This window comes from Reichenbachiella sp. 5M10 (assembly GCF_002742335.1).
Taxonomy (GTDB): Bacteria; Bacteroidota; Bacteroidia; order Cytophagales; family Cyclobacteriaceae; genus Reichenbachiella.
This window is the reverse complement of record NZ_MDGR01000007.1, coordinates 1658257-1715927: the sequence shown is the minus strand read 5'-3', so window position 1 is coordinate 1715927 and position 57671 is coordinate 1658257. Positions and strand designations below refer to the sequence as shown.

Genomic DNA, 57671 nt, shown 5'->3' with positions numbered 1-57671 from the left:
GAAAAATGACGTCCTACTCACTCCCCGCCAACCGGCCCAGCCCGAAGCACAAGAAGAAAGCAGATTCAGCCTAGAGTCCAAAAAGCTCGTTCGCTTCTTCACCAGTCGAAAAAACCGCAAAAACACCGAGAATGTCAAACAAGTAGAAGACCGTTTTTTCCAGTTTTCGCTCGTGCCAGCGATCGGCACCAACATGTCGATGGGTGGACAAGTCAGGCACCGACTATCCCTCAATCTACTGGCCGGCTACTCCTACGGTCTCCATGACGGGTTCGAGCTCGGAGGACTCTACAACATCAACCGCTCCGATGTCTCTGGTGTACAGATCGCAGGATTCGGCAACACGACAGGCGGTACGGCCGAGGGTTTTCAACTCGCAGGCTTCATCAATACCAGCAAAGGCTACACCCAAGCCGCACAGATCGCGGGTTTTACCAATATCGTCACCGACAGTCTACGTGGCTTTCAGCTCTCGGGCTTCTCCAACATCTCCACACGACTCGATGGCGCACAGATATCCGGCTTCTCCAACATCGCCAAGGGACGGATGGATGGATTCCAACTGGCGGGATTTAGCAACCACAGCCAACTCATCGAAGGCGTACAGCTCACCAGTGTCATCAATACAGCTCATGAAATCGACGGCATGCAAATGTCCGGTCTACTCAACATCACCAACACCCTCAAAGGCACCCAGTTTGGCATCATCAACATCGCAGACACCGTCGAATCAGGAATGCAAATCGGCCTCATCAATGTCGTCAAGAAAAACGGCTACCTAGAAGCTGCCGTAGAGTACGGCGACCTATTCCCCGTGGGATTCGCCATACGCTCAGGCATGCACAAGTTCTACAACGTCTTCTCTGTCAATACCCAGCTCGAAAACGACCGCCTATGGGCCTATGGCTTTGGGCTAGGTACTCAGTTCACCCTCAAAAACAAGCTCTTCGCTACTGCCGAAGTACGCGCACACTACCTCCAAAAATGGGACGATTCCATAGAGACCTTCAATCTCTTGTCGAGATGTCACATCAATCTCGGCTACCAGCTCCTTGACAAGTTTTCCATCACAGGTGGACCTGTCCTCAACATCTACCTCGCCGAAGAAACCGGAGAAGGTACAGGACAATATGGCTATGACATAGCACACAACCCCTTCTACAACGAAATCGAAGAAAACATAGCCGTCCAACTCTGGATAGGCTATGAGTTTTCAATTCGGTTTTAGCGTTTGAAGACAAAAACATTTCTGCTAGATTGTAGACAAATCAACATCCCCAATCAACAACTCTTCCCCCATACCACGTTACTTTTGGTACAGATAACCTAGTCTCCAAACCTATTTTCTTCAAGCATCGCCGAAATTACATCCAGGAGAAGAAGAAATAGCGCGATGAGTTCCTAAGGTACGCCCACAATTCTTCTCAGTGAGAAACAACAAGATAGAGCTACCATCATCAATACATCCATTTATGCTACACACAATAATATTTGATCAGAATCACAAGCCAACAAATACCGAAAAACAAGAAATTGTAGATTTTCTCCATACACACCTCGAAGAGTACGGAGACCCGAAAAAAGACATTCAAAAAGCAATTGAGTATTCGGTAAACGAACATACATCCTTCGGAGGGTTCTCCATGCTACTGACCGATAGGAACCAAATCGTAGGAGCGGCTGTGGTCAACAAAACGGGGATGGAAGGTTACATTCCTGAAAACATACTGGTCTACTTGGCTACTCACATAGACCATAGAGGAAAGGGGTTAGGAAAGGCACTGATGCAAAACATCATAGACACGACCACAGGAGATATTGCATTGCATGTCGGAGCTGGAAATCCAGCTCAAAGACTTTACGAAAAAATGGGGTTCACCAATCCGTATTTGGAAATGCGACTCAAAAAGCAACCCTCTCACTCCGATGAATAAGTCACTGGTAGTGATTTGCACGAACAAAGATCAGCTGTAACACAACAATACCCTCATCCCCAACCCAACCGCCACAATCCCCCCTTCCCAAATGGAGCGATAGGGCAAACCGCTCTTCCTATACCCAAGTGAAAACTCCCGTTGGTGACAGAGTAACGGGACGAAGGTACTCCAACATCGCCTCTATATCTTTTTCAAAAAAATCAAAAACCCTGTCGGGGTAAAACTCCCCTTGCCTTTCTACTAATCAAACAACAACACATTGATTATCATGAAAAGGAATCACATCAGTATTTACGCGGTTATTCTCTACCTACTTGCCACCCTACCCACGCTATCTGCACAAGATGCCACACGCATTGGACAGGTCTCATTGGTGCCAGGATTCAGCACCAGCAGAGGCCCTTCCGCTGAGCAGACCAACCTTGTCTCGCTCAACCTCCTTGCGGGAAATGAATACGCACTAAAAGGTGCAGAACTCGCTTCACTGCTCAACATCAACCAGCAAAATGTCGTCGGTGCACAGCTCGCCGGGCTCAGCAACTACACAGGAGGACAGACGACAGGTGCACAAATCGCAGGTCTCTCCAACATCAACCATGCAGGTATCGTGGGTACACAAGTGGCAGGACTATCCAACTGGATCGAAGGCTCCGTCCGAGGACTACAACTCAGCGGACTCCTCAACTACAACACCGAAGCGGTGCAAGGCATGCAACTCACAGGCCTAGTCAATGTAAGCCAAACCTCTCAAGGCATGCAACTAGCCGGCCTGCACAACCACAGCCTCCGTACCCAAGGGGTACAGCTCGCAGGACTATCCAACCAATCCAATGCGCTCCAGGGTACGCAAATCAGTGGTCTCGTCAATCTATCCGAAGAAACCAAAGGACTACAACTATCCGCCCTATACAACCAAACCAACCACCTACGTGGGCTACAGTTTGGACTCATCAACATCGCAGACTCTGTTTGCAGTGGCACCCAGTTTGGCTTGATCAACATCGTCAAAAAGAACGGACTATTTGCCTTCGGTGTGGAGTACGGAGACGTCACACCATGGAATGTCAACTTGCGCACCGGGACCCACCGCTTCTACTCCATCCTCACAACCGGGACGCAGTTCGAAGAGGCACAAGGTGACGAAATCTGGTCCTACGGTGTAGGCTTTGGCTCGCAGTTTCGTCTCAAAGACCGGCTACTGGCCAACATCGAGTTGGTCTCTAGCCAACTTCGAAAGCACGAAGACCATGTGGAAGCACTCTACCTACTCAACCGCTTTCATGTCAATATCGGCTACCAGATACTCAAGCATCTGACCGTCACAGGCGGCCCAGTGCTCAACATCTACGTCGCTCAAACTGACAAGAGCCCTACAGACCAGCCGACAATTGACATAGCCCACAAGCCCTTTTACGAACAGCAAGAAGGCAATTACAAAATCCAAGCATGGGTGGGCTATTCTTTCGGTATTCGATTCTAACTCCAACTACACACTGGGCTGATGCCCAACATCTACTGTCCTCGCAGCATACAGCTGTGAGGATATTTCATCCACTCATTCAAACACACACAAAATGACACCAAAGCACAACATCCTAAGCTTACTGATCGCACTATTGATGCTCAGCCTCCCCACGCTCGCCCAGCCACTGACCCAGACAGTCCGCGGTACAGTCATCGATCAGGACTCCAAATCACCCGCCATAGGCGCCAGCATCCTGCTCGTCGGGTCTGACCCGATTCGAGGTGCCATCACAGACATCCAAGGGCAGTTTCGCCTAGACGACATCCCCGTAGGACGCATCACTCTCCAAATCACCATGATGGGATACGAGACCAAAACATTGCCCAACATCCTCGTCGGATCGGCCAAGGAAGTCCTACTCACCATACCGATGGAAGAATCCTTCGAAAGCCTCGACGAAGTAGTCGTCACCGCCAAAAAGGACAAGTCCGAAGTACTCAACGAGATGTCTCTGGTCAGTGCACGCACTTTCTCTGTCGAAGAAACTGGACGTTTTGCGGGCTCCTTTGGAGACCCTGCCCGGATGGTCTCGGGGTTTGCAGGAGTGACCAACTCCCCCGATGGCAACAACGACATCATCGTTCGGGGCAATTCGCCCAAAGGCATCCTATGGCGTCTCGAAGGAGTCGAAATCCCCAACCCCAACCACTTCGCCAATGACGGCTCGACGGGAGGTCCTATCAACGCCCTCAATAGCAACATGCTCAGTGACTCGGACTTCATGACGGGGGCATTTGCCCCAGAGTATGGCAATGCCCTATCGGGCGTATTCGACATGCGTCTAAAAAAGGGCAACAACGAGCAGCGTGAATACACCGCCGGCATCAGTACGCTGGGGCTGGATTTTACTCTAGAGGGTCCCTTCCAGCCGGGCTATGGAGGCTCCTACCTGATGAACTACCGTTACTCTTCGCTCGCACTCATCGACAAGGCCAACATCATTGATTTCGGAGGGGTACCCAAATACCAAGACCTCTCCTTCAACATCCACCTCCCCGTCAATGGCAAACACAGTTTTTCTGTCTTTGGGCTGGGAGGAATCAGCTCGATCAGTACCGAAGAGACAGTAGAGGACAGTGACGAGATCGTCGGCAAGGCCGTCATGCAAAGCAACATGGGAACAGTAGGCCTCACCTACAACTACCTCATCGATTCACGCTCATACTTGCGTACGACAGTAGCTCTATCTGGGACACTACTCCAAAACACCTTCGATATTCCTGAGCATAGCAATCCGAGTGACTTCTACCGCGTCTATGACTCGGACTACATCAAGTCCTTCGTCCGGACAGCTGCCACCTACGGATACAAACTCAACGCCAAGCACAAATTCGAGCTCGGCATCATCAACAACAGCCAACACTACAACATGTATCAAAATGCCTACAACTACGACGAAGACCTCTTGGAAAATGTACTCGATGACGAAGGAAACACCAACCGCACACAGGCTTTTGTGACTTGGAAAGCTCGCCTAACCCAAGACCTCACGATGACCAGCGGGATGCACATGCAACACTTCGCGCTCAACAAAAGCTACAGCCTCGAACCGAGGGCAGCCTTGAAATGGGAAACCACCCCCCGCAACTCTATCAGTATCGGTACTGGCCTGCATAGCCGCATGGAGAGTGCCTCAGTCTACCTGTGGAAGTTTCAGCAAGCGGATGGCAGCTACACCCAACCCAATAAGTCACTGGAGGTATCCAAAGCAGCGCACTTTGTCATCGGCTATGATCAGCTCATCGGTCAGCGTACCCACTTCAAGACAGAATTGTACTACCAGTACCTCTATGATGTCCCTGTCGAAAACGAGCCCAACAGCACCCTATCAATGCTCAACATCAGCGACCTCTACACCGAGATCGACCTGGTCAACGAAGGCACTGGACGCAACTATGGAATGGAACTGACCCTAGAGCAATACCTCCATCAGGGCTTCTACTACATCGCTTCTGCCTCACTATTTCAGTCGCTGTACACAGCCATGGATGGAATAGAACGTGAGACCACCTTTGCCAGCGACTACATTGTCAATGTCCTGGGCGGAAAAGAATTCAAAATCGGAAAAGTAAACCAACAGCGCGTACTCTTCTTCAACGGGAAGTTTACAATCATGGGAGGCAAACGCTATACGCCGATCGATCTAGCAGCGTCCATTGCCCAAGGCGAAGAGGTACGTCAAGACGACAAGCCCTTCTCCGCACGATCCAGTGACTTATTCATCTTCAACTTCGCCATTGGCACACGGCGCGACAAAGGCCGCACCACACGAGAGTTTAAGCTAGACATACAAAATGCGACCAACAACCAAGTGGTCGTCAACCAGTACTTCGTCCAAGCCACCAACCAAATCGAAGACGTGACCCAACTCGCCCTGCTCCCTACTATCTCGTACTCGATTCATTTCTAACAAGCCCCCACAAGGTCCTAGGCAACTTCGCATTGCCTAGGGCCTTGCTACTCGCATCGGGTAGTGTCGGATGATCCCTATCGGTACAAACCAATATCAATCCATAGGTTATGACGCCTCAGGAATCTGCTTGATCAATTCGACATTTTGATCGTGCTGCGAACTGTAGGACATCACCAGCGTACCTTTGGTCCCGTCATGTGCCTCTAGCACAAACAAGGCCGTCTGATCCTGTGGATCGGTCATGCCCTCAAAACGGAAGGTCTTGACGATCTTGAGGTCATTGGGCTGATATTCTGTCTTGGAATAGGAGGCAACAATACAGGTATCTATTGCCTCAAATCCCTCAGTATAGCCTCGTTTATTCATGGCGTTGACGGCCGTGGACAAGGTATCAAATTCTTCATCAATCTTTTGGATACTCATAACTGTAGGTGGATTTGTTTACACATGCTTCAAGTTAGAGATTCCTCTGCACGATAAGAAGTGCAGGCAGATTACCTGACCGAATGTCGTCAGCACAACGAACTGGATGTCAACACCTATGAACGTACCGGGTAGTGTACCAATTGACCCGAGAGATCCTCTACCATACGATCGAGTTTTTTCTGATCTACCTCAAAAGTCATCACACAATCCTCCGTCCCCTCATCCAGACGGATTTGCAATTGCATGCCAGTGGATTCCCTCTTGAGTAGGCCAAAAGAAAGCATGGGTTCGACAAAAAACAACTCAAGGTGACTAGCCGTATCCGCGTGACGTATGCTTCTCAGCCAATCGATGAGTTCTGCTAGTTCCCAAGTCAGCAAGCACGGATCAACCCAGCGACGATGTACTCCGTCTACCCTACCGTCCAACTGTATACGCAACCAATTGCCGTCATGACCACTGGTGACGCTTGGATATTGATAACCTATGATCTTGAGCTCCAAAGCCCCATTTGCCCCGTCTATGATCATCTTCTGAGGAGTTTAGGTTGATTTTCCATTCGACACATACACATTTCACTCGCCCTCTTCGGGCCTCCATACTTCATCCACAAACACGTCCGTCAATTGTCGGTCCGAATCCCCATAGTATAAAATAGTATCCGAAACGATCATCAACCATGCTCCTGCATTGATCTCCACCTCAAACCTCGCCTCCGCTTGTACGACCACCCCACGGGATATGCAAGGCAGATGACTGTAGCGGTAATGCCAATCCGTGGCAGTGATGGGTTGCATCGTTTTCAAGATCCATATCCACTCCTCCATACCCAACTGCCAACCTACACAGATACCCGAGTCAATAGCAGAAGACGGATGATCCGAAAAGTGCTCAATATCCATCACCTCAAACGCTTGCATCGGGTCAAACACAAGCTTTCCTATGCTTGATTCCACGTCTTCGGCAAGCACACGCTCTCCTGCGAGGCTCACATAGCCCCAAACCATCCCTGCGATCATCAGGGTACTCATTGTCCTATATCGTATCCGTTCCAATTTCATCCTACATGCTTTCCCTGCCTTCGTCGCTCCACCACTCAATTTGCCACCACAGGCTCGCTATGGATCACTTGCCCTTTAGAATCAATGAGTTTGATGCTATAGGTTGTCCCCTTCTCAAAGGCATGAATGAAGGTGAAACGGGTATTTCTCTTGGTGATGGGAAAGTGCTTGTTGAGGTAGATCACCTCCACGAGGCGGTCGTTCTCATCGTAAACCTCCATATCGATGAAATCGGGCTGCCTAACGATGAACTCAAATTGTATCTTTTGCACTTTTTCTTTTGCTGCTACATACGGCTGGTTATTGACCAGGGGCATAGTTTGGAGCACATGGCCTTCGCGATCGGTCAATTGAGCCACATAACTCACCGTATCCCTATCCACGATGCGGTTGAGACCCAGCGTATAGAAATGTAAACCCGCAGATAGCGGTTTGTAGTCAAAACAGGTCTTCACCAACTCACCAGACCCATTGTATATTTCGAGTTTCGCCATGTTCTGCGTCGGCGAATGATAAACCAAGTCTACCCGTGCAGTGAATATCGTGGGGCGTACTCGACCTTTCCCCATCTCAAAGGACTCACGCGTCGGAGGGGTTTGGCCGTTCAGTTCGGCCACCAGCGTAGCGACAGTCCAGGATTGGTGGATGGCGTCTGGATCATAGATATACTGTACACCACTTCGGTCGGTATATGCCCATACCGCAGATTGACCGATAGTCTCCTCGAGTCCTACAGCTACAATCTGTCCTGCCAGTCGCTGCAATGCCGAGTCCGGAGACAGCTTCAACTGGTAAGCTTCCCCTGACTGTGGCGATATGAGTGGCATTTGAGTACACGCACCATAGAGCTTGGCAGTAGCAGATTGATTGGCTGCCAAGGTCAGCACTTCCTCCTGCAAGGTCAGCAAATCCTGTACTTCTGGATCTATCGATGAGAAATACAACCCCACAGGCAACACGACACACAACGGGCGCAGAGTATTGTTGTGAAGAGTCAGCAGTGCTGCTTCCGCTCCCAATCCACCCTGCCCTTGTGGCAGCACACGGATTTTGTTTTGAGCCACTGCCTCGTAGAGATTGAGCGTATCTGCAGCCCAGGCGCCACATGGCATCAGAAAGAAACTAAAAAGAAGTATGCTGTACGTTTTCATCATGGGATTCAAAATAGCAAGTTGAAAAAACAGTAACTGAAAACTAAGGGATTTATTATGAATAATCCTACTCCTAATTCCCTCAATTCCATCCCCTCTCGCCTACCCTGTGTATCCGCACCCCCTCTCTTGCAATTGCCACAGTCTACAGCACTTCCTATCGCAGACTTTTCTACCTTTACACTATGCTTGATTCTTATCCCCCCATCCCCATTTCACCCCTTGCATTTTCGGGCATGACCTTTCGTCTGCGCTACCCCAAAATCCTGACAGACATACTCGCCAGCGAATTATTCGATGCAGCAATCACCGAAAGACTGGAACGACTCAAAGAAAACCTCGATAGCCTGATCATCTTGCGCATTCATCAGGGACGCCCTTTTTGGGACGATTTCTACCACGCACACGAAGGCAAGAGCATCCTCGAACTGCCCTTTTTCGACGCAGAGGTCTATCTATTTGCCTACATACTCTACCTAGTCGACTATGAGCGCTTAGGCGTTGACCCTTTCGGGAAAATCAAAGCGACTGACCTCCACAAGCATCGCGCAGCACTTGCCCCTTGTCTAAAGGCCACCCAAAACTGGCAAAGCACTGACTACCTTCTCCAAAGCCTACAAGGCAACAAGTCCGACCTCAGCCAATTGAAATCTGCAGAAGAGCTCAACCTCAAGCTCCTACTCGACGACCGACAACACCTCATCCATGATTTCGAAGCAGCAACCCACGTTGACATCATCCTAGACAATGCCGGCATGGAACTGTTCAGTGACTTGTTGCTCGTCAACCACCTCGTAGATCACTACGGTCACATAGTCAAACTCCACCTCAAAGCAGCACCCATCTTCGTGTCAGACGTCATCTACGAGGACATTGGACATTTGCTAGACACCTTGCTCGAAAACGGCGCTGGCACCTTTGCACAGAGCCTCCAAACCAAAATCGACAAACAACAAATCATCCTGCAGTTTCACCCCTTCTGGACGAGTCCCACCCATTACGACCAGCTACCTGATGGACTTATCACCCCCCACGCACTACTGCTAGCCAAAGGAGACGCCAACTACCGTCGCTTCTTTCAAGACCGAATGATCCCGTCGACACAACCTTCCGCCGCACTGTGTAGCTACCTGACGCACCCGACCTACTGCATCCGCACGCTCAAGTCCGACATCCAAACTGGCCTTGCGCAAGAGCAAGTCACTGCTCTCAATCAAACTGCACCTGACTGGAAAGTCAATGGCAACCATGCCGTGATTCAAATGCTGCACTAACCTCCCTGTGCTCCTAACGCAAAGCACCTGAGCGAATGCTGATCACGAAACACAGCAATAAAATTCAGAAGTGAATTGAGTGATCAAAGGACCGATACTCTTGCCTGTTTTGGGTCATAGCGGACGTGACGACCAGAGGGTGACAGATAATATTAGAGAGACTTTTTATTCATCTCAACAATCTTTCGGAAGTCATTTTCTGAAAATATCTTTATCTGCTGACCCTTTTTAACAAGTTCTTCCGCCTTTCGATGCTTTGAACTTTTCTCATAACCACCAAGTTTATATGAATCTTGAAGCCCTACAATTAGCATAGTCGTTTTCTTTGTTACAGAATTCGTTACGTTACATCTTAATATACCCGTTTGTAGGCGTTTACAATTGGTTTAAAAATGTTTCTCTTTTCTCAAACTATGCTGCGGGAAGCCGGCGGCTGATCGGCTCGGACGGTCAAAGTAGTTTTTTCCTCTCTAAGTTCCCAAGGTTAAGACCAATCCCTTGGAATATTGCAAAACGGTATTGGGTAGGTGTTAGGTTGATACCTCCACCCTCTTCAGTCACATTTTCTCAAAAAAAGTAAGGAACTCAAAGCAATAGCATTTTATTTCACAATCGAAACACTAGTTTTACCTTTACGTTGCAAGGTTTGACACCTAGAGAGAATATGAACAAATCGTTTTTTGACAAAATATCCGCGGCACACAACGTGCCCAAGGCGCTACCGGGCGAGAAGGAAATAGACCAGTTTATCGTCAGATTGCTGCAGTTTCTATTTCCCGAGCTCAACAACATCCGCTTCAAGACCGAAACAGAAATAGACGCGGAGTACAAAGCCATCCAACAGCTCTTCGAAGACCTCCTCCTCAAAACCGAGGCTTGCGAAAAAAGCTTTGCACTCAGCTCATGCCAGCTGTTCTTCAGCGAGCTGGAAAACATCTACGACCTGTGTATCGAAGATGCAGAAGCCATCCTCAGCGGTGACCCTGCAGCCATAGACCGCAAAGAAGTGATCCGTACCTACCCTGGATTTTTCGCGATAGCGATCTACCGCATCGCGCACGTGATGCTGGGACTAGACATCCCCTACTTGCCACGGATATTCACCGAATACGCCCATGTACGTACCTCGATTGACATCCACCCAAAAGCCAAGATCGGACGTAAGTTCTGCATCGATCACGGGACTGGAGTAGTGGTCGGCGAGACCTGTATTATCGGTAGCAATGTCAAGGTATATCAGGGCGTGACCCTAGGTGCCATGAGTGTACGCAAAGAGATGGCGCTCACCAAACGACACCCTACCATCGGTGACAATGTCGTCATCTATGCCGGAGCAACGATCCTCGGTGGTCGTACCGTCATAGGTGCCAACAGCATCATCGGCGGCAATGTCTGGCTGACGAGCAGCGTCGAGCCCAACAGCCGCGTGTACTACGCGCACGAGTCGCAGTTGATCAAAGCCTCGGTATAAATGCAGGTCGCGAATCCAACCCGTTTGTGATCCGTTCGTTCAAAACCAATTTAGAAAGCAAAACTTATGTCAGCTCAAAATATCAGTGATTTAATCGGCAACACACCCCTCGTCAGAGTACTGCTCCCTGAGATCCCCGATCACGTAGAGATCTACGGCAAACTAGAGGGCAACAACCCGGGAGGGAGTGTCAAGGATCGTCCGGCATTTTTCATGATCAACGAGGCACTCAAACGCGGCGAAATCACCCGTGAGACCAAACTCGTCGAGGCGACCAGTGGCAATACTGGTATCGCACTGGCCATGGTCGCGGCATCCTTTGACATGGATATCACCCTCGTGATGCCCGAAAACTCCACACAGGAGCGCATCGATACGATGACCGCCTATGGCGCCAAAGTAGTCCTGACACCCGAAGAAGGAACCATCGAACTCTCTCGTACCATCGCAGACGAAATGGTGGAGGAAGAAGGATACGTCATGCTCAACCAGTTCGCCAATGACGACAACTACCACGCCCACTACAACACGACAGGGCCCGAAATCTGGAAAGACACCGAAGGAAAAGTGACTCACTTTGTCTCCAGCATGGGCACGACGGGCACCATCATGGGCAACTCCATGTACCTCAAGGAGCAAAACAAGGACATTCAGATCATAGGCGTACAGCCACAGGAGGGCGACAGTATCCCGGGCATCCGCAAATGGTCTCCGGAGTTTCTCCCAGAGATTTATGACGATGCACGTGTCGACGAGATCCTCTACGTGAGCAAAGAACAAGCAGTCATCATGACCAAGCGTCTCGCCAAAGAAACGGGCATACTCGCAGGCATGAGTAGCGGCGGTGCGATGCACTCTGCCGTAGCACTCGCCAAAACCCTCACAGAGCCTGCTACGATCGTCTCGATCATCTGTGACCGTGGAGATCGCTATTTGAGTTCTGGACTGTTCTCAGACTAAGGATGAACCTCCAATCCTTCGATAGCCTTGCTTCAGGATTTGCTAGTACGGAGCGAATGCCTGTACTCTTCGTCGGGCATGGCAACCCCATGAACGCCATCCTAGAGAATGAAACCACTGCCAACTGGCGAAAAATGGCCGAGGGCATACAGCCCAAAGCCATCCTCTGCATCTCCGCCCACTGGCAGACACGCGGCACCTTGGTGACCATGGCTCCCAAACCACAGACTATCCATGATTTCGGGGGATTCCCAAAGGAGTTATTCGAGGTGCAGTACCCCGCTCCTGGAGCCCCAGAGGCAGCTCACCTGCTCATTCAGCAAGTCAAAACGCATACCGTGGAGGAAGATCACGAATGGGGTCTCGATCACGGCACTTGGTCCGTGCTCATCAAGATGTTTCCAAAGGCAGACGTACCTGTATTTCAGCTCAGTCTGGATCACCACATGTCGCCAGCCGCTCACTATGCCCTAGGCGAGGAATTGAAAGCGCTACGACACAAAGGCATCCTGATCGTAGGGAGCGGCAACAGCATCCATAATTTGCGTCAAGCCAGATGGAACTCAGATCAACCCTACGACTGGGCGCTAGCATTTGACTCGCGCATCAAAAGCATGATCGAAAACCAAGACCATCAGTCTTTGATCCATTATGCCAATCTTGGCACGGAAGCGCTACTATCCATCCCTACCAACGAGCATTACCTCCCCATGCTCTATACCTTGGCGCTACGAAATCCACAGGATCAGTTGACATTCTTCAACGAAACCATCGAGATGAGTGCCATTGGCATGCGCTCCTTTGTCTTGGCATAGTCGCGCGATGGACTCACTATGAAGCGTACTCTTCTCTTTCCTCTCAAAATATTCTAGAGCCAACCCTTGGTGGTACCAAGCATCTTCTCTATTTTCGAAAACATTCTGAGACTGGAGATATAATCCAAACAGTCATCGAATATTCCACCCACTATCCCAACTAATTTAGATTTCATTGTACTATTGATTTCCAACACGATATGGGTCAATAGTATCGAGGCTAAACAGATTGTTTAGCAACTATTGTCTAAATTAAAAGCAGTATAGACTACAACATGGGAAAAATGATGCATGAAAGATGGTTTGGCCTAAGCATAAGGCTGACACTTATTTTACTTTTCGCAGTACTCACCGTGAGTGCGCAGCAACACAACGAGTACAAATTTCGAAATATTGGCGGCCTGTCCGACAACAATGTCACTACGATCTTCGAAGACCACCAAGGCTACATCTGGATCGGGACGCGAAATGGCCTCAACCGATACAACGGCCTCAAATATGACGTATTTGAACCCGTCAAAAACGATAGCCTAAGCCTCAAACACCCCTACATCAACTACATCGATGAGACCAGTGATGGTGACCTATGGATTGCTCATGGAGGAGGTGTCAGTCGCTACAGCAGAGCGCATCACAATTTCACCAACTTGACCCCAGACCCCAACGACCCCAATAGCGTGACCAATGGTTTTGCCTCACATGTATTTTGTGATTCGAAAGACCAAGTATGGGTAGCCAACAATGGTGTAGATGTACTGGATGCGAAGACCAACAAATTGATTGTCCGGCACCTCGATGGAGAGGACATCCAATTCATTTTTGAAGACTCAAAAAACAGAATCTGGTTCGTAGGTGCTAAGGCATTCATGATGAATGAAGACGGAAAAATCAAAGAAGTGCTCAATCACAACTACAACCTCAACATCAAAAGTGCTACAGAAGACATCTATGGCAACATTTGGTTAGGCAGCTGGGAAGCAGGACTCTACAAACTCGTCGACACAGGAAATAGTAATTTTTCGATCAAAAAATACACCCCCCAGCCCAACGAAAACTCTCTATATCTCATCAGAATCTTGGATATCATGAGTGACCAAGAAGGTAATCTGTGGATAGGGATAGAAAACGGAGGATTGGACATTTTGGACATCCAATCGGAGCAATTTACGCATCTCAAGCCCGATCCGTCCAATCCCTCGAGCATCCACTCCAACTCCATATGGGCGATTACCCAAGACAGCAACCAGAGAATATGGATTGGAAGTTTTGACAAGGGGCTAGACTTGATGGACCCTTACCAAAAAGCATTCACAAAGGTGATCGATGAAAAGAACGCCTTGACCAAAAGTGCCGTCAATACCTTTGCGGAAGACTCAAAAGGGAATCTGTGGATCGGAGCTGACGGCTATGGCATGGACTACTTTGATGTCGCAACCAACACCCTGACACACTACGAACACAACCCAGACGACCCCAACAGTCTACCCAACAACGCGGTACTCAAATTGGTTGTCGATGACCGGGACAATGTGCTGATAGGTACATGGGCAGGAGGACTGACCTACTACGATGTGCAAAAGAACAAATTCACCAACTACCTCAATGACCCACTCAATCCACAATCGATAGGGATCAACAATGTATTTTCTTTGGCCAAGGATGACCTAAATCCTAGCCACTTTTGGGTCGGCACCTGGGGAACGGGACTCGATTATTTCGATGCGTCTACAGGTGTATTTGAACATTTTCGGCCAAAGAACGACGAAACCATAGAAATCAACATGAACATCCGTACCATGCAAGCGGATACGGACGGCAACCTCTGGTTGGGTACCAGCAATGGTGTATACCATATCAAAGTAGACCGTGCAACAGCCACCTATGAATCTCAGGTTTTCTCAAACGACCCCAATAACCCCAATAGTCTAAGTGAAAATGCGGTTTCAAACATCCTATTGACCGAAGAAGGAGATCTCTGGGTGGGCACAGAAAACCGAGGAATCAATCTTTTCATCCCTTCAAGTGGTGGATTCCAGATATTTGACAAAGAAAGTGGATTGCCAAGCAATGCCATCAAATCCATGGAGCTAGACCAAGAAGGAAATCTGTGGATCAGCTCTGGCAGTGGTCTCTCAAAAACGAGCCTAAATGAAAAAGGCCAAAAGTCAAACATTAAGATCAGCTCGTACGACAAAGGAGACGGTCTCCAAGGCAATTTCTTCAACATGGGCGCTTCGATCACTACCTCGTGGGGAGAGATGTTTTTTGGAGGCAGTGATGGCTTCAATCGCTTCTATCCCGAGCAAATCAAAAAGAACCCTATCATACCTGAAGTGACCCTTACTGACTTCAAGGTATTCAACAAATCTGTCGTGCCCTCTGACGAAGATGGAGCGATATTGAACAAAAACATCTCCGAAGCAAAAGAGATTCACCTGGACTACACCCACAACATCTTTTCGATAGAGTTCATCGCGCTCAACTACACACGTCCAGAAAAAAACAGCTATGCCTACATGATGGAAGAAATCGATGAGGAATGGAACTACATCGGCAATCAAACCTCCGCTACCTATACCACCCTCCCGGCAGGCTCATACACCTTTCATGTCAAAGCCTCCAACAACGACGGTGTATGGAATGAAATCGGAACATCGGTGATCATCACGGTCACTCCGCCATGGTGGGAGACATGGTGGTTTAGATTGCTCATGATTGTATCCATAGCTACGGGGATATTTCTCTATGTCCGTCACAAAAAGCAACAAACCAAAATCCAGAAAGCTGAACTCCAAGCCAAGCTTGATGAAGCAGTCGCAGAAGTACAGTCTCGCAATGCCGGTTTGCGCATGCAAAACGACAACCTGAGCAGTTCGATCAACGACACCAATCACGTCATCAACGAGGCTGTCGAATCGGGAAATTTCAGTGCCAGAATAAACACTGAAAACAAAGAAGGACAATGGAAAGATCTCAGCGAATCCATCAACAAACTCTTTGATGCGGTCGTCGCTCCGATCCATTCGATCAACCACATGGTACAGTCTATGGCTAGCGGAGACTTGTCGCAAAGCCTCGATATACATGCCAAAGGGGAGATACTGAGTCTCACCAACAATTTCAACTTGGCACTCACCAATCTCAACGACCTACTGAATCAAATCACTGTCAATGCCAACACCATCGAGGAATCCTCTACAGAGATGCTCCTATCGAGTGAGGAAATGACCCGAAATACCGAAGAGATCGCCTCAGCTATCTCGCAAATGAGCAATGGCGCCCAGACCCAAGTCACCAAAGTCGATGAGTCTTCTACGATCGTGGAAGGCATCCGTCAAGCTTCCGAAGACATGGCCAGCAAATCGCAAAGTATCAATCAAGTAGCCAAAGAGGGGGCAAAAAGAAGTGAAGAAGGCAAAGTCATGGTCAATAATGTATCGGACAGCATGGGCGAGATCTCAGAATACTCCGGCATGACCAACAATTCTATGCGCATACTCAAAGAACGATCACAAGAAATCCACCGTGTACTCGGAGTGATCGCCAACATCGCCAACCAAACCAACCTCCTGGCCCTCAATGCTGCCATCGAAGCAGCACAGGCAGGAGATGCAGGTCGAGGATTTGCGGTAGTCGCTGACGAAATTCGCAAACTAGCCGAAAGCTCCAAATCCTCTACCAAAGAAATCGAGCAACTCATCAACGATGTGCAGAAAGACACCTCCGAAGCAGCTCAGCTCATGGAGACCATGAGCAACAGCGTACTCAAAGGAGTAGAAGCTTCGCAGGGTGTATCCAAGGTATTTGAGGAAATCAGAGAAGCCTCCAATCATACCTTGAGTTTTTCTGAAGAGATCTTATCAGCTACACAGCAGCAAACCGAAAACATCAATCAAGTCGTCACTGCCATCGAGAGTGTGGTCGTGATCGCCGAACAAACAGCTGCTGGCACAGAAGAAGTCGCCGCATCTGCCAATGAACTTGTCTCTGGCATGAACAACTACTCGCAAAAATCCCAACGACTCAATGAGATCTCCAAAATCCTACAAGAAGCCGCAGGTAAATTCATGTTAAAATCTAACAAAGACACATAATTCACTGCCCCTCTAAAAAACAAACCTACTCTGTCATGATTTGGTCATGGCAGAGTAGGTTTGTATTGATCACTAGCGCTCTACTCTCCTACTCAATTGTGCAAAATAAACGACGGCACTTCTTGTTTCAAAGAGGCCAATATACCGTTGGCATAATTGGGGGCAATTTTGAAGAGCACTTCCGAGACGACATTCAAATCAGAAAAATATACTGAAAAATCGAACTCATATGGACGTATCTCTCCGTCTATCTCTTGCAAAGGAAACTGAAACCACTGCATCCCGGCAGTCCGCAAAAAATCCTCAGAACGATCCTTCTCAAAAAGCCCTGTCAAATAAAAATCGTGTCTCGACGAGGCTTTGCTGATGATCCGATGATAGGGTATCCCTAGAGACTTCCCTTTGTCATAGACTCTCCTCATATAGTACTTGATCACTTGAAGCGCCGTATGCTCCGATACATCTTCATTGAGCTTTGATCCAATCAATAGACCAAGGTAAATCAGTAGTTCGCTGGTCACTAAAGGCTTCAATTTTTCGTCCACCTGTCTGAGCCGAAAGACCTCTTCGACATAAGCGTCCGACAACTGGCTCACGATCCCCTGCCATAGACTCTCTTCCGTGCTGTGACAATCCTGTTGCTGTTTCATAGCATATGATGTTGATTTGACTGGATGGATTCAACAATCACTCCAAAAACAGCACAAAAAGCATATTTAGGTGATTCACCTATACGCAAGCAGCTCTCCTTCCCCACCCGTCTGACTCCCAATACCTCTTCTCAAACAGAAATCAATTCTACCCCCTTCGCTCTCATTTTTTATGCATTTCACTCTTTCATTCTTCTTTTCAGAAGTAAATTTGGTTTGGAACCAAAACCGAATGAGCATGCATTGTTTGATAGTTGATGATGATCCGTTGATCTGTGATTTGCTGCAGCATTTCTGTTCCAAGGTGGACTACATTTCGCAAGTCACCACCACCAACAGCGGTTTTGAATCGGTCAATCTCATCTCACAAAATCACTTTGATCTAATCCTACTCGACTATGACCTACCGGACATTTCTGGCAAAGAAATCCTCCCTCTGATCCAAGGACGTACAGCAGTCATCATGATCACTGCCAACAAGGAGTTTGCGCTAGAGTCCTACAACTACGACCAAATCATCGACTACCTCGCCAAGCCCATTGAGTTTGCTCGCTTCTTCAAAGGCGTCCAAAAAGCCAAAAATTTGACTGAGTCATCCACTAGCCAAGACGACAAACACTTGTTCATCAAAGACGGCAACCAATGGACCAAAGTAAATTTGGATCAAGTCCTCTACATCAAATCTGCTGGAAACTATGTCGAGCTCATCTTTGAACACAAGAAAGTACTGACGCTCATGACACTCAAAGAGCTCGAGCAAAAGCTACCCACACATTTTCAACGGGTACATCGCTCCTGCATCGTCAACGTCCACAGCATTGACACGATCAGCAGCAGTGACCTTGTCATTGGCCAAGAGGAAATATCGATCAGCTCAAGCTACGAAAAGGAACTCATGAAGAAAATTAGCCTTTTGAATTGAGGCGAGAGGTAGCCCGAAAACAGCACAAATAATAGCGCATACAATCCATCACTCTATCGTATCTAGCCTCAGTCAAATCCCCTAGCTCCTGAGGTAGCACTTCTCCCAAGTTGTCAAGATTTAGGGCCTTGATATGCGTAATGATTCGATGCATGATCGCCTTCCATTCCTTGGCAGAAGGCTGAGCGTAGACCTCCGCTATCCGCAGTACATATTCTTCAAACTCACGAATCAGTAGAGCCAAATAACGCTCGATATGCACAGGGTTATTGTCGTATTGCGCAAAAACCGTCTGAAATTGTGGCCGCTGATACTCTGTATCTCCCAGTACCATCAGGACTAGGTCCAAAAGCTCCCCAAGATCAAATGGCTTTTGAAGTACATATGGACTGATTCGCTGGGTACGATCGGTATCAAAAGCGGACAACACCACAACCAAAAGGTCCGGATACTTTGCCTGGATCTTTTGCAAGTCCATATCCATCACATGATCACACAACATCAAATCACTCAAAATCAACTCAGGCCTACGATCAGCCAATTGCTGTTGTACCTCTGTGATGGTGCGGACTTGAGTAAGGCGGATTTGGGGTTGGTCCAAACAGTGACGAACCAGCAGTAGAGCTGCTTCGTCATCTTCTATGTGCAATACTTCATGTACTCTATGAAGTCGAGGCAGTACACTTTCTTTTTTTGCTACGCGCTGAGAACTATGGCCTACAGAGGCTTCCTCAAAAGGCAAACACACTGTAAATGTCGACCCCTCACCATAGGTAGAGGTCACCTCTAATTTTCCTTGAAACAAATCGACGATTTGTTTCACTATCGACAGTCCCAAACCAAACCCTTCATTCCGCTGTGTTCCGACATGCTCGTTTTCGCGATAAAACCGCTGTTTTATCCGTGCCAAATTTTCAGACTGGATGCCACGGCCTGTGTCCGATACCGAGATTTCAACCCCTCTCGCAGCATGACGTGCAACCAAGCATACGCGTCCCTCACCGGTATACTTGATCGCATTGACCACCAAATTGGTCACCACTTGTTTGAAACGCAACGCATCCGTCAAGTATACGCGCTGCTTGACCTCCTCCTCGACCTCCATCTCCCATTTCAACCTCTTGTTGACCGCCTCATATTGATAACTCGCAAAAATATCTTGTAACAAATCGTTCAAATTGTGTGGTTCGAGGTGAATCGTCACTTTTCCCTCCAACAGCTTTTGATGGTCCAATATATCATACATCAGGTCCGAAAGGTTGGTAGTACTGCGTTTGAGCGAGTCCAACATAGGCCGCTGCTGCGGTGCAGGGTTATTCTTTTCAATCAGATGGGTCAAGCCCAAAATAGCATTGAGTGGAGTACGCAACTCATGGCTCATGTTTTGCAAAAATTCGTCTCGATCACTGATAGCCTGTTGCTCCCTGCGCAGTGCCTCCTTGAGCTCCATGACTTGTCGGTCGATGCGTTCGCGCATGTTGGCAAAAGCCCCCCCTAAGAGGCCTATCTCATCCCGTCTCTTGCGAGGCAACTGCACCACATGAGAAGAGTCGTCACTGTACTCATACGACAGGATCGCTTGTGTCACCACTCCGACTCGACGGGCAATCAACCGGACAAACACCAAGACCAAAACTACCAGCAACAGCATGGCAGCACCTACAATTTTGAGTGAATCAGCACGTACTCGATTGGCACTAGCAAACAGAGCCTCGCTTTCCATAAAAGAAATCAAGTAGATCTCCTGCTGTCCCTCAGCGTACGATAGCTTCTCGGCATGATAGAGGTAGCGCTTGCCCTCCTTATCTCGCATAAATGAAAACTCAGGAGCCGCAGCGATCAAATGCCACGTGTTGAGATTGAAATCTTTGTACAAAGAATGCCCTGTCTCCAGTTGCCTACCAAAACACTTGGACTTATCTGGCGCAAACAAATACTCGTCTTCGCTGTTGGTGATAAAAAGCTGAGACTCTGAAGCGATGAGTTGTTCTAGTTCATGATAATACCGCGTCAAGTCTACGTTGATGACCACCATCGCACGCAGCTGACCAAAATCATCGTAGACACAACCTACCGCACGGAGTGTCGGAGTATAGGGTTTGCTGACTATTCCATACTCTTCGTTGAGATTGATAGCCGAAAAATAATACCCTCCTTTGGCGGAGCGTAGTGCCCCAAGGTAGTAATCCTTGTCTCCTTTGTACTGGAGCAAGCTGTCGGGCACTTCTAGTACGGTCCCTCCTTGTTTATCAAAACGTATGAGTTCTTTGCCATGGTCTAGCACATCAAGTATCCGTATCTGAAAATAGTCCGGTTTATTGGCCAGCATCACACGAAAACTATGCTTAAGCTCATCTGCGGATTGGCGGCTTGGGTTAGCCACCAATTGATCAACGGACGAACTGTGTGTCACGATTGCTATATCATTGGAGATGATCTGGAGGAGATCATAGAAATTTTGCTTGGCCAAACGAGAACTATGTCTGATGCGCTGCTGACTGTGCGTCACGATCACTTGCGACGATTCACGGTAGACGAGATATCCTGAGACTGCCATAGCGATCACCATCATCCCCACGAAAAACAACCCGAAACGGCTGACGATAGAATCCCGAAAATGAACCTTGGCATTTTGCATGGATTCTAAGATAAAGCTGAATCAAGAAATACAGGAATAAAAGGCGAAAGTATCTCGCAAAAAGACCTAGTCACACTAATAAATCCTCATTCACCCCTCTTCAACGAACTTAGAGTGACATTTCTACCGCAACCAACGATTTTTGGACTACTCCATCATGGATATCCCTAAGACCTACACCAAAGAACGGTATGGATTGTGCGAAGTGAATCCAGACTACACTTTTTTCCAACGTAACCCTCATTGTGGTGGCATGTTGGGGTTTCATAGCAAAAACAGAAAGGTACTTATCTATCCATTTATTTCTGCTCTATTGAACTCAAATAGATGAAGGAGTACCGTTCGACATGCTACGCAAGAGACCTACACACTCGCTGGCTTGAATATTTTGGCATCCGCCACGAAAGTCCCAAAAGGAACCAATGAGGCAACAAGCACCAAAACGGAGGTTTTGAGCCCCCACTTTTGAATCACCACATTTTGCAGACAAAAACCAATGTACAAGACAAACAACCAACCATGTGCCATCCCTACAATGTAGTTGGGCTCACGGATGTCAAGCAGGTACTTCATAGGCATGGTGATGGCGAACAAGAGGTAGCTGATCCCTTCCAATATGGCCAACAGTCTAAGTCGGCCGATAGGTGTTTTGATATTCATTCTTGATACTTATTTGAGATGTACACTTGGGACGAAGGGTAGAATCACTGCTCTACTTTTGCCTCTTCTGTACCGAATACTATATGGTCACCCGCACGCATTTTTTTTCTACGGCGCGTTTCTACTTCTCCATTGACGGTGACTTCTCCTTGATCGATGCGGATCTTGGCCTCCCCTCCTGTCATGACCCATCCGAGCGCTTTGATGAGGTTATTGAGTTCGATAAACTCTTCGTCTGCTTTTAATTTGAATGTTTCCATAGTACGTCAATGATGCGCCTGCAAATTAGGATACGAAGGATGGAGTGACAAAGTATTGGGTATAAACTATTGGTCTATAGTAGGACGAATTGAATTTATTAGGCACTTGGTGGCATTTATTGTGTGATTTTGCGTTCGATTGCTTTCTTTTGGCATCCAAAAAATATTTTAGAAGATGAACATGAAAATGAGAATATACCACCGCTACTTGGGTTTTTTCCTTGCCGGAATCATGGCGGTATATGCCTTGAGTGGTATTGTATTAGTATTTAGAGACACAGATGCGTTTCACAAAGTCAACACCATAGAGAAGGTACTGCCCAAAGACACTGAAATAGAAGAACTCGGCAAAGAACTCGGCATCAAGCGATTTCGTATCGACCGTATCGAGTCTGGCATTGCATATTTCAAAGACGGCACCTACGACATAGAAAGTGGCAAAGCAGTATATACCAAGAAAGAGCTCCCCTATCTACTCGACAAGATGACGCATATGCACAAGGCAACCAGCAGTCGACCACTGGCCTTTCTCAATATCTTTTTCGGTGTATCGCTTTTCTTTTTTGTGATGTCCTCGTTTTGGATGTTTGTCCCAGGTACAAGCGTATTCAGAAAAGGTCTCTACTTTGCCTTGGCTGGTTTGGGCTTGACTCTCCTAGTACTCTTCGTATAGTCCGCATACGAAGAGCCAAACCCTCTCCCCATCTACAGGACAGCCAAGCATCAATCCATACTGATGGTTTTCGTCGACATGGCAAAATTGATCAACTCTCCAAGAGTAGTCAACGACAGCTTTTCCTTGATGTTCTGTTTGTGTTTTTCTACAGTCGCTGGGGCGATATTGAGTATATCGGCGACTTCCTTACTCATTTTTCCTGATGCCAGCGAAAAGAGAATTTCCTTTTCTCTGCTGGTAAGGCTTTCGAGTCTTTTTGCGTTCTTTTCGTTGTAGAGTACATTTTGACTCTCCTTCTTGGCATTGAACATGGCAAGGTTGATGGTGAGTTTCAACTGATTGGTATTGTAGGGTTTGAGCAAATAGGCAAAGGGCAATGACCCTTCGGCCTTGGAGACAGTTGACTCATCTGTGTATGCAGTCAGATACACTACAGGGACTTTGCGCCCCATGCACAACTCCTGCACCAAGTCAATCCCATCTATACCTGCATTGAGGTTGATATCAGAGATGATCAAATCATAAACATGTGAATCAAAAAAACTACGTGCCTCATCTGGTCCTAGCGCGATCGTCACCTGCGCATACTCTTCCTTCTCCAAAGTAGCCTTAATCTCCTTGGCTATAATCATCACATCCTCAATGAGCAGTATATCAAGCTTCTCCATTTTCCAAAGGTATTTTAATTGTATTTTTGGTTCCCTCGTAACTATCTACAGTCATTTCTCCTCTCAATTGCCTCACCATATCTTTCACCAAATCTAGACCTATGGCCCCTTGTTTGATCTCCTCTGGATTGTAGCCTTTGCCATTGTCTGCGATCACCAACTCCAAACATTCTGCATCTACTTTACAACTAATTGTCAACCGATTGTCCGTTCTACTTCCATCAAAAGCATATTTACTTACATTGGTCAACAGCTCATTGATCAGCAGACCGTAAAAGGTAATATTGAACCCCGTCACTTCCGCAGGCTCTAGATCATAAACTGTCTCGAATGTAGGACGTTCATCCGAAGCAATCAAACGCAACACATTGTCACAGAGCTCACGGGTGAACTGATCCACATGTACATGCTCACTCTCCGAGTCCATGATATTTTCCAAATAGGATATCGTCAAGATACGATTTCTTGCTACTTGCAACGTATGTTTTGCGTCTTCATTGTCTAAGTTCAGTGCCTGCAAACTCAAAAGACTGGAAATAATTTGTAAATTATTCTTGACGCGATGTTTCATCTCCCTCATCAAAAATTGAATACTATGTTGTCGAGACTGAGACACCTCGAGTGCCTCTTGCAGTTCTGCTGTTCTTTCTTTGACTGTTCGCTCTAGCCTCTCGTTGTTTCGCTTATAGGTATGCGACTTGTAGAGATAGAAAGCCAGAGCCGACATCACTATACCAAAAACCGAAACCACCTTGAACCAATACTGATCATACCAAGGTGGAATGATTGTCAACCATACCCAACGTTCATTTTTACCCCACACCCCATTGTCATTGGTTGCTTTGATGCGGAACGTATATTTGCCTGGAGGCAAATTGGTATAAGTGATACTTTGGTTTTTAGTAACTGGACGCCATTGCTTATCAAACCCATCCATCCAATAGCTATAGCTCACTTTGGATGGGTTTAGAAAGTTGTTTGCAGCATACTTGAAAGTAAGGACATTTTCATCACTATGAAAAGTATAATGGTCCTGGTAGATAGCATTCTTGGACAGTGGTTGATTGAACAATTCGATAGACTCCAGATGCACCTTGGGCTGATAAGGGTTGATACGAATGTCTTCGGGATGAAATACATTGATCCCGTCTACCCCGCCAAAGTAAAAATTACCATACACATCTTGGTAAGCCGCTTTGCCATTGAATTCATCGTTTTGCAGTCCGTCTTTGTGAGAATAATGGACGAAGCGTTCCGTAGAAGGGTCGAGCACTGCTATTCCCTTGTTGGTCCCCATCCACACCCTATCTCGAGCATCTATCAGCACACTGTATACAAAATCATTGGGAAACCCTTCCTGTCGATAGTAGCGTTGAACTGTCCCATTGCCTGGGTTTAGCTTGGTCACTCCCGTACTCGTCCCCAACCATATGTTTCCTTTTGCATCTTCGTTGATCGCAAAGATTCTGTCATTGTTGATCGCCTGTTTGTGTTTCCCTGCTGTGAAGTGATGTACTGCACCAGTTCCTCGATCAGCTATCCGATAAGCACCTTGATCGGACCCTAGCCATAGGTTATCTCGACTATCCACAAAGCTAATTCGAGCTCGATTGAGGGATTGTCCGTCCACCAAATAGACCTCAAATTTCTTTCGAGCCAAATCGTAAGTATACATACCACTCGACCATGTCGACACGAGTAGCTTGTCACGGGTGAGTGGTCGAATATCGATAACAGACTTATCATTGGGAATATCTCCTGTCACCTCAGCCTTTTCGAAGCGATCCACTGTACGGTTGTAGCGCAATAGGCCCGTCCCATCAAACCCACCGCACCAAATATCCCCATTCAGATCTCTCTGCATGGCATAAATCAATGACTTTGGAAAATCGTCCTTGTAGTGCTTGAATTCCCCCGTGAGGTAGTTGTATTGGAGGATATTGTAAGTCGTACCGAGCCACAGTGCAGAGTCCTCACGCACTGCGGGCAAAAACTGAAAAGTACTCAACTTGGTATCTTTCGTGTATCCCTCCATCTCCAAACTGATGGACGAAAACTTCTTCTGATATTTGTTGTAATGATGTAGTCCTTCTCCAGCTGTACCCATCCACACGTTGCCTTTGCCATCGCCATGGATCGTCATGATCTCTAACGGAAAATACACCTTACCCGATTGATCCTGAGTTATACACTGAGTCACTGTTTGTGTACTTGGGTCAAAGGTGACTAACCCTTCGTTGGTACCAAGCCAAAGTTCGCCGTTTTCATAGAGATAGATACAATTGATCGCATGTGCTGGCACCACGTTTTTTGCCACTCCACTAGATACATCTAGTAGGTACAGTCCCTGTTCCGTTCCGACATAAAGTTGCCCCTGATGTAGCAGCAATGCATTGTGGGCCGATGGATCCAGGCGTTGCTGTCCTACCAAGGACAGTGTTTTCAAATTCAAGGTCAACAACCCTCCGTTCAAAGTCGCTAGTACGAACTGGTCTGTACTCACAGGCACCAACGCCGTGACATGATTCTCCGAATCCTGTTGTGCATGTGTGATTTTGGTGAGCCCCTTGGTACTTCGGTTGTAGACATAAAATGTATTGGAAGAAGAAAATAGCAAATGCTGATCATCGAGTTGAAACACCTTATATGAAATGACATTCGATAGGTCTTCAAAGGGACGAATGAAAGTTTCACTACGCAGATCAAGAGCAAATATCCCTTGGCTATTGGAGGCAATCCAAAGTGTATCATCAACGATCAATAGCCCTCTGTTGTGATCATCAGGAATACTCAGGCTATCCAGCGGGTTATCCGCAAAAATTTTCATCTGCAGGCCATTGAACCGATGCAAACCATCCTCGGTTGAGAACCAAACATAATCCATCTCATCCTGTACAATATCTTGTACATTCAGCTGAGTTACACCTTCTTCTTGGCCGATATAGTTGATCTGTAGCGTGTCTAGCGACGATCCTGCGACCGCTCCAAGACACCTGACTAGCATACATATCCAAGTAACAAAAAATACTTTCAATCCTCTATCTTAAAGTTGAATGGAAGGTTAAGGCTAGGTTTGAGCCTAAAGCTAATCAGACCTCACTAGTGTACCAAATAAATGGGAATTGGGTCCGAACAAAGACATATTGAAAGTGATCCCGATCTACAAGTCGCACATTTCAGAAAGAGTGTACAATCGATCAATTCGTCATAGGGTTACTCTTCCAAAGCCGTATGCCCAAGAACCAAAACTCCTTCAATGCTGAGAGAGAAAAAAAAATTGACCTAACATCTTATGCCTGCGTAAGAACAATCCGTAAACGGAAATGTTGAGCAAAAAAAATCCCTACCCTATAAAAGGTAGGGATTGACTTGTGAGAGACTATCTCTGCTAGTACTTGATCGGCACTGCGACTACTGTTTTGTCCCAAGCCAGTCTCATCACTGCTGACTTGTTCTCCAGCTCCTCAAATTGGATCGCAAAAGCCTCCACTTCTTTTGACAATGTGCTGGATGGCACCTGGACCCTAAGGACTTCATACTTTTCCTGATAGCCTGCTGTACCCCAATAATCCAAGTCAGTACTAATTATGATTGTCCACTCTTTGGCTCCAGGGATCGTAAACAATGAATAAGTACCCGCCGACAATTTCTTTCCACCAATAGTGATATCCTGATAGACTTTTAGTTCCGGGGCTTCATTCGCTCCTGTTCTCCACACCTTGTCGTACACCACGACGTTACCAAATATATCACGGCCTTTCTTTTGAGGCCTACTGTAGTACACCTTAGCAATCGCCTTATCATCACCCGAACGGTCATGGGCGAAATTGTCAGGTAGATATGCGACATCCATAGGGCTCTTGTCGATTGATCTGAAAGATTGAGCAGAGCTTATTGATACTGTTGCAGTGAAAAGTATCAAGAAAAATAAAAGGTTCTTCATTTTGATTTTCATTCGTTGATAATAAATACATGCTGCTTACACAGCCACAACTGTAACGGGCATTGGACACAATGAGTTGTAGGACTTCTAAGGTTTTTGATAGTTAAACCCATTAAAAAAAATATATCAAAACATTCTAAGTGGTCTTTTCGTGTACTAGCACTATGCAACAGCAGATCAAGTCGGAATTCACCAAGCAAGTGATCGTGGACAGTGCTTACAAACTATTTTATGAAAATGGTTTCAAAACAGTCAGTATCGAAAAAATAATGAAGGCTTGCAAGCTTTCTAAAGGAGCCTTTTATCATCACTACAAAAACAAAAAAGAGCTAGGACTCGAAGTGATTGGGCATAAAATACAGAAGCGGGTTTACGAAGGAATGATACGCCCTCTCTATGAAACAGGAGACCCTGCTCAAATACTTGAAACAACGTTTATGAACCGTGTAAAGTCATTTCCACTTTACGACAAAGAGCATGGCTGTCCCATGAACAATTTCATCAACGAAATTGGAGACTATGAGCCCGCCTATCAATCTGCTCTAAAAAACATAGTAGAGCAATGGAAATCAGCTCTCATCAATCTAATAGAAAGAGGAAAAGCGGAAAAATCAATCCGTCCAGACATCTCTAGTCAAGCAGTAGCAGTGTATTTGATCAGTGCATTTGAAGGCATCCGAGGCATTAGAAAGTTATATGAAAATGACACTGTTCTAGAAGAGTATCTCTCCGGCCTATCCTTGTACTTAAAACAATTGAAATAATATTTTTTTTACCTAAAAACATTCTATATGGAATGTTTTTTTTACCACTACATAAAATGAAGAGAAACAGAAGAGAATTTGCCAAAAAAACCGCACTGTTCGGTCTTGCGGGTGCCATGATGCCACAGTTGGGCTTAGCAGCTGATACACCACGACATGCAGCCCAAAACAATACCAGACCCAAAGTACTGTTCTTTGATGTGAACGAGACGTTACTAGACCTTACTGCCATGAAAAAAAGTGTTGGTCAAGTCTTAGGAAACCGTAGTGATCTATTGCCTCTGTGGTTTACGACCATGTTGCAATACTCATTGGTCTCCACAGTTGGCAGGCAATACAATGACTTTGGCGTAATTGGAGCTGCCGCACTACAAATGGTAGCCGCTAACAACGGGATCCACTTGACTGAGACTCAAGCAAAAGAAGCCATATTGGGACCCATACGATCACTGCCTGCACACCCAGAAGTCAAAGTAGCCTTAGAACAATTGAAACAAGCTGATTACAAACTAGTATCATTCACCAACTCATCCAACAAAGGAGTAAAAACACAATTTGAAAACGCAGGGCTACTGGAGTTTTTTGATGAGCGACATAGTGTAGAAGACATTGGCAAATTCAAACCGCACACTGACACTTACGATTGGGCCGCTAGAAAAATGAAGGTACAGCCTTCTGAATGCCTCCTAATAGCAGCACATGGATGGGATATAGCCGGAGCACTCTGGGCCAACTGGAGAGGTGCATTTATCAGTAGACCTGGTGCACAATTGTACCCTTTGGCTCCTCAACCTGAAATCGCAGCGCCCGATTTGAAACAGATTGCACAGCAACTAATTGCATTACGATAGACATAACACAGATCAACAAAATTGAGAATGATGAAAATTGAGAATTTGATACTGAGCGCAAGCATCCTGCTGTTGGTGGGGTGTAGCAATACTAAACAGGAACAAAAAAACACCACGGTAGACAAGCAAAGTACAGCAAGACCATTGGAAAATGATTTGAACCATCGCAAGGAAAATTTCCTTCAAAATGCTTCCGATGAAAAGAAGAAAATGAGCGCTGCAGGTTTGGCTTCTATCCAAAACGATAGAATCACAGAAAAGGCACTACAGGTAGGTGATACGGCCATCAACTTTGTACTACCCAATGCTACAGGCCAGTCCGTTACACTATACGATGAACTAAAGAATGGCCCTGTCATTCTCATGTGGTATCGTGGTGGTTGGTGTCCATATTGCAACTTGACACTCCGTCACATGCAAGAGTCACTCCCTGAGTTTAGAAAGCAAGGCGCAAACCTCTTAGCAGTTTCACCTCAGCTCCCAGACAGCTCCATCACCACTCAAGAAAAAAACGAATTGGAGTTTGAAGTACTCAGTGATGTTGACAACAAGGTCGCACACCAATACAAGGTCGTCTACACACTCACCGACGAGCTCTCGAACAAATACGAAAATGGATTTGGCCTGAGTGACTACAATGGCAATACCAAAGGAGAATTACCTCTAGCTGTCACCTACATCATCGGACAAGACAAAGTCATCAAATACGCATTTTTAGATGCTGACTACAGAAATAGAGCAGAGCCACAAGACCTCATCCAAGTCCTAGAAAACCTAAAATGACGAAGATTATAGACCATATATTAAATACAACTGTACTGTTGACGTTGACATTCTTTGCCATTCCAAAATTGCTCGGCAAGCCGCGTAGTGTATCAGGATTTGAGCAATTCGAAAGGGTCCTAGGTTTGGATGCTGATTTCTTCCGCCTATTTACAGGCATCTCCGAGCTTGGCATGGCTGTACTGATTTTGATTTTTAGTATCTCTGGAAACAAAGTTGTAGGCAAACTAGCATTCGTGCTTTTGCTCGTCACCATGATTGCAGCTTTGGGCTTAGAGTTTTTCGCAAGGTCTGAACCAAAAATCGTACTGGTAGGCATCGCGATCACTCTAGCTATCATCTCAATTTACAAATTACAAACTGTACAATTGATTGATCAATCATACAGAACTTGATACCCGTGCTACTCTTCTACAGACATAGCAAAATGGGATGGGCATCATATATAGCCATGGGTTGCACACACGAAACCCTCGTACATTAAAACATAAAAGGTCAACGAATGTTGACCTTTTATGTTTATGGCCGGAATCAATAGATGGAGTTACTCCCAATTGACCAACCTTATATACCGTCTCATTGGAGTTCCAAGATGGCTCGGTCAATAATCACGTCAACGGTCGTATCCTCAGGATTAACGACCATTGGAATGTCTGCTTCAATTCCGTTATCAGTAGGGCGACCTTGGCTATCTACCATGTTAGAGGTCGAGAGGTTGTATCTCCAGCCATTGGATAGGAATCCATCGACAATCTCTCCTGTCCCACCACCAAACGGCTGCCCAAGAGTAGTCACATGATCCAGCGAATACATCATGACACAAAACAACGATCCCGCACTGAAAGTAATTCGATCCTGCAATACAGCTACATTTTTGGTAAAAGTGTACGGACTCCCCGTCGGGCTTAGTTTCATTTTGCTGAGTGCAAAATCATTTTGGCCAGGCCCATTTTTGACATAGTTGTTAGCAAAAATCACTTCTTCGTCTGTAAAATAAGCCGCCATTCTTGCTGCTAGATTGACGTACCCTCCTAAATTGTTGCGAACATCGACAATGATACCTTTCGCATCCTTCAGATAGCGCATCATTTCCTCAAGCTCACTATCAGATACATCCATGTCAAAATTGGTAACTCGGATATACCCAATCTCATGATCCTGTGGAAGAAACCCATACAATATCTCGTTGAGCGAATCTGGTTCCGAGATGATTTGCACATTAGGATTGGCCTCTTTCCCATAGTAGTAGTTCTGTGGAAGCAAAAACTTGAAAGCAGATGGATAACCTAAATAGAAAGCCCAGTTTGCATAATAATCATGTTCCAGATCCTCTAGGCTAGTATGACCTTCCTGCATTCTAACTGTCATGATGGCCATATAATTAAACAAGATCGAATCACTCAATTGATTGTTGATATAAGGCCTAATGGAGTCTCTCAATGAGACAAGGTCAATACCTTTTACTTCCGTGAGACCAAATTTTTCAATACATACCTTGGCATACTCATCGAAGAGACTCTCGTTGTCTTGATCAGGGTTCGGGTGCATGGTAATCTTTTCACAAGAGCAAAACATGGCTACCATCAGAAAGACGACAAGTGGAAAGTGTTTGATTTTCATGGTTGGATACTTTTTTGGTGACTCACAAAATTGAACATGAAAGTAAGTCGATGCATTGCATCGGTGATGGGGTAATCTTTGTGGTCTGCGTATGTTCTCATACACCAGCTATAGTCTAGACCAAACCTCTTTTTGAAATTAACCTTGATATGGGTACGGAGGTAAAATTGTTCCCAAAATGGTTTGGCGACCATTAGTTTGAGACTAAGTGGGTCCCTAACTTCTCCCTCTTGAAAACTCACCTCGCCAGAGTCAACCGTTTTTTGTGGGAAATTAGCGGTAAAACTGGGTGCTGAATTGACAAAACTTAAAACACCATAGTCTAGACCAAAATCAAAATCCCAACTTTCATTCAGCCTGTACAGATATTTGGCAGAAATAAAAATATCAGAAGCCATACGATAGAAGTTCGAATTGTTACCCAAAAGCTCATTGTCCCGAGAGGTATAGTCTACAACGTCCCAGGTCCCCCCCAGATATAAGTTGGGGTAGATTTTGCGCAAATAACCCAGCCTCACATTGTACCCGACAGTGAGTATCTCAACGGAATCATACTGGGGATGATTCGTATTGAACAGATAACCATATACTTGGGCATACCCATAATCCTTGGCTGAGACCCTACTAAAACCTAACTCTGGAAAGCCTGAAACTTTGTTGAACTGGACATCTGAAACACGCGTATCTTGAAAAGAATTGTACAAGCCTCCAATACCAAGATAGACCTTCGTCTCTTGAGCTGATATTGAGAAGGTTATAAAACAATAACCCATCAGTAGAAGCAAGTGTTTTTTCATATTTATTAAATTGTATGACACATATAATGAATCTACACACTGCTATTGATCCACAAGGCAAATGAGCTCAACACCACGGTTAGTTTCAATACAAATATATTTCTGGGATCAATGATTTTGCAAACAAACAGTACTGTTTATTCAACGAGTTACAACAACTCAAGTCAGAAGAATAAGAGGCTAAGCACTACAAAATCATGTTAGAAAATCGGATGACAAACTCTGTATTAACTAGAGGTCAGTCTGTAGATTGGAGATACAAATAAATATTCGACATTGAGCCTTGAATAAGGATCAGTCTGTATTTCTGGGGGTCAATAAGTCATAATTAATTTTCTTTGCTAGAAAAAAGCATTGGAAAAGGAGTTATTGAGTCTATTATTACCTGAGGGTATGTTGGATTATTTCGAAGTAGTGTCCATGAGGCTAAAGGACAAAACGTATTTCATTTATTTGGAAGAGAAGAATATCCACCCTCAGCAGTTCAAAGGAGATAAATTGACCTCCAAAGGATTCTTTGATGAGGTTTCCATTCAAGATTTTCCTCTTCGCGGCAAGCCCTGCTATCTTAAGATCAAGCGTAGGAAGTGGCTCAATGAGGATACTGGCAAAAATGTAAGCAGGGATTGGAAAATGGTAGCAACAGGTACGCGGATGACAGAGGAATTCGCGCTTTTTTTAAAACGGAACTCCTGGATTCCAAGCCTATAAGCTGCAAGCTGGTTGCCGAACTATTTCATCTCAATAGTAAGCAACTCGAACACCAATATGTCTTCTATTTGAGCAATTTCATGCAATGGCCTCAACGGGAGCACGCCTCTGATTGGATATTGTTCCCCGAAAACATGGGCACTCATTTAAGTATTGATGAGACTGCTCTCTCACAAGGAGAGCTTTATACAATTGTGACCAATAAAGCAGCAAAAGGAAGGAAAGGTAGCTTAGTTGCTTTGGTCAAAGGAACTGATAGTGAGCAAGTAAACGCGGTATTGAAGCAAGTTGACAGTACTTTAAGGCGCAAAGTCCAAGAAGTCACACTGGATATGGCTGCTAGCATGGAAAAAATAGTTAGACGCAGCTTTCCAAAAGCCCAGTTAGTAACAGACCGCTTTCATGTTCAAAAATTGGCTTATGATGCGGTACAAGAAATGCGCATTGCTTACAGATGGGAAGCCATCGATCAGGAAAATAAAGAAATTGAATTGAGTCGTGAAGCAGGTAAGTCTTATGTTGCCCATCGACTCGAAAATGGCGATACAGAGAAGCAACTTTTGGCTAGAAGCAGGTACTTGCTTTTCAAAAGCGAACACAACTGGACTGTCTCACAAGTCCACCGTGCAGAGATACTCTTCAAACACTATCCTTCACTGGAAAAAGCCTACAAACTCTCAAGAGAACTCGCTTACATTTATCAAAGTAGCAAGGTCAAAGGAGTTGCATTTACTCGTTTGGCTCAATGGTATGACAAGGTAGAAAAGGCAGGCTTCAAGTCCTTCAACACAGTGGCCAGAACAATACAAAACCACTATCAGAGTATTCTCAATTTCTTTGATCATCGAAGTACCAATGCGTCAGCAGAATCTTTCAATGCCAAGATCAAGGCCTTTAGATCTCAATTCAGAGGTGTTCAAAACGTAGAATTTTTCCTCTACAGACTATCTAAAATTTATGCGTGATTTTTTCAATCCCCCAAGTTTACAGACTGATCCAAGATCTCCGCACAACCTATGAAATTTGGACATAAAAAAAGGCCAACATTCGTTGACCTTTTTTGTTAGTAGCGGGAGCTAGACTCGAACTAGCGACCTTCGGGTTATGAGCCCGACGAGCTACCAACTGCTCCATCCCGCGCCATTTTCGACCACCTTTTTTGTGAATCGCGTTGCAAAAGTAAGAAGCACTTTCGCAAAAAGCAAGTACCTTTGTTAATATTTTATTGACATGGAGGAAACAAATTTCAAATCTGGCTTTGTAAGCATCATAGGCAAACCAAACGCTGGAAAATCAACATTAATGAATGCATTGGTAGGTGATAATTTATCCATTATCACATCCAAAGCACAAACCACTCGACATAGAATCATGGGGGTTCTTACTGGAGACAATTTTCAAATCGTGTACTCGGACACGCCAGGACTACTCAAACCACAGTACTCTCTACAAAAATCTATGATGAGCTTTGTATCCTCGTCTCTTGAAGACGCGGATTTGGTCCTCTATGTCGTAGATCTTATGGAAAAACAGGACGAGGAGGAAGAGGTTCTCGAACGAGTGATTGCCAGTGGTACCCGGGTTATTTTCGTAATCAACAAGACCGACCTCAACAAAGGCTCACGCCTCAAGGACAAAATCGACTACTGGGAACTCATTCATCCCGACATTGAGATATTGACGGTATCCGCACTGAACAAAACTAACGTTGATGTTCTCTTTGCCCGAATCTTAGAATTGCTACCTTTACACCCTCCTTATTTTCCCGCTGACACACTTACAGATAAACCAGAACGCTTTTTTGCGTCGGAGATCGTACGCGAACAGATTTTCAAAATCTACAAGCAAGAGGTCCCCTACAGTTCGGAAGTAGAAGTCACTTCATTCGTAGAAGAAGAAGACATCATCCGGTTGCGCGCAGAAATTATCGTCGAACGAAAATCTCAAAAAGGTATCATCATCGGCAAAGGTGGTGAAGCCATCAAAAAAGTAGGTATAGAATCTAGACTACAATTGGAGCAGTTTTTCGGTAAGAAGGTTTTCATAGAAACCTTCGTAAAGGTCGAAGCGGATTGGAGAAGAAAGGAAAGAAGCCTCAAAAGGTTTGGGTACAAGGGATAAGTGAATAAGATAAACAAATAGAATGGCAGATTTTAAAGAGACATGGTTTTGGAAAATGATATTGAGGATATACGGAGGATACTGTTTACTTCTCTTTGTCTCTACGTTTGCATTGCTTTTTCCATTGTTCGTCATTGCTGACAAATGCAATCGGCCCAAATTCGGTCTCATCTTGAATCATTATTGGGCTCACATCTTCTTCTTTTTGATTGGCGTCCGAATGGAAATCACACAAAAAGAAAAGTTAGATAAATCCGCTAGTTACATTCTCTGCCCCAACCATTTCTCCTATTTGGACGTGGCAATTCTCCCCTTCGTACCCATCCCATTCAAATTTGTAGGTAAAATATCAATCTCCAAAGTCCCTCTATTTGGGTACATGTTCAAGAAGTTTCACATCACTGTCGATCGCTCCAAAATGCGTCAGCGTTATGCTTCGTACCAGCAGAGCATCGATGCGCTCACGCACGGATTTTCATTGGCCGTTTTTCCCGAAGGAGGAATCAAAAGTGTCTCTCCTCCTACGATGCACGCATTCAAAGAAGGCGCGTTTCGCATGGCCGTAGAGACAGGAGTCAGTATAGTACCGGTCACTTTAGCCGACAACTGGCACATATTTCCCACCGATGGAAAATACTTTTTCAGAAGACGCAAATGCAGGGTTATCATTCATGAACCGATCGACCCACGCAAATACACACTGGATAATCTCAAGGACTTTCAAAATGACGTCTACAACTTGATCCAAAACGAATTGAATACACTCCATCCATTGGCACAAAATTTAGAGCCTCAGCCAGCACATTGACATTGATAGACCTCCGCAGCGATACCGTCACACGCCCCACCCCTGCTATGCTAGAAGCCATGCTCTCAGCTCAAGTTGGTGACGATGTATTTGGAGAAGACCCTACCGTCATTCGTCTCGAAAATCGTCTCGCTGAGTACTTCGGCAAAGAAGCTGGACTCTTTTGTCCATCGGGGACTATGGCCAACCAAATCGCCATCAAAATCAATACTCAACCTGGGGACCAGCTGATCTGTGACCAAAGTTCACACATCTACCACTATGAAGGAGGTGGTGCAGCCTTCAACTCGGGTGTATCGCTGCGCATGATCGCAGGAGATCACGGGCGCTTCACCGCCGAAGACGTGCTCCAAAACATCAACGCAAACGACATTCATTTCCCAAAAACAGCACTAGTCTGCATCGAAAACACTTCAAACAAGGGAGGAGGCAGTATTTGGTCCATCGACGAAATCAAACGCATCGCTCAAACTGCCACACTCAACCAGTTGCGCATGCATCTCGATGGCGCACGAATCTTCCATGCGCTCACTGAGACCAAAGACGACCCCCTTATATTGGGCAAATACTTCAATACGCTATCGATCTGTCTCTCCAAAGGGCTCGGTGCACCTGCAGGATCCGTACTATTGGGCAGTCAAGAGTCCATCCAACGGGCCAAACGTGTCCGAAAAATATTTGGAGGAGCCATGCGTCAGATTGGATACCTCGCAGCTGCGGGACTCTACGCTCTCGATCATCACATCGATAGACTCTCAGATGATCACCGTCGTGCCGAGCAATTGGCACATTGGCTTGGACACAAGCCTTATGTAAAAGAAATCGTCTATGCGGGCACCAACATCGTTATCCTCAAATTGAACCCAGAGATAAATGAAGAACAGTTGCTTCTTCAATGGAAAGAAAAAGGCATACTGGCCGTGCCATTCGGCAAAGGGCATATCCGTCTGGTGACGCACCTCGACTTTAACGACCAGGACATGAAGGAATTGCAACGACGGATTTGAACCAGCATCCCACACCCATACTTTTGGTCTTGATTGTCTAGCAAAAAAAGAGACTCACCGTACGTGAGCCTCTTGTGGGATACAGATAGCAGCATCTGTGACAAAACCTATTTTGCTATGGTCGTTGAATAAGGAAGCTGGCACCAGTACTAACACAGCGAGTGATGTCTCCGTCTTGCACAGGCGAAAGCATTGATTCTGGTTGAAAAGTAACCGGAGCAATCCTCCACTGTCTATCTACCGACATCCAACTTCCCCTTCATTTCATCATCTATTTTAGCTATTGACTGCCACTACGAGAAATTTTGAGATCTTCCAAAACTCCTCCGGGTCGGTAATTTTGATTGATTTCACAAGACCATCTTCCTTGACAATCACATACGAACTCGTCGGATGCTCTGTGATGATATCAGCTTCTTCTGCGTCGATTTGTAGATTCTGCGTAGTACGAATGTCAATCTCTTCGAATTTGTCTTCAGAAGCGTCATTTTTCAAGGCTGTCGTCTTACCCAATCCCAAAAAACCTCCTTCTTTGGCTACCAGGCCTTCTTCTTCAAGGATTTTCCTTGTACCTATAGCCATGTAAGCCTTGTGAAGCTTGTCGTCCTGATGCGTGAGCATTTTCTTTTGATCCATGATTGTCGAATCTTGATTATCTACTTTAGTCTCCAATGAGGCCAAGTCCGTCGACAAATCGATGATTTGGATATCTTTCGATTTCAAATCCTCCTGGAGGGCCAGCAAGGCTTCTTTTCTTTCCTTGAGCTCTGCTGTCAGGTTGCTCACTCGTGTCTGAAAAGACTTCAGATTGATGTTTGCGTCTTCCAACTTATTTGACAGGTTTGCTACGCGATCGTTCGTCTCTATGATTAGGCTATCTATCATACTCATGTCTTGGATCATCTGCAGCTTATCCTGCTTATTGACTTCTCCCATAGACATGTCAGAGATCAAACTCTCACGATCCTTGATGCTTTCAATCTTGGATTCCACGCTGTACATGATGTCAATGATCTCATTGTACGCAGAATCTCTGGAGACGAGTTGCTGCTCGAGTTCCACGGATTTAGCAGACAACTTCTCTTTCTCTTCTTCCATAGTGAGAAACAAGGCCACAAGCCCCACAGTCACGATCAAAGCGACGAGAAATACGGTAATTTTTATGGTTCTATCTTTCATGACAAATAATTTTAGGGTTACTTATTAGGATATATACGGTGATTAAAAGGGTTATTCTTACGCATTCCTAGTACCATGATTTTCCCTTCTTCCCGATGGTTTGGGAAGAGGTATTGCTCTCCGAACTGACCTCACTATTTTGTATTGTTTGCTTCTCTGAGCTTGCCAATATGATCCATGCAATGGAAATTATAATCAGTATGAATCGTTTCATGATCTAAGATTTGAACATACTGATCCAAGCCACATGCCAAAAGACTTAATCACTGACTATCAGTAGATTACAATTATTAGATTAGAATTATTTTTCTCATATTGAGAAACTGGCGATCATTGAGAGAAAGACTCCTCCTTGAGTAAGCGGTATATCGTCGATTGACCAATATCCAATTTGTCTGCTACAGTTTTGATGTTGTCATCGTAGCGCTTGAGATAGAGTTTGATGATTTTGAGTTGGTACTCCTTCATTGTGAGCTCCTCGGAGAGGACTTCTGTCACGACATCCTTTTGGGCAAAGGTAATATCGTCTGCTCCGATCTCTGTCCCGTCGGCCATCACCATCGCCAGCTCTACGATAGCTTTGAGCTCTCTGATGTTGCCAGGATAACTGTAGTTCATCAGTTTCTGCAAAGCATCTTTAGAGAAAGCCTTGCTGGGCAAATCACTGTCCAGAGCAAATGCCTCTGCAAAATGTTTCGCCAACAGCAAAATATCTTTGTCTCGCTCACGCAATGGTGGTAGTTCGACAGGCATGCCAAACAACCTATAGTAGAGATCTTCTCTAAAATTCCCTTTTTTCATTTCGTCGAGTAAGTTGCGGTGAGTAGCAACAATCACCCGACAATCCACCTTCACTACAGTGGTACCCCCAACGCGCGTGATTTCCTTTTCCTGCAGAGCACGCAATAGTTTCGCTTGAAGCGAAATCTCCATTTCTCCAATTTCATCCAAAAACAGCGTGCCTCCGTGCGCCTGTTCGAACTTGCCGATTCGCTGGCTAGTCGCTCCAGTGAAAGCTCCCTTCTCGTGTCCAAACAACTCGCTCTCGATCAACTCACGAGGAATGGCACTCATATTGACTGGGACGAACGTTTTGCTTTTGAGCGGACTGTTGTAGTGTATAGCCTTGGCGACCACCTCTTTGCCTGTCCCAGTCTCCCCCGTGATCATCACAGTGAGGTTGGTGGTCACGGCCTTTTCAATCATCCGAAACACCTTCTTGATGCCTGCACTCTGCCCGACAATACTGGCTTGAAAATCATACTTTCTTTCGACCTCTTCTTGCAGGGTTTCGACACGTTCGACGAGCTCTTTGTTTTGCCCAAGCTTGTTGAGTACATGAATCAAGCGATCTCGAATGTCCTCACTTTTGGTCAGATAGTCGTATGCGCCCTTTTTGAGTAAACTGACGGCTGTTTCTACATCTTGCTGCTCTGAGATGATCACAATCTCTATGCTGGCATCAAAGGCCTTGATTTTATCAAAAAGGTGGTCACCCGAATAGTCAGGCAAGCGAAAATCAAGCGTCACCAAATCCGGTTTTTTATGGAGGTCTGCAAGTAACGAAGCGCCATCTTGATAAGTCGTCACTTCATAATCTGGATTGAGACTCAGAGTATGTACCAACAGCTTTCTATACCATTCGTCATCCTCTACTACAAACACCCTCCACGATTTCTTGCTCATCTCTGACTTATCTTTCTTGTAAATATAACTGAAGCGCTTCAATCACCGAATGAGTTTCTTCTTTGATTTGCGCCACACGCTTCGAAGAAATCGTCTCTCCAGATCGGGCAGACAATTCTGTCTCTTTTAGTAAACCAACCAGATCCATCAACTTGAAATGTCTGGCTGGTGCTATGATCTTGTGCAATGCATCCGCCGCTCCTACCCCGTCCTCCTGAGACACCATCGCTTCAAACTGCTGGATATTCTCCTGCGTGCTATGTATGAAGGTCTCCGTCATATCTACCACGAATTTTGTATCTCCCATTTTGCTCAGCCCTTCCATAGAATAGGGTACCGATACGTTATGTTTGATCCCTTGGCCCTTCTTTCTTATGGTATACTTGGCCATAAGTCGAAACAACTCTTCCGGTTCGAAAGGCTTGCGAATCACATGATTGATGCCGGATTCTTGTGCCGTTTTTTGATCATGATCCGAGACAGTAGCAGTCAATCCCACTATCGGAATATTCGCATTTGGCCCGCTCCCTTGCCTCAAGCGTGTTGCTACCTCAGGCCCGCTCATTTTGGGCATTCGAAAATCCAAAAGCAATACGTCGTAAACGTTTTGACACAAGAGGTCATATGTTTGCTGCCCATCTCTCCCCACATCATACGTGATCGACTGAGCATCCAGAATCGTCTGCAGCAACTGCACATTGAAAGGTTCGTCATCGGCAAGGAGTACATGCATACCCGTCAAATCAAACCGAAGCTGTGACTCACTCGCCTCTTCTACCTCTTGCTCTACCACGACATAGGGCAGCGCTATCGTGAAAGTCGTGCCACGCCCTAATTCACTCTCCAGACGGATACTTCCTTCATGGATATCCACTAGTTTCTTGGTGATAGACAAACCCAACCCAGTCCCTACTTGCTTGTCACTCTTATTGACTTGTTCAAACTCATCAAAAATCTTCTGCTGCATATCCACAGGTATCCCAACCCCGGTATCACGGACAGCTATACGCAGGGTGTCACTCGCAAAACTCGCATGGACCTGGACACTTCCCTCCTCGGTAAACTTGATGCTATTGAAGATCAAATTGAGTAGGATCTGACGCAAACGAAAGGCATCTCCAGAAACGCGCGCGGGCATCCCTTGCAATTCAAACCCCAGCTCCAGTTGCTTTTCTTTGGCTTTTTGACTGAGCAGCTGTACTGCTTCTTCGATCACCTGCGAAGGGTCAAAAAGTGACACATCCAATCTGATCTTACCCGATTGCAAGCGAGAAAAATCCAACACGTCATTGAGGATATGGATAAGATGGTTGGACGACTTGTCAATGATACTGACCTGTTCTTTTTGTACAGTACTAAGTTTAGATTGCAGCAGTACTTTTGAAAACCCAGCTATGGCGTTCATAGGTGTACGAATCTCATGACTCATATTCGCGAGAAACTCCTCCTTCTCTTTGGCCATCTTTAGGGCATTTTTTCGTCCATGATCTAGCACCATCTGGTGACTTCTCGTACGTAGCACATAGATAATCAGTACGGTCAACGTGATAAGTAGAATCACAGACGCCATCACACTAAATATCGTAATGTATCTATTGGTATAGCGTACACGATCTTGAGTCTGCATCGTCATAAACTTGATTCGACTGATTTGCCAGGCCTCCATGTCCTTGATGAGTGCGATGATATCACCATCGATATCTTGATGATCCTGATACAGGGTAAATTCCCGAATCTTCTGATTGTATACTTTCTTTTGTGCTCTTCGAGCGAGCGAGTCGAGCTGTGCATTGATCTGGACGAGTTGCTTTTCTGCACGGACAGCTGTGCTATCTGTCACTAGGGGTTTCTCTTTTTTGCCAAGCAGCTTCTGGAGAAAACCTATTTTCTTTTGCTTGGAAGTGTCGGGTATCGTATTTGGTTTGGATTGCTGCCCTTGGACACCTTCCAAGCGCGGTATTGCTGATAGGGTCTCTTCGACCGATAAGATATCCAAATGAGCCGCTTGGTTGAGCACCGTCACTTTATTGAGAATCAGATTTTCGAGAGAATCAATGGATTGCCCAAACGAAGGGTCGGTATTTCTCTCACGGAGTTCGTCGAGATGCGCAATCGCTCGTTGGGTCCGCTCCTTGAAATCCGACATGTAGGCTGTATCTTGATTGAACACATACCCTTCGATGGCATCTTCCATCCGACCTAGTTCGATGGATACCTGCCCCAAGATGATCAAGTCCAAGTTGGGTTTGACCTCATCCTCCAGGGTGCTCACGATATGGTTGAGGTTGCGGTATGCAAAATAACCAATCACGGATGCTCCTAAGGTAAGCAGCAACAAGGATGTACTTAGGAAATATGGGAAGAGTGACCTTTTCAATGCACAAATATATAAAAGCTGGCTAGCTGCTGATCGTTCTTTTTCTTTTGATGCTTTACGGCATTTATCTTCCGATGTTAATCTTCTACTGAGGATGACCTTTGTCTCCGGTTTCTTTTGGTGAAAAAATCTTACTAGACATGATGTAGTAATGATGTAGCAAAAATACGTCACACGATAAAACAGACGCATTTCCACAAGAAGCACGAAACTATAATCTGCTCAATATCAATGAGGTGATGAATTTTTGTAGTGGTGATTTCTTTTGAATAGTACTCGGATAAATAAACATTGGTTATGGGTTTACAGCATGAACCCATAACTAATTACTAAAACATCAAATTATGAAAGACAGTACTAAGACTAAAGTCAAACACTATCTCACCTACCTGTGTCTACTGGTGAGTTTTACTACCGTGAAGGCACAGAACCTACTCTGGTCGGACGAGTTCGACGGGACGACGCTAGACCCAAACATCTGGAGCTACGCCATCGGTGATGGATCAGCGGAAGGCATCCCCGGATGGGGCAACCAAGAGCTACAGACCTACACTGATCAAAACACCAGTGTATCCAACGGAATCCTCTCGATTACTGCGAGACGCGAAAACGTCAACGGCAAAGAATTCACGTCCGCACGACTACTCACCAAAGACAAGCTAAGCGTCAAATACGGAATGATCGAAGCAAGTATCAAACTGCCCGACATGAACAACGGGCTATGGCCTGCCTTTTGGATGCTCGGAGATGCCAATCGCTGGCCCTTCACGGGAGAGATTGACATCATGGAAGCGGGCTTCAATGCGCTCTCTACAGACTGCAATGACGTAGCAAAAGCCAACGTGTTCTGGAGAGCAGAAGACGCTGGAGTGACAGGAAACCTTCAATACGGCAATGAAGAGGCATTCAAATATGACGCGAGCATCGAAGCGGGCAAGCAACTAAACGACGATTTTTTCGTCTACCGAGCGCATTGGACACCTGACTCTCTCACTACACTCATCCTCCAAACGGATGCTCAAGGTGAACCGATAGAGTCTACAGCCAAAGTCATATTCAGTATCCCCAATACACCTACCTTCCAAAACGAGTTCTTCTCGGGGGACAACTTCTACATACTGCTCAATCTAGCCGTCGGCGGATGGCTACCTTTTGACCCTAGCAACGGAGAAAACACTGCCGCCAATGTCAGCGCCCTCCCCAACCCTGGCTCAGAGTCCAGCATGCAAATCGACTATGTCCGCGTCTATGACATTTCTGGACAGGGTCAGGTTACGCTAGGCAACGTAGAGGCTGACCTACTCCCTGCTCAGGGCTTTGGCATTTATGACGAGACGCACAGTACACCTCGCTCGCTTGGTTTCGGGGTAGACTCGGAGATATTCACTTGGGAAGCCGAAGTAGCGCCATCGCTCACTATCCAGACGGTCGCCAGTATCTACGGAGATTCTGCTTATAGTATCACCTTCCCTGCCAATCAGTGGGCAGGACTGGGATTCAACAGCTCCGATGTGCTCAACTTCGCCAACTATAGCAACGGCTCGCTGCGATTCAAATTCAAAACTTCATCACAAGAGCCCTTTCGCATCTCTGCGGAAAGTGCCAGTGGAAGTGCAGGCATTGACTTTCTCAGTGGCGAAGAAAAATATGGATTGGTCCGTGATGGCCAGTGGCACGATGTGGAGATTCCACTTTCCCTGCTGATCACCAACTTCCAACAAGTCTACATGCCGCTGATCATTGGCAATGTGGAGTTCAACGAGCCAAGTACGGACCTCACGATAGAAATCGACGAGATCCACTACTCCTCTGAGCCCTCCACCCAAGTCAACAAAGTCGTACCTGCCTTAGGAGACTATGGTTTGTTTACCGAATCAGCCGTAGCGGACGAGCTCGACCTAGGTACCGAAGGTGAGCTGTTCGTTTGGGGCGAAACACTCATCGCAGGGACTCCTCAGACATTCGATGGGCAAGCAGCGCTCAGCTACACACACAACAACAAGGGCTGGTTTGGCTTTGCATTTACCGCCAACGAACTGCACGACTTGTCGGCATTTCAGGGAGGCTACTTGCACCTCGCCATGAAATCCTCTGCCACCGAAACGCTGGAAATGAGAATCAATGTCGGACTACAGGAAGACGTGATCTATTTCGAAGCGGGCAGTGATCCCTATGGATTTGCCAGAGATGGGCAGTGGCACGAAATGGAGATTCCATTGGCGGATTTCGAAAGTGTCAACTTCGCCAACGTCCTACAACTACTCAGTATCAGTGGCGCGGGCAACATCAGCGATATTGCCATTGCAGATGTGTACTACAAATATGATGGATCGAACACCGCTCCTACCGCTGTAATATCCACAAATCAAACCTCAGGCAATGCCCCATTGACTGTACAGTTCAGCGGAGCAGGATCGACTGATCCCGATGGAGACCCATTGAGCTACTCTTGGGATTTTGGAGATGGAAATGGCGCAACTACAGCTTCTACTTCTCACACCTACACAGCTACCGGCAGCTATACCGCCAGCCTGACAGTCTCAGACGGCAGCTTGACCCATACCGCATCGGTAGAGCTCACCGTCACAGAAGCCTCTGTCTGCGCTGGCAGTACGCCTCTGCCTGCGCTGATACAAGCAGAGGACTACAACTCAACCAGTGGTACAGACACAGAGGCTACATCTGACACCGACGGTGGACTCAATGTCGGATGGATAGACCAAGGCGATTGGATGGACTATACCCTAGATGTCCCGAATGCGGGTAATTACAGTATCGACCTACGTATCGCTGGTGATGGCACAGCGGCTAAATCTATCGACCTACTGATCGATGGCAACAGTACTGCGACTGTCAACTTTAATGGTACAGGTGGATGGCAAAACTGGACCACTGTGAACAGTACGATCACGCTCAATGCAGGATGTCACACACTCAGACTCTCCGCAGCGACTGGCGGATTTAACATCAACTGGATCGACATACAGGCAGATGTTTTCACGCCTGTAGTGACCAGCCTCTCCGTGTCTCCATCCAGTACCAACCTAGTCGTAGGACAAACACAGGTCTACACAGCACAAGCTTTTGACCAAAACGGTGATGCCATGTCTGCCAACATCACTTGGTCCGCAAACGGTGGCACTATCGATCAAAATGGCACCTACACCGCGACAGCCGCGGGCAACTTCACCATTAGTGCACAGGCAGGGTCAATCACAACCACTGCTCCTGTACTGGTCACACCAAGCAGTACAGGCCTGGCGATACCAGGCAGTATCGAAGCTGAAGATTACAACGATGCATCAGGTATTCAAACCGAGACAACCACTGACGCAGGAGGCGGCATCAACGTCGGCTATATCGATGCAGGAGACTGGCTAGACTATGAGGTCAACGTGACCACATCAGGCAGCTACACCGTTGCATTTAGGTTGGCCGCAGCTGGCGCTGGGCAAAAAACCTTTGACATACAATCCAATGGCGCCACCCTCACCAACGTCACCTTCACCGCCACAGGAGGATGGCAAGCATGGACGACCGTGACTTCATCAGTCAGTCTTTCGGCGGGGAGTCAAACACTGCGCTTAGCAGCGACTTCAAGTGGTTTCAACATCAACAGAATGGATTTTAGCCTGGACGAAGCTCCTGTACTGACCACTATCACCGTCTCACCAAACAATGCGACAATAGACGAAGGACAGACACAGCAGTACAGTGCACAAGGATATGATCAAAACGGTGACCCTATCGCTACTAGCTATACATGGTCTACCTCAGGCGGCAACATCAACAGCAGTGGGCTGTATACGCCCAGCAGCGCGGGCAACTATGTCATCACAGCCACCAGTGCCAGCATCAGTGCCAGCACCAACCTCACGGTCAATAGTACAGCCACTGGGTGTACAGGAGGACCTAGCAATGGGGATTACACCTATAATATCACAGGTGGCAATACACCCGCTTTAACTTTTGAACCTGGGTATGCGGGAGTCGGTGCCTCACTGGTGATCCTCTACTACGGCACAAACCCAACGGGTCCCTACCCTGGCTATGGTGTATCTCCCAATACGCCTCTGACGCTATCCAATGTGAGCGAAGGGCAAACGGTCTACTTCTACTACACATACAGTGTACCCGAAGGGGGCGAAAGGAACACAGCCGCCAACCCACACAGTTTCGTAGTAGGCAGTAGCTGCTCTGGTGCCAGAACGGTTAACTCCCCTGCTCTAACTCAGGAAAAACAGGCGTTCACACTATACCCTAATCCTACCACCCATCACCTACAAGTGAACCAATCAGGTATGGACATAGAGTGGATGGAAATCTTGGACTTGACAGGCAAAAGCTACCAACAGCTACAGTGGGGCCCTGCCAGCAATGGGATCACTCTTGACCTGAGCCACCTGCCCAATGGAGTCTACATGCTCAGACTGCATACGGCACAAAAGAGCTATACACATCGCTTTATCAAACAGTAACAGCCCAAAACTAGATTTATACATTTAGTTTCGGACACAAACAAAAAGCCACTGATGAGATTCATCAGTGGCTTTTGCTTGATCATTATTGAGCCTGCTCTTGCAGAAATACTATATTGAGTAAGGACTATTTCGCCTCCAAATGCACTTGATTGCACTCCTGACTATAGACTGTATCATACATCTTCGATAGCAGACTGTCTGAGAGCATATTGATGGAAAAACTCGCTTCACTGATGACGCGCTTCTTCTCAGGCAAAGCTTCATCTCCCAAGCCGTAGGCCTTTCCCTCCGTTTGGAATTGAATCTGACTCACCTTCTCTTGGTACCATCCCTCGCCAAACTCGAGTGTATACTCGAACAAAAACTTGCTATGCTTGGTATCGAAATGATAAGGAACCTCTACCCACATGATTACGCTTTTCTGATCCAAACGAATCTCCTGCTGAGTATCCTCAGCCAACTGCTTTGCCCATTCCACTCCTGTATCGAATAGTTCAGCATGGGTACGCTGTACATTCGTAATCTTCTGAAACTGGTAGTAGCTATCCACCATTTTCAGTTGTGCATTGGCCTGAAAACTCACGATCAGGGAAAGCACCAACAATACATTTTTCATAACTGGTTAAAGACAAAACTAGATTATTCCAAGATGAAACATAAGCGTCTTTTACCCAATTTGTATCTTTAGGTATTTCCCCTAAAGGGTAAAAAAAAAGCACCTGACTCTTGCCGAATCAGGTGCTTCTTCGATTTCTTTCGGCCAGTACTAGCCTTCCATTTCTTCGAGTTCTTTCCCTTTGGTCTCTTTCACATACTTGATCACAAAGAAGATCGATATGATCGCTCCGAGCGTGTACAAGCTATACGCAAAAGCCAATCCGGCTGATCCCAAGATCATCGGGAAGGTCAACGTCACGAGGAAGTTGGACACCCACTGCGCGATGCCTGCAATCGCCAGACCCAATCCACGGATTTGGTTCGGAAACATCTCGCCAAGCATCACCCACATCACAGGTCCCCATGAGAAGTTGAAGAAGATCACGTAGAGATTGGCAGCTATCAATGCCAATACGCCCATCGAATCACTCAACGCCAAAGTCTCCTTACCGGTCACTGGATCAGCTACCAATGATCCTGATGCAAATGCCACCACGACCAAAATCAGCGTGATACTCATCCCTACCGAACCGATCACAAGGATAGGCTTTCTACCCATCTTGTCTACGAGCAACAAGGAAGCCACTACCGCACCGATACTGAGTGCGCCAGATACCACGTTGATCAATAGCGCATCGTTCTCTCCAAAACCAACGGCCTGCCATAGGATAGATCCGTAGTAGAATACCACGTTGATCCCGACGAACTGCTGAAAACTGGCGAGCCCAATCCCTATCCATACGATAGGCTTGATTCTACCCAATGTCTTGTCATACAAATCAGACAAACGGGGCTTGTGATGATCTTTCGACAAAGAAGACTCTATTTCGTCCACTTTTGGCTGTCCCATACCTGCACCATAGAGCGTATCCATGACCTTGAGCGCTTTCTCATTCTTTTGCTTTGCCACGAGATAACGTGGACTCTCTGGGATGAAGAACAAAGAGATCAAGAAAATCCCTGCGGGAAACAACTCCATCCAAAACATCCATCTCCAAGTTTCAAAGTCCAACCAAAGGATGTTCACTGCGGATCCAGACAGATCTGCCAAAATATAATTGCTCAAAAAAGACAAAAAGAGACCTGTAATAATCGCCACTTGCTGCACGGTCGCCAAGGCCCCTCTGAAACGTGCCGGTGCAATCTCCGCAATGTAAGCAGGTGCCATCACAGACGCCGCCCCGACTGCCAGACCACCGATGATACGGTATACAATAAACTCCGGTGAAGCTGTCGCAATCCCCGATCCCCACGCAGAGATGATAAAAAACACAGCCGCCACGATAAGCATCGTACGTCGACCATAGGCATCTGCCAGCTTGCCTGCAAAAAAGGCCCCCACTGCACAGCCCAGCAGCATAGAAGCTACATTGAATCCACTGCCAATATCCTCTGCCTCAAAAGCAACCTCCAGCCCATGTACGGTACCGTTGATCACTCCGCTATCGAACCCAAAGAGGAAGCCTCCTAGAGTCGCTACTAGCGTAATCCCTATCACATAGAGATTGTTTACTTTTTCTTCTGTTTTCAAAATTGTTATAGTTTTAGTCTTTAGTAATTGTTGCTGCAATGCTACAAAATGAAGCACAAAAAAGGGGTAGACTTATGCTAAATCTACCCCGGGTATTTGTACCAAGATTATCTAATGTACTGATTGATGATGTTTTCGAAGAGCTCCTGCTGACCACTTCTCAACTTAGGCTCACCACCTTCGTGTGCGATCTTGGCCAACGTCTCGAAATCCATCTTACCTGATTCGAACTCCTTGCCCTGGATCGTGTTGAATGAGCTGTATCTCGCTTTTCTCAAATTTGTGTACTGTGAGTTGGTCAAGATATCGTCTGCGATCATCAGTGCCCTGGCAAAAATGTCCATACCACCAATGTGCGCATAGAATATGTCCTCTAGATCAGTAGAGTTTCTACGCGTCTTCGCGTCGAAGTTGACTCCCCCACCTGACAAGCCACCATTTTCCAAAATGATCAGCATCGCTTCGGTCACTTCTGTGATGTCGTTAGGAAACTGATCCGTATCCCATCCGTTTTGGTAATCTCCTCTGTTCGCATCAATACTACCGAGCATCCCTGCATCTGCAGCAGTCTGTAGTTCGTGTGTGAACGTGTGCTGAGCAAGTGTCGCGTGGTTCACTTCGAGATTCAATTTGAAATCATTTTCCAGGCCGTGCTCCTTCAAGAAGCCAATCACTGTCGCAGAGTCAAAATCATACTGATGCTTAGAAGGCTCAGCGGGCTTAGGCTCGATGAAGAAGTTTCCTTTGAAGCCTTGCTTGCGTGCATAGTCTCTCGCCATGCCTAAGAACTGCCCCATATGGTCAAGTTCCTTCTTCATGTTGGTATTGAGTAGCGACATGTAGCCTTCTCTACCTCCCCAGAACACGTAGTTTTCACCGCCCAACTTGATGGTCGCATCGATGGCATTTTTGACTTGTGCTCCAGCGTACGCTACGATATCAAAATCCGGATTGGTAGAGGCTCCGTTCATGTAACGTGGGTTTGAGAATGCGTTCGCAGTACCCCACAGCAACTTCACCCCTGACTCAGCTTGCTTCAACTTCGCATAATCTGTGATCGCATCTAGACGCTCACCCGACTCCTTCAAAGAGGCTCCCTCGTCTACCAAATCCACATCGTGAAAACAGTAGTATGGCGCACCGATCTTCGTGAAGAATTCGAAAGCAGCATCCATTTTGTCCTTTGCTCTCTCTACTGCATCAGCTTTCGCATCCCAAGGGAATACTTTCGTCCCCGGGCCAAACGGATCTCCACCCGTCCCGCAGAACGTGTGCCAGTAAGCGATCGCAAACCTGAAGTGCTCCTTCATGGTTTTGCCTGCTACGACTTTGTTTTCGTCATAGTATTTGAATGCCATCGGATTGTCAGAATCCCTGCCTTCATATTTTATTTTGCCTATTCCGCTGAAGTACTCCTTGTCTCCAGTCACGATTTTTGCGTCATCTGCCATGTCTGTATCTGTTTTTCTATTTTAGTAATTTCTGTAATTCTTCTTTCCAAATCTTGTACCCTGCCTTATATGGTGCAGGATCTTGTGCCGCTTTGTAGGTTTTGATCGTATCCATTTTGGCGAATGCCACCTCGACATTCTCATACACGCCCGCCGCTACTCCTGATGCCTTGGCAGCACCCACAGCACCTGTCGCTTCCAGCATCTGTATCTCACAGTCTAGGACACTCGCAATCGTCGTAGAGAAGATTTCGGACTGAAACAAGTTGTCATTGCCGACCTTCATCACACGCACATCCATGCCCATGTCCTGCATCACTTCCATCCCGTAGATGAACGAATAAGCAATCCCCTCCAAGGCCGCTCTGAAAAAGTGTGCCTGCCCGTGACGGTTGAACTGTAGGTTGGATATGTGTGCACCCGGATTTTGATTTTCCAAGACACGCTCTGCGCCATTGCCGAAAGGAATGATACGCAAGCCGTCCGAATTGATCGCGATCTCAGCTGCCCTCTCTTCCATCTGTGGATACGAGATGCCGTTGGTAGCAATCATCTGCTTCACATAGCTGTATTGTATCCCTGCCCCGTTGATACACAGCAAGACGCCCACGCGTGGGTTGTCTTGGGTGTGATTCACGTGCGCAAATGAATTAACTCTCGTCTGTGGATCGATGGCTGGCTTGTCTACCACACCGTACACCACGCCAGACGTCCCTCCTGTCGCAGCTACCTCTCCGGGGTTGAATACATTGAGGGACAAAGCATTGTTGGGCTGATCGCCTGCTCTGTACCCGACAGGTATCCCAGCCGTCAATCCTAAGAATGCCGCTGCTGCCTCCGTGAGCTGCCCTTGATCGCCTATAGAAGGTACAATCTCTGGGATCACACTGGCGTCTATGCCGTAGTGATCCAATAGGAAGCCTGCTATTTTTTCTTCTTTGAAGTCCCAAAGCATCCCCTCCGACAAGCCCGAAACTGTAGTGGTCGCCTGGCCCGTCATCTTGAGTGCGATGAAGTCTCCTGGGAGCATCATCTTGTGCACTTTGGCAAATATCTCTGGCTCGTTGTCCTTGACCCATTTGAGTTTGGACGCGGTGAAGTTGCCCGGTGAGTTGAGCAATCGCTCTAGACACTTGCTCTCTCCGATCTCTTGGTAGGCTTGATTGCCTATCTCTACCGCACGGCTGTCACACCAGATGATGGAGGGTCGCAGTGGTGTATCGTTTTCGTCCACGAGCACGAGCCCATGCATCTGATAAGAGATGCCTATTCCTTTGATTTGAGTAGTATCGATGGAGTTGGAGGCCAAGAGCTTTTGGGTGACCTTCTGGATGTTGTCCCACCAGACGAGGGGCTCTTGCTCCGCCCAGCCCGCCTCGTGCGAAATGATATCCATCTCCACCTCTGGATACTGCGTCAACGCTACCGTCTTGCCACTATCCACTTCTACCAAGGCGGCCTTTACCGAAGAACTACCCAAGTCATATCCTAATAAATACATCGCGTCTATTTAGTCTTTGTCATTGAAAAAGTCGAGCTGTGCTCATACATTGGCCCAACTAGACAACAAAGAAAGACTTGTTTGTATCGGGATGATAAAAAACAGCTACTTCAACGACTCTTCAATTCACTTCAATACTACGTCAGGGAGAGAATAAGATGGAGATAAAAAGTATGGCTTTGTGCGCATCAATCATGTCACACTGTGGAGCGTGTTTAGGCTTTTTTGATGCAATGCGTGACTATTGCAGAGGATATACAATACTCACCGAGTAAAATCTACTCAACAGGCAACATGCTCTTTTTCATAGGAGGAGGAGTAAAATATCTTAAACTACTTAAGTGTCTTTCAACGCCACTGTATGAATCGTGGCGTGTGGTTTAGTTTAAGTTTCGGTTACAAGATAGCCAAATCTCTGATTTGCGCTATCCCTTTTTGATTCCATAGTGCTAATCTGAGATATGGCGGGACTTCCAGAATGCAGAAAACTCTCTTCTATCATTGTACAAGCATGATTTCATCACAGCATGTGTGTGCATATTTTATTCGTCTAACAAATAGGAGTTTAAATCAACATCGTCAAACTTTAAAAGAGGTAAAAGCTCAAAAACTCTTTTCCACTTAAAAAATTTGCTGGTAAACCAAATATCAAAGTTTAAATCGTATCTTCCTGTGAACATATCTCCAGGATTGTTAATAGTAATTTGCCAATCAATTAGTCCGATTTGCTCAAGAGGATACAATTTGGAGCTCAGTAATTGATGAGCATTAGCTTTAATTCTATCTATTAGGGTATCGAGGTGTCTTAGTGTTATTCCGCTTTGGTTCGGATTTTTCTGTTTTTCTAAATAGTCTAGTTCTTGTTCGTTAAATTCAGGTATAACTTTATTCGGAATTTCTAAATCACGAGTTTGAATTGGGTTTCTCAAATTATGAATGCCATCCATATTTTTGAATAGGGTGAGAGGTGTTGTTAAAGGTTTGTCATCTAAAAGCGCAAAATCAAAGCTAATTTCATCGAGTAATTGAATCTCTTTTTTCAACCCCTTGAATGTTGTAATCTGCTGACAGTGTTTACGAATTAAACTCAACCTTCTTTTATCGACATCATCACACTTCTCATATAATTCATTTACGATTCGCATAAAATTTTGAATGTCACTTTGTGAGTTGAGAGCAGGATCTTTTTTGGAGTCGAACCATAAGAAGTCGATTATTTTCAAATATCCATTTTGATCTATGATAATGTTTTCGTTGTGTAAGTCTCCATGATGGATTTCGTGGGAATGAGATTTTTCTAATCCAGAGGATAATTGTAGAATTACATCTAGAACCACCTCATAGATAAGCTTCTCTCTTTTGTTCATAAAAGTCTGCAGCGATTGACCATCTACCCAGTCCATTATATAACAAGGTTTAACAAGACCTTCAACTTCTGCCTTTCTTATAGAATATGCTGTTGCAATTTCAGGTTGACCAGATAACAGTACGAGTTTTTTAAATTCTGCTATGAGATGCTCATCCTCTTGTTCGGAATATCCAGAAATAAATTTAGCGACCAAGGTCTTTCCTGTTGTTTGGTCTATGAATTTATAGGCTGTATCTTCTTTAAGGCAGGTTGCACCTTCTAGGTTAATATTTTTAACATCTCTTAGGTCGTACATGAATGATGAATAAGGAATGGTTCTTATGCTTAACGACCGCATATGACGATGTGCCCATACGGTATCTAAAGGCACTAAAGTAGCCGATTCGCTCTAAACCACCAAAGCTTGTCTGGTCGTTCAGTTTGATCAGGCGCCTATCGGCATACGAATGACCATTCCTCGGCATTCTACCGCTTTCCGAGTGAATCGGCAGAGCATTTTATGGCATTGATTCGGTCACACAGCTATGGGCATTCGCTATATGCATTGTTATGCTTCTTATTTCCAGCGTTCATCTACGCTCCAAGATTCAAGACCAGATTGGAGTCTGCTGAAGAGATCACTAAAAGCAGGTTCTGTATCTTTTGTTGAGAAGTATCTGCGCTTTTCTTCAGTTCGGTGGTCTAATGAAGTTGTTAAATCGTTAAATCCAACTTCGAGGCTTAGTCGGTATGTTGGTGTGATAATGAATGCTGCAGTTGAAGCTGATTCGGTTTCTTCGTTTTTAAAGTTAACTACAGCTGCCATGAATTCTGACGTTAAGGTATCAATCCCGTACGTTGTGTTAGGAGCATCGAAACAACTTGTTCTGGTTTTCGAGTCATATGCGTTCAATCTCAAATTTGATGACCATAAGGATTGAATAGATACTACCGAATCAAAAGGTTCTAGTTCAAGGCAGTATGTAATATTATCTTTAGTTAAGAAGGCGTTAATGAGACCTCGAGAGGATGTTGTAATGGTTGGTTTCTCAGGAAATGTGATTGGAGCAGACAGAGATTTATGTTCAAACTTATAACTGCTGGATGAAGAACAGGAATTTAGAGTTACAATAAAAAATATAGCTATAAGTGTTCTCATAAGTCGATTTTGAAGCATAACAACCGAGTAAAGTTCACTCCGCAGTTTATACTTGTTATGATTGATTTCCTCAAGAATACCTCTTTCCTGTCATTGCGACAAACATCTATTTGCCAAATGATAACCAAACTGTGAATAATACCGAGAACTAGGTATAGCCAATCAAACCACAGATAGGCATGAGGTCATTGCCAAAGCAATATGATTCATACTTCCGCTGTTTAGCTGTCTTTGGTTCAGTCTCGAAGCAAGGGTTCATGTAAGGCAAGGTCAACGCCATGCTTGCGCAAGGTGAGTACTCTGGTTGCGCAAGGTCAACCCCATGCTTGCACAAGCTCAGGACTCTGGTTGCGCAAGGTGAAGCCCGTGCTTGGGCAAGGCAAGAGGTCATGTTGCACTGGCACCACCAAAAGCACACATTTGGCCCTTTTCGACGCAATGCGTGACTACTCTCCCCTATCCACAAAACCATCAGTCCGCCCCTGCTACACGGCTTGTTTATACCTCGATGGAGTTAGCTTTGAGAACGGGAAATCAGATCAGAAACATAAGCTGTTTGATCCCTGGCACAAAAGACAACCATCATGCAGCAGACGACAGAGCGAGTTTCTTTTGTTTCCCGATTTTGGCTTTCGAAAAAGCCTTAAGAAATGAATGCAGCTCTTGATTTCTCTGTTTATGTTCTTCGTCGAGGAAGAAAGTAAGGCCCAGCGAAACGATCCTTAGATCATCTAAGCATCGCGCACGACTCAGTCATCGGGCAAGCAGGGTACAACATAAAGCTTTCAAGTAAGCTTACGTGAAAGCGAACCTATAAACAACTGCAGAGATTCGCAGTATTACTCCCCCCCCGAACACAAAGTGTAGGCCCTCACTCCATCAAATCGACCAACACATTTCCTTTGTTCTATCAAAATGCGACCTGCTTTGATTTGATATTCAATCAAACTTTATTACAATTGCATCGTACACGATTTAATCGTTCAAACAATAAACATTTACCCCATGAGTTCCAATACATTTCACAATTTCTCAGCAGACAATATCAAAGGACAATCAATCGATATGAGTGCTTACAAGGGCAAACCTGTCTTGGTTGTCAATACAGCCAGCCAATGCGGTTTGACTCCACAGTTTGAAGGCTTGGAAAATTTGTATCAATCCTACAAAGATCAAGGACTCGTTATTTTGGGATTCCCATGCAATCAATTCGGTCAACAAGAACCTGGAAACGCCAACGAGATCGAAGAATTTTGCCAAATCAACTATGGTGTGAGCTTTCCTATGTTTGCCAAAGTAGAGGTAAACGGCGAGTCTGCGCATCCGATTTTCAAATACTTGAAATCCAACCTGGGCAGCATCTTTGGTAGCAAAATCAAATGGAACTTCACCAAATTCCTGATCGATCAAAATGGGAAACCCGTCAAACGCTTTGCTCCGATCACCAAGCCAGAAAAGATCGCATCGGCCATCAAAAAACTACTCTAACATGGAAAATAAGAATGATGTATTGTGGTTGGAAAACCAACTCTGCTTTCCATTGTATGCTGCATCGCGACTGACGACTAAGCTCTATGGTCCCTTGCTCAAAACCCTAGATGTGACCTATCCACAGTATCTCGTATTGCTGGTTCTTTGGCAGCAGGACCACCAAAGCGTCAGTGCGATCAGTAAACTCTTGTACCTAGAATCCAATACGCTCACACCTCTACTCAAGAGGTTGGAACAAAAGAACTTGATCACTAGAAAACGCTCTGAAGCAGACGAACGAACGGTGATTATTTCTCTAACACCCCATGGTGCAGCGCAAAAAAAGGAGGCCACTTGCATCCCAGGTCAATTGATGGACAACTTACAGCATCATGCCACGACACCACATGAAATCAAAGAGTTCAGAGCTACACTTTTGAAGCTACTGACCGTGTTGGACCAAAAGACGAGTCAGCTTACCGTATAGGACTTTCATGTGACAAGGCATCTCACTATCAACATACTTCCCTTTACTTCCCAACCATTTCCTCACTCCTGGTGTCTTTAGCTACAAACCAATAAAAGTTGATGCACATGAAAATACATCCAAAACTATTCGTCATTCTGTTGGCTACCGGACTATTGAGCGCATGTAGCACAGAAGACGTAACAAAAGAAAATCGCTTACCTGATTCTCAAGAAGAACAGCAAGCTTACCTGGAAGAACAACTGGCGGCAATCACCGAACTAGCCGAAAGTGTGACTTGCCAGGATGCAGATCAATGGAGCTTCACTCCCCTCGGCTCAAAAGCATGTGGTGGTCCGAGTAGTTATATCGCCTACTCCCACAGCATCGATGTCTCCGAGTTTTTGCTAAAAGTAGCATCCTATACGACCGCTACTGCTGCATACAATCGCCAGTGGAGTATCGCCTCTGACTGTGCCATCACACCAGCACCTTCCAGTGTCATTTGCGAATCTGGTAAAGCTGTCCTAACTTTTTAGATCCATGGTCAACCTAGCGCAGACCGTGCAGCCTTGGGCTACAACATATGAAATAGAACCTGGCGACAACCCATCGACAAGGAGAGAATAAAAACGCACTGATCATGAACACAACCGACACGCACAATCAACGCATGGCTTCCATGACCTTTGCCTCTGTCTACCCACATTATCTCACCAAAGTGGAGAAGAAAGGCAGAACCAAAGAAGAACTCGATCAAGTCATCGAATGGCTGACAGGCTATCGTCCCCATCAAATAAATGAACTGATACAAGAGAAGGTGACATTTGAAACCTTTTTTCAGCAAGCCACTCTCCATCCCAATGCATATCTCATCACGGGCATGATCTGTGGATACCGCATCGAAGAAATCGAAAATCCATTGACACAGAAGGTGCGGTACCTAGATAAGTTGGTGGACGAACTGGCCAAGGGCAGAAAAATGGAAAAAATCTTGCGCAGCAGTTGAACAAGTGACGCGAGGCATGCCCATCAAGACCACTCAAGGCGACTTGTCTCACTACCCCCCTACCACAGGTCGGTGCGACAATGAGACCCCGCACAACCAACCCTCTTTATATTTCCCCCTCGAAAACAACACTTTTTTGTTCCCAATTCGTATATAGAATCGTGCGAAGCGTAGCGTACCCGATGACCCCTACACATCTTGTAAGGTTTGGTAGAGATCCACTGAGTACACCACTCAACCCAACTTAGATACCTAAACCCAAACGGAATATTAATCATTTTGAAAAACGAGCCATGCAGCTGTACCTGCACGTACTGCTGGTTGATTCTTTTTTTGAGTTAACAACAATA

At 46.0% G+C, this 57671-nt stretch carries 48 protein-coding genes and 1 tRNA gene (1 of these 49 running past the window's edge); 25 read left to right on the top strand and 24 right to left on the bottom strand.

Annotation, left to right across the window (positions count from 1 at the left end; translation table 11 throughout):
• The 4 genes from BFP72_RS06870 to BFP72_RS06855 form a co-directional block, all read left to right on the top strand.
• A protein-coding gene (locus BFP72_RS06870) for an STN and carboxypeptidase regulatory-like domain-containing protein (protein WP_099598428.1) crosses the window boundary here: on the top strand, positions 1 to 1228 show its 3' portion. 548 nt of this gene lie to the left of the window's left edge; 1228 of the gene's 1776 nt are visible here — the last part of the coding sequence; its start codon lies beyond the left edge, outside the window; its stop codon occupies positions 1226 to 1228.
• Positions 1229 to 1472: 244 nt separating this feature from the next.
• A complete protein-coding gene (locus BFP72_RS06865; RefSeq protein WP_099598427.1) occupies positions 1473 to 1934 on the top strand; it encodes a GNAT family N-acetyltransferase in 462 nt (153 codons plus the stop codon).
• Between the two features lie 271 nt (positions 1935 to 2205).
• Positions 2206 to 3417 carry a hypothetical protein gene (locus BFP72_RS06860; protein ID WP_099598426.1) on the top strand — a complete coding sequence of 404 codons (1212 nt, stop codon included), beginning with the start codon at positions 2206 to 2208 and terminating at the stop codon, positions 3415 to 3417.
• A 94-nt stretch (positions 3418 to 3511) separates the two neighbouring features.
• Positions 3512 to 5872 (top strand): TonB-dependent receptor, encoded by a 2361-nt coding sequence (locus BFP72_RS06855; protein ID WP_099598425.1) that lies wholly within the window; start codon positions 3512 to 3514, stop codon positions 5870 to 5872.
• Between the two features lie 108 nt (positions 5873 to 5980).
• Here BFP72_RS06855 and BFP72_RS06850 read toward each other — a convergent pair whose 3' ends face one another.
• The 4 genes from BFP72_RS06850 to BFP72_RS06835 form a co-directional block, all read right to left on the bottom strand.
• The gene (locus tag BFP72_RS06850; protein ID WP_221406487.1) at positions 5981 to 6298 is read right to left on the bottom strand and encodes a hypothetical protein; all 318 of its coding nucleotides are present in this window, start codon (positions 6296 to 6298) and stop codon (positions 5981 to 5983) included.
• Between the two features lie 116 nt (positions 6299 to 6414).
• Positions 6415 to 6831: a hypothetical protein gene (locus tag BFP72_RS06845; protein ID WP_099598424.1), complete on the bottom strand. Its 417-nt coding sequence runs from the start codon at positions 6829 to 6831 to the stop codon at positions 6415 to 6417.
• Positions 6832 to 6876: 45 nt separating this feature from the next.
• Complete coding sequence (locus BFP72_RS06840) at positions 6877 to 7332, bottom strand: hypothetical protein (RefSeq protein WP_099598423.1); 456 nt, start codon at positions 7330 to 7332, stop codon at positions 6877 to 6879.
• A gap of 65 nt (positions 7333 to 7397) precedes the next feature.
• Positions 7398 to 8516 (bottom strand): hypothetical protein, encoded by a 1119-nt coding sequence (locus BFP72_RS06835; RefSeq protein ID WP_143519966.1) that lies wholly within the window; start codon positions 8514 to 8516, stop codon positions 7398 to 7400.
• A 182-nt stretch (positions 8517 to 8698) separates the two neighbouring features.
• Here BFP72_RS06835 and BFP72_RS06830 point away from each other — a divergent pair, with 182 nt between their 5' ends.
• The 5 genes from BFP72_RS06830 (at position 8699) to BFP72_RS06805 (ending at position 17127) form a co-directional block, all read left to right on the top strand.
• Entirely contained in the window at positions 8699 to 9787 is a 1089-nt protein-coding gene (locus BFP72_RS06830; protein WP_099598421.1) for an ARMT1-like domain-containing protein, read from the top strand.
• Positions 9788 to 10451: 664 nt separating this feature from the next.
• Positions 10452 to 11258 (top strand): serine O-acetyltransferase, encoded by an 807-nt coding sequence (locus tag BFP72_RS06820; RefSeq protein WP_084190292.1) that lies wholly within the window; start codon positions 10452 to 10454, stop codon positions 11256 to 11258.
• Between the two features lie 66 nt (positions 11259 to 11324).
• On the top strand, positions 11325 to 12218 hold the full coding sequence (cysM, locus tag BFP72_RS06815) for a cysteine synthase CysM (protein ID WP_099598420.1): 894 nt from the start codon (positions 11325 to 11327) through the stop codon (positions 12216 to 12218).
• A 2-nt stretch (positions 12219 to 12220) separates the two neighbouring features.
• Positions 12221 to 13033 carry a 4,5-DOPA dioxygenase extradiol gene (gene ygiD, locus BFP72_RS06810; RefSeq protein ID WP_099598419.1) on the top strand — a complete coding sequence of 271 codons (813 nt, stop codon included), beginning with the start codon at positions 12221 to 12223 and terminating at the stop codon, positions 13031 to 13033.
• Between the two features lie 284 nt (positions 13034 to 13317).
• On the top strand, positions 13318 to 17127 hold the full coding sequence (locus tag BFP72_RS06805) for a two-component regulator propeller domain-containing protein (protein ID WP_158233323.1): 3810 nt from the start codon (positions 13318 to 13320) through the stop codon (positions 17125 to 17127).
• A gap of 92 nt (positions 17128 to 17219) precedes the next feature.
• On the opposite strand, the gene BFP72_RS06800 is transcribed toward BFP72_RS06805, so the two are convergent.
• Positions 17220 to 17777 carry a hypothetical protein gene (locus tag BFP72_RS06800; RefSeq protein WP_099598417.1) on the bottom strand — a complete coding sequence of 186 codons (558 nt, stop codon included), beginning with the start codon at positions 17775 to 17777 and terminating at the stop codon, positions 17220 to 17222.
• Between the two features lie 238 nt (positions 17778 to 18015).
• On the opposite strand from BFP72_RS06800, the gene BFP72_RS06795 reads away from it, so the two are divergent.
• A complete protein-coding gene (locus BFP72_RS06795) occupies positions 18016 to 18699 on the top strand; it encodes a LytTR family DNA-binding domain-containing protein (protein ID WP_158233322.1) in 684 nt (227 codons plus the stop codon).
• On the opposite strand, the gene BFP72_RS06790 is transcribed toward BFP72_RS06795, so the two are convergent.
• The 3 genes from BFP72_RS06790 to BFP72_RS06780 all read right to left on the bottom strand — a co-directional run bounded on the left by BFP72_RS06790 (position 18683) and on the right by BFP72_RS06780 (position 22257).
• Complete coding sequence (locus BFP72_RS06790) at positions 18683 to 21337, bottom strand: ATP-binding protein (protein ID WP_099598415.1); 2655 nt, start codon at positions 21335 to 21337, stop codon at positions 18683 to 18685. The genes BFP72_RS06795 and BFP72_RS06790 overlap by 17 nt on opposite strands.
• Positions 21338 to 21700: 363 nt before the next feature.
• Positions 21701 to 21997 (bottom strand): DUF3817 domain-containing protein, encoded by a 297-nt coding sequence (locus tag BFP72_RS06785; RefSeq protein ID WP_099598414.1) that lies wholly within the window; start codon positions 21995 to 21997, stop codon positions 21701 to 21703.
• A 44-nt stretch (positions 21998 to 22041) separates the two neighbouring features.
• Positions 22042 to 22257: an RNA-binding S4 domain-containing protein gene (locus BFP72_RS06780; RefSeq protein WP_099598413.1), complete on the bottom strand. Its 216-nt coding sequence runs from the start codon at positions 22255 to 22257 to the stop codon at positions 22042 to 22044.
• A gap of 181 nt (positions 22258 to 22438) precedes the next feature.
• On the opposite strand from BFP72_RS06780, the gene BFP72_RS06775 reads away from it, so the two are divergent.
• Positions 22439 to 22930: a PepSY domain-containing protein gene (locus BFP72_RS06775; RefSeq protein ID WP_255397167.1), complete on the top strand. Its 492-nt coding sequence runs from the start codon at positions 22439 to 22441 to the stop codon at positions 22928 to 22930.
• Between the two features lie 50 nt (positions 22931 to 22980).
• On the opposite strand, the gene BFP72_RS06770 is transcribed toward BFP72_RS06775, so the two are convergent.
• From BFP72_RS06770 to BFP72_RS06760, 3 genes are all read right to left on the bottom strand, one after another.
• Entirely contained in the window at positions 22981 to 23601 is a 621-nt protein-coding gene (locus tag BFP72_RS06770) for a response regulator (protein WP_099598411.1), read from the bottom strand.
• Positions 23588 to 26635 carry a two-component regulator propeller domain-containing protein gene (locus BFP72_RS06765; RefSeq protein ID WP_158233321.1) on the bottom strand — a complete coding sequence of 1016 codons (3048 nt, stop codon included), beginning with the start codon at positions 26633 to 26635 and terminating at the stop codon, positions 23588 to 23590. Before BFP72_RS06765 ends, BFP72_RS06770 begins: the two co-directional genes overlap by 14 nt.
• A gap of 354 nt (positions 26636 to 26989) precedes the next feature.
• The gene (locus tag BFP72_RS06760; RefSeq protein ID WP_099600710.1) at positions 26990 to 27544 is read right to left on the bottom strand and encodes a DUF2911 domain-containing protein; all 555 of its coding nucleotides are present in this window, start codon (positions 27542 to 27544) and stop codon (positions 26990 to 26992) included.
• 164 nt (positions 27545 to 27708) lie between these two features.
• Here BFP72_RS06760 and BFP72_RS06755 point away from each other — a divergent pair, with 164 nt between their 5' ends.
• The 4 genes from BFP72_RS06755 to BFP72_RS06740 are packed head-to-tail and all read left to right on the top strand — an operon-like array spanning position 27709 to position 30337.
• Positions 27709 to 28308, top strand: a complete 600-nt coding sequence (locus BFP72_RS06755; RefSeq protein WP_099598409.1) for a TetR/AcrR family transcriptional regulator — start codon at positions 27709 to 27711, stop codon at positions 28306 to 28308.
• Positions 28309 to 28364: 56 nt separating this feature from the next.
• Positions 28365 to 29159: a haloacid dehalogenase type II gene (locus BFP72_RS06750; RefSeq protein WP_185123721.1), complete on the top strand. Its 795-nt coding sequence runs from the start codon at positions 28365 to 28367 to the stop codon at positions 29157 to 29159.
• A 27-nt stretch (positions 29160 to 29186) separates the two neighbouring features.
• On the top strand, positions 29187 to 29942 hold the full coding sequence (locus tag BFP72_RS06745) for a peroxiredoxin-like family protein (RefSeq protein WP_099598407.1): 756 nt from the start codon (positions 29187 to 29189) through the stop codon (positions 29940 to 29942).
• On the top strand, positions 29939 to 30337 hold the full coding sequence (locus BFP72_RS06740; RefSeq protein ID WP_221406486.1) for a hypothetical protein: 399 nt from the start codon (positions 29939 to 29941) through the stop codon (positions 30335 to 30337). The genes BFP72_RS06745 and BFP72_RS06740 overlap by 4 nt, the downstream gene beginning before the upstream one ends.
• A gap of 181 nt (positions 30338 to 30518) precedes the next feature.
• On the opposite strand, the gene BFP72_RS06735 is transcribed toward BFP72_RS06740, so the two are convergent.
• Together BFP72_RS06735 and BFP72_RS06730 are read right to left on the bottom strand one after the other, a co-directional pair.
• Entirely contained in the window at positions 30519 to 31562 is a 1044-nt protein-coding gene (locus BFP72_RS06735) for a S41 family peptidase (RefSeq protein ID WP_099598406.1), read from the bottom strand.
• Positions 31559 to 32359 carry a hypothetical protein gene (locus BFP72_RS06730; protein ID WP_099598405.1) on the bottom strand — a complete coding sequence of 267 codons (801 nt, stop codon included), beginning with the start codon at positions 32357 to 32359 and terminating at the stop codon, positions 31559 to 31561. The genes BFP72_RS06735 and BFP72_RS06730 overlap by 4 nt, the downstream gene beginning before the upstream one ends.
• Positions 32360 to 32728: 369 nt before the next feature.
• Here BFP72_RS06730 and BFP72_RS06725 point away from each other — a divergent pair, with 369 nt between their 5' ends.
• Positions 32729 to 33070 (top strand): transposase, encoded by a 342-nt coding sequence (locus tag BFP72_RS06725; protein ID WP_255397137.1) that lies wholly within the window; start codon positions 32729 to 32731, stop codon positions 33068 to 33070.
• 80 nt (positions 33071 to 33150) lie between these two features.
• Complete coding sequence (locus BFP72_RS06720) at positions 33151 to 34035, top strand: transposase (protein WP_221406442.1); 885 nt, start codon at positions 33151 to 33153, stop codon at positions 34033 to 34035.
• Between the two features lie 102 nt (positions 34036 to 34137).
• Here the strand turns inward: BFP72_RS06720 and BFP72_RS06715 are convergent.
• Positions 34138 to 34210: transfer RNA gene (locus BFP72_RS06715), tRNA-Met, on the bottom strand.
• 90 nt (positions 34211 to 34300) lie between these two features.
• Between BFP72_RS06715 and era the strand changes: the two genes are divergently transcribed.
• Genes era through BFP72_RS06700 form a run of 3 tightly spaced genes read left to right on the top strand, consistent with a single transcriptional unit; the run spans position 34301 to position 37006 of the window.
• Positions 34301 to 35191 (top strand): GTPase Era, encoded by an 891-nt coding sequence (gene era, locus BFP72_RS06710; RefSeq protein ID WP_099598404.1) that lies wholly within the window; start codon positions 34301 to 34303, stop codon positions 35189 to 35191.
• Positions 35192 to 35213: 22 nt separating this feature from the next.
• Positions 35214 to 35999, top strand: a complete 786-nt coding sequence (locus BFP72_RS06705) for a 1-acyl-sn-glycerol-3-phosphate acyltransferase (RefSeq protein WP_099598403.1) — start codon at positions 35214 to 35216, stop codon at positions 35997 to 35999.
• Entirely contained in the window at positions 35996 to 37006 is a 1011-nt protein-coding gene (locus BFP72_RS06700) for a low specificity L-threonine aldolase (RefSeq protein WP_099598402.1), read from the top strand. Before BFP72_RS06705 ends, BFP72_RS06700 begins: the two co-directional genes overlap by 4 nt.
• A gap of 276 nt (positions 37007 to 37282) precedes the next feature.
• Here BFP72_RS06700 and BFP72_RS06695 read toward each other — a convergent pair whose 3' ends face one another.
• The 4 genes from BFP72_RS06695 to BFP72_RS06685 all read right to left on the bottom strand — a co-directional run bounded on the left by BFP72_RS06695 (position 37283) and on the right by BFP72_RS06685 (position 42248).
• On the bottom strand, positions 37283 to 38185 hold the full coding sequence (locus tag BFP72_RS06695) for a hypothetical protein (protein ID WP_099598401.1): 903 nt from the start codon (positions 38183 to 38185) through the stop codon (positions 37283 to 37285).
• Between the two features lie 67 nt (positions 38186 to 38252).
• The gene (locus BFP72_RS19155; RefSeq protein ID WP_158233320.1) at positions 38253 to 38399 is read right to left on the bottom strand and encodes a hypothetical protein; all 147 of its coding nucleotides are present in this window, start codon (positions 38397 to 38399) and stop codon (positions 38253 to 38255) included.
• Positions 38400 to 38515: 116 nt separating this feature from the next.
• Positions 38516 to 39871, bottom strand: coding sequence for a sigma-54 dependent transcriptional regulator (locus BFP72_RS06690; RefSeq protein ID WP_099598400.1), 1356 nt, complete (start codon positions 39869 to 39871; stop codon positions 38516 to 38518).
• Positions 39872 to 39878: 7 nt separating this feature from the next.
• Entirely contained in the window at positions 39879 to 42248 is a 2370-nt protein-coding gene (locus tag BFP72_RS06685; RefSeq protein ID WP_158233319.1) for a hybrid sensor histidine kinase/response regulator, read from the bottom strand.
• A 344-nt stretch (positions 42249 to 42592) separates the two neighbouring features.
• Between BFP72_RS06685 and BFP72_RS06680 the strand changes: the two genes are divergently transcribed.
• Entirely contained in the window at positions 42593 to 46726 is a 4134-nt protein-coding gene (locus tag BFP72_RS06680; protein WP_099598398.1) for a carbohydrate-binding protein, read from the top strand.
• 127 nt (positions 46727 to 46853) lie between these two features.
• On the opposite strand, the gene BFP72_RS06675 is transcribed toward BFP72_RS06680, so the two are convergent.
• The 6 genes from BFP72_RS06675 to BFP72_RS19150 form a co-directional block, all read right to left on the bottom strand.
• The gene (locus BFP72_RS06675; protein ID WP_099598397.1) at positions 46854 to 47345 is read right to left on the bottom strand and encodes a hypothetical protein; all 492 of its coding nucleotides are present in this window, start codon (positions 47343 to 47345) and stop codon (positions 46854 to 46856) included.
• Between the two features lie 150 nt (positions 47346 to 47495).
• Positions 47496 to 48974 (bottom strand): sugar porter family MFS transporter, encoded by a 1479-nt coding sequence (locus BFP72_RS06670; RefSeq protein WP_255397166.1) that lies wholly within the window; start codon positions 48972 to 48974, stop codon positions 47496 to 47498.
• 50 nt (positions 48975 to 49024) lie between these two features.
• Positions 49025 to 50368: a xylose isomerase gene (gene xylA, locus BFP72_RS06665; RefSeq protein ID WP_099598396.1), complete on the bottom strand. Its 1344-nt coding sequence runs from the start codon at positions 50366 to 50368 to the stop codon at positions 49025 to 49027.
• A 16-nt stretch (positions 50369 to 50384) separates the two neighbouring features.
• Positions 50385 to 51869: a xylulokinase gene (locus BFP72_RS06660; RefSeq protein WP_099598395.1), complete on the bottom strand. Its 1485-nt coding sequence runs from the start codon at positions 51867 to 51869 to the stop codon at positions 50385 to 50387.
• Between the two features lie 542 nt (positions 51870 to 52411).
• Entirely contained in the window at positions 52412 to 53533 is a 1122-nt protein-coding gene (locus BFP72_RS06655; protein ID WP_158233318.1) for a protein kinase, read from the bottom strand.
• A gap of 261 nt (positions 53534 to 53794) precedes the next feature.
• Positions 53795 to 54043 carry a hypothetical protein gene (locus BFP72_RS19150; protein WP_099598393.1) on the bottom strand — a complete coding sequence of 83 codons (249 nt, stop codon included), beginning with the start codon at positions 54041 to 54043 and terminating at the stop codon, positions 53795 to 53797.
• 1338 nt (positions 54044 to 55381) lie between these two features.
• Between BFP72_RS19150 and BFP72_RS06645 the strand changes: the two genes are divergently transcribed.
• From BFP72_RS06645 to BFP72_RS06630, 4 genes are all read left to right on the top strand, one after another.
• Positions 55382 to 55864, top strand: coding sequence for a glutathione peroxidase (locus BFP72_RS06645; RefSeq protein ID WP_099598392.1), 483 nt, complete (start codon positions 55382 to 55384; stop codon positions 55862 to 55864).
• A 1-nt stretch (position 55865) separates the two neighbouring features.
• Complete coding sequence (locus BFP72_RS06640; RefSeq protein WP_099598391.1) at positions 55866 to 56333, top strand: MarR family winged helix-turn-helix transcriptional regulator; 468 nt, start codon at positions 55866 to 55868, stop codon at positions 56331 to 56333.
• A gap of 107 nt (positions 56334 to 56440) precedes the next feature.
• Positions 56441 to 56851 (top strand): hypothetical protein, encoded by a 411-nt coding sequence (locus BFP72_RS06635; RefSeq protein ID WP_099598390.1) that lies wholly within the window; start codon positions 56441 to 56443, stop codon positions 56849 to 56851.
• A 104-nt stretch (positions 56852 to 56955) separates the two neighbouring features.
• Entirely contained in the window at positions 56956 to 57321 is a 366-nt protein-coding gene (locus BFP72_RS06630; protein ID WP_099598389.1) for a DUF2200 domain-containing protein, read from the top strand.
• The last annotated feature ends 350 nt before the right edge of the window (positions 57322 to 57671 follow it).

Coding starts and splice junctions, on each gene's coding strand:
- BFP72_RS06790 (WP_099598415.1), bottom strand. CDS start 21,337: ATGCAAAATGCCAAGGTTCATTTTCGGGATTCTATCGTCAGCCGTTTC.
- BFP72_RS06840 (WP_099598423.1), bottom strand. CDS start 7,332: ATGAGTACCCTGATGATCGCAGGGATGGTTTGGGGCTATGTGAGCCTC.
- xylA (WP_099598396.1), bottom strand. CDS start 50,368: ATGGCAGATGACGCAAAAATCGTGACTGGAGACAAGGAGTACTTCAGC.
- BFP72_RS06800 (WP_099598417.1), bottom strand. CDS start 17,777: ATGAAACAGCAACAGGATTGTCACAGCACGGAAGAGAGTCTATGGCAG.
- BFP72_RS06830 (WP_099598421.1), top strand. CDS start 8,699: ATGCTTGATTCTTATCCCCCCATCCCCATTTCACCCCTTGCATTTTCG.
- BFP72_RS06630 (WP_099598389.1), top strand. CDS start 56,956: ATGAACACAACCGACACGCACAATCAACGCATGGCTTCCATGACCTTT.
- BFP72_RS06675 (WP_099598397.1), bottom strand. CDS start 47,345: ATGAAAAATGTATTGTTGGTGCTTTCCCTGATCGTGAGTTTTCAGGCC.
- BFP72_RS06855 (WP_099598425.1), top strand. CDS start 3,512: ATGACACCAAAGCACAACATCCTAAGCTTACTGATCGCACTATTGATG.
- BFP72_RS06645 (WP_099598392.1), top strand. CDS start 55,382: ATGAGTTCCAATACATTTCACAATTTCTCAGCAGACAATATCAAAGGA.
- BFP72_RS06655 (WP_158233318.1), bottom strand. CDS start 53,533: ATGTACGACCTAAGAGATGTTAAAAATATTAACCTAGAAGGTGCAACC.
- BFP72_RS06640 (WP_099598391.1), top strand. CDS start 55,866: ATGGAAAATAAGAATGATGTATTGTGGTTGGAAAACCAACTCTGCTTT.
- BFP72_RS06775 (WP_255397167.1), top strand. CDS start 22,439: ATGAAAATGAGAATATACCACCGCTACTTGGGTTTTTTCCTTGCCGGA.
- BFP72_RS06850 (WP_221406487.1), bottom strand. CDS start 6,298: ATGAGTATCCAAAAGATTGATGAAGAATTTGATACCTTGTCCACGGCC.
- BFP72_RS19150 (WP_099598393.1), bottom strand. CDS start 54,043: ATGGCAGCTGTAGTTAACTTTAAAAACGAAGAAACCGAATCAGCTTCA.
- BFP72_RS06780 (WP_099598413.1), bottom strand. CDS start 22,257: ATGGAAACATTCAAATTAAAAGCAGACGAAGAGTTTATCGAACTCAAT.
- BFP72_RS06705 (WP_099598403.1), top strand. CDS start 35,214: ATGGCAGATTTTAAAGAGACATGGTTTTGGAAAATGATATTGAGGATA.
- BFP72_RS06660 (WP_099598395.1), bottom strand. CDS start 51,869: ATGTATTTATTAGGATATGACTTGGGTAGTTCTTCGGTAAAGGCCGCC.
- BFP72_RS06845 (WP_099598424.1), bottom strand. CDS start 6,831: ATGATCATAGACGGGGCAAATGGGGCTTTGGAGCTCAAGATCATAGGT.
- BFP72_RS06805 (WP_158233323.1), top strand. CDS start 13,318: ATGATGCATGAAAGATGGTTTGGCCTAAGCATAAGGCTGACACTTATT.
- era (WP_099598404.1), top strand. CDS start 34,301: ATGGAGGAAACAAATTTCAAATCTGGCTTTGTAAGCATCATAGGCAAA.
- BFP72_RS06720 (WP_221406442.1), top strand. CDS start 33,151: ATGCAATGGCCTCAACGGGAGCACGCCTCTGATTGGATATTGTTCCCC.
- BFP72_RS06755 (WP_099598409.1), top strand. CDS start 27,709: ATGCAACAGCAGATCAAGTCGGAATTCACCAAGCAAGTGATCGTGGAC.
- BFP72_RS06690 (WP_099598400.1), bottom strand. CDS start 39,871: ATGAGCAAGAAATCGTGGAGGGTGTTTGTAGTAGAGGATGACGAATGG.
- BFP72_RS06820 (WP_084190292.1), top strand. CDS start 10,452: ATGAACAAATCGTTTTTTGACAAAATATCCGCGGCACACAACGTGCCC.
- BFP72_RS06730 (WP_099598405.1), bottom strand. CDS start 32,359: ATGAAAAAACACTTGCTTCTACTGATGGGTTATTGTTTTATAACCTTC.
- BFP72_RS19155 (WP_158233320.1), bottom strand. CDS start 38,399: ATGAAACGATTCATACTGATTATAATTTCCATTGCATGGATCATATTG.
- ygiD (WP_099598419.1), top strand. CDS start 12,221: ATGAACCTCCAATCCTTCGATAGCCTTGCTTCAGGATTTGCTAGTACG.
- BFP72_RS06750 (WP_185123721.1), top strand. CDS start 28,365: ATGAAGAGAAACAGAAGAGAATTTGCCAAAAAAACCGCACTGTTCGGT.
- BFP72_RS06835 (WP_143519966.1), bottom strand. CDS start 8,516: ATGATGAAAACGTACAGCATACTTCTTTTTAGTTTCTTTCTGATGCCA.
- BFP72_RS06735 (WP_099598406.1), bottom strand. CDS start 31,562: ATGAAAATCAAACACTTTCCACTTGTCGTCTTTCTGATGGTAGCCATG.
- BFP72_RS06795 (WP_158233322.1), top strand. CDS start 18,016: ATGCATTGTTTGATAGTTGATGATGATCCGTTGATCTGTGATTTGCTG.
- BFP72_RS06865 (WP_099598427.1), top strand. CDS start 1,473: ATGCTACACACAATAATATTTGATCAGAATCACAAGCCAACAAATACC.
- BFP72_RS06860 (WP_099598426.1), top strand. CDS start 2,206: ATGAAAAGGAATCACATCAGTATTTACGCGGTTATTCTCTACCTACTT.
- BFP72_RS06745 (WP_099598407.1), top strand. CDS start 29,187: ATGATGAAAATTGAGAATTTGATACTGAGCGCAAGCATCCTGCTGTTG.
- BFP72_RS06785 (WP_099598414.1), bottom strand. CDS start 21,997: ATGAATATCAAAACACCTATCGGCCGACTTAGACTGTTGGCCATATTG.
- BFP72_RS06680 (WP_099598398.1), top strand. CDS start 42,593: ATGAAAGACAGTACTAAGACTAAAGTCAAACACTATCTCACCTACCTG.
- BFP72_RS06740 (WP_221406486.1), top strand. CDS start 29,939: ATGACGAAGATTATAGACCATATATTAAATACAACTGTACTGTTGACG.
- BFP72_RS06760 (WP_099600710.1), bottom strand. CDS start 27,544: ATGAAGAACCTTTTATTTTTCTTGATACTTTTCACTGCAACAGTATCA.
- BFP72_RS06635 (WP_099598390.1), top strand. CDS start 56,441: ATGAAAATACATCCAAAACTATTCGTCATTCTGTTGGCTACCGGACTA.
- BFP72_RS06770 (WP_099598411.1), bottom strand. CDS start 23,601: ATGGAGAAGCTTGATATACTGCTCATTGAGGATGTGATGATTATAGCC.
- cysM (WP_099598420.1), top strand. CDS start 11,325: ATGTCAGCTCAAAATATCAGTGATTTAATCGGCAACACACCCCTCGTC.
- BFP72_RS06695 (WP_099598401.1), bottom strand. CDS start 38,185: ATGAAAGATAGAACCATAAAAATTACCGTATTTCTCGTCGCTTTGATC.